Origin of the sequence: Amycolatopsis sp. MtRt-6, from assembly GCF_017308975.1 — a bacterium.
Lineage (GTDB): Bacteria > Actinomycetota > Actinomycetes > Mycobacteriales > Pseudonocardiaceae > Amycolatopsis.
Genome location: NZ_JADWPD010000018.1, coordinates 168,912 through 212,821 on the forward strand (window position 1 = coordinate 168,912; position 43,910 = coordinate 212,821).

A 43,910-nucleotide genomic window follows, 5' to 3' on the forward strand; every position below is an offset into this window, starting at 1 on the left:
ACACGTGGGCACGGTCATCGGCGCGATCGTCGCCGTCATCATCGGCGGCGGAGCGGCGACAGCGGGGGGTTTCGCCCTCACCCAGACTGCCGACCCGGACGCCGCCGCTCCGGTGCAGGAGAAGCTCAACGCGCAGGTGAAGTACAACCCTGCCGACCACCCGCTCAAGCTCTACGGGGACCGCTGACGCGTGACCCGGCTCGCCTCCGACCACGCCCACCGCGTCGTCGGGCTCTACGGCGACCCCACCGTTTCCTGGAGCATCCTCCTCGAAGCGGAACTCGGCGCGGCCGCGCCGGAACCGGAGAAGCTCCGGGCGCGGCTCGCGGCCGCGGTCCAGCAGTACCCGCACCTGGGCGCGGTGCCGGAAATCGAGCGGAGCACCGACCTGGCGGGAGTCCGGGACCGCTTCGCTTCGGCGCCCTACGAACGGGCCGCGCCGCTGGTGCGCGTCGCCGTCGGCGAATCGACGTTGCTCGTCGCCGCGCACCACGGCGCCCTCGACGGCCTCGGCCTGCTGTCCCTGCTCGGCATCCTGCTCGACGTCCCGGTTTCCTCGGCGGCGCGGGGAATCGGCGAACGCGCGGGCGGCAAACCCTTTGCCCTTTCGGCCCTCCAGCGGCTCGCTGAGGCGCTTTTCGCGCCACCGGGCCGGATCACGCCCGATCGGGGGAGTTCGGCCACTGGAGACGTCTTCGTGGCCTGTCACGAGCCGGGCCTGCGGCTGGGGGCCGCGGGATTCGTCGCGGCCGCCGCCCGCGCCACCGAACGCTGGAACCGCGCGCACGGCGCCCGCACCGCCCGCGTGGTGGCCGCGCTGGGCGCGTCGCGGAGGTCCGGCGCGGCGCCGGAACCGGTGCACGACAGCGCTTTCTTCCGGCTGCGGCTGAGCCGCGGCGCGGACGTCCCGGCGGTGCTCGCGGCTCAGCCGCCGGAGCCGGACTTCCCCGCGCGCAGCAGCCGCCTCGCCCGGCTGGGCACCCGGCTGCTGGCGAGCAGGCTCGGTTCGACGTTCCTGGTGTCGAACCTCGGCCTGGTGTCCACCGGGGACACCGTGCGGTCGCTGGCCTTCTACCCGGCGGCGAGCGGCCGGTCAGGCGTGGCGTTCGGCGTGGCGACGACCGGCGGGCAGACCACCGTCACGGTGCGGGCCCGCCGCAAGGACTTCGACGCTTCCGCGGCCGCCCGGCTCCTGGGCGAGTTCCGGGACGCGGTACGGGACCAGGGTTCGCGGGCGGGGCACCGGCCGGCCGGCGACGTCCCGCACGAGTGACGCGAACTGCCCGACGCTCGCGTCCCAGCTGTACTCACCGGCCCGCGCGGCACCCGCCAGGCCCATCTCCGCGCGCCGCGGGCCGTCGGCGAGGAGGCCGTCGACCTGGGCGGTGAAATCGTCGAAGTCGTCGGCCAGCACGCCGGTTCGACCTTCCACAATGGACTCGCGAACGCCACCGGCGGCGCGGTAGGCCACCGAGGGCACGCCGTGCGCCGCGGCCTCCATGATGACGATGCCCCAGCCCTCCTTGACCGACGGGCACAGGTGCAGCCACGAGCGCGCGAGGATCTCGTGCTTGGCCTGTTCGTCGACCCAGCCGTGCAGGACGACCCGGTCGGCGACCCCGCGCGAAGCCGCGTGCGCGCGCAGCACCTCGTCCCACGGGCCCTGGCCGACGACCTCCAGCCGCAGCGACGGCCAGCGCCGCGCGAGGCTCGCGACGACGTCGATCGCGTGCTCGATCCGCTTGTGCGGCACCAGCCTGCTCACCGCGACCAGGGTCGGCTCGCTGTCGCGTTCGGACGCGCACGGCGGCGGCGCGTCGAGGCCGTTCGGGATCACCGTGACGCGCTCGCGCCCGATGCCCAGCTCCGCCAGTTCGGCCTTGGTGACCTCGGAAACCGTGATGTAGCGGCAGCGGCGGAACAGCCACGGCGCCAGCCGTGACTCGATCCACCAGCCGACCCGGCCCAGTGTCTCGCCGAGCGCGCTGATCCACTGTTCCTTGTGGACGTGGTGCACGAGCACCAGCACCGGGCAGCCCGCGACCAGCCGGGCGAAGAACGGCATGCCGTTCTGTACGTCGACCACGAGGTCGGCGCGGGCCCGGCGGATGGCGCGCAGCGCGTGCGCGTAGACGCCGAACTTGTTGCCGCGGCGCCGGTAGCGGACGCCGTCGCGCCATTCGCCCGCGGTCGCGCCCGGGTAGGCGGCGCACTGGATTTCGACCCGGTACCCCGCTCTGGCCAGGCCTTCGGCCATGCGCTCGACGTAGCGTTCCGAACCGCCGCCTTCGGGGTGGCCGGTGTCGCGCCAGTTGAGGAGGAGCACACGAGGACGTTCCATCGGGTTATCCAAACTCCTGCGGCGGTGCTAGGTTACTGGTGCGTACACCCTAGATGAACGTATTCGGGAAAGCGACGGTTCAATGGTAGGTAATCCGGTTCTCGTCGCGACGGCGCAGCCGCATCGCGCCACGCTCCGTCGTTCCGTGACTCTCTTCCGCACTTTTCTCACCGAGCAGACGGACCCGGACGGCTTCTATTCCGCGCTCGCCGCCGACTCCGTCCGGCAATTGGCGGCGCACACTCCGCTGTCCGGGCGCACCGTGCTCGACGTCGGCGGCGGCCCGGGGTATTTCTCCGACGCCTTCCGCGCGGCCGGCGCGGTCTACCTCGGCCTGGACCCGGACGTCGGCGAGCTGTCCGCCCGTGGCGAGCCGGGGGAGAACATGATCCGCGCGAGCGGCACGGAACTGCCCATACGCAGCGGATCCGTGGACGTCTGCTACTCGTCGAACGTGCTGGAGCACGTGTCCGAGCCGTGGGTCATGCTCGAGGAGATGTGCCGGGTGACCAAGCCCGGCGGCACGGTGTTCGCGTCGTTCACGCCGTGGTATTCGCCGTGGGGTGGCCACGAGACGGCGCCGTGGCATTTCCTCGGCGGTTACTACGCGCGGAGCCGTTATGCGCGTAAATTCGGGAAGCAGCCAAAGAACAAATTCGGCGAAAGCCTGTTCCCGGTTTCGGTGGGCGCCGCGCTCCGCTGGGCGAAGACGACACCGCTCGCCGACCTGGTGGCCGGGTATCCGCGATACCACCCGAGCTGGGCGATGTGGATCGTGCGGATTCCCGGCCTCCGGGAAATAGCGTCCTGGAATCTGGTGCTGGTCTTGCGCAAGAGCTAGCGGTCCGCGCCCACCGGCACCCGGTGCCGCCGCTGCCGCGGGGCCGGCGGGGCGGCCGGGCGACGGCGGGCCAGCAGGTAGACCGCGCCGACGATCATGACCCCGCCGCCGATGCCGAGCCACAGCGGGCCGGTGCTCGACAGGAACTCCAGCTTGCCCTTGTTCTCGTTGACCTGGTCGACCATCTTCGCGACCGTCTCGCCGTTGTAGGCGAGCGTCCCGTCGAACACGACGGTCGGGGCGCCGGTGGCCGGGCGCAGTTCCTGGTGCTGCTGTTGCTGCTGCTTCACCTGGATCCCGGTGACCGGCTCCACCCACATCGTGTTGATGCCGCGGTAGTAGAGGTCGGCGTCGACGGTCGGGTCGGTGAGGCCGACGAGCGAGCCGGGCACCTTCTTCGTCTCCAGCTTGGTGTCGCCGATGGTCTGGACGAACTTGTAGGTCTCGATCCCGTTCACCTCCTCGGTGCCGGTGAACCGGGCGGTGACGGCCGTGCCGGTGTTGTCGTCGTAGACCGGGTAGTCCTTCTGCTCGGTGCCGAAGGGGAACTTGAAGTTCAGGCCGGGCTGGGCCTTGGGGACGTTCTGCTCCGGCGGCTTCTCGCCGTCCTTGTCGGCCTTGTCCTTGAGCTCGGTGACGTAGCTGCTTTCCTTGGTGCACTTCGGGTCGGCGTCGCCACGCGGGTCGTAGCCCTCGGCGGTGCGCCGGTCGAAGCAGACCTGCCGCTTGCTCGCGCTGACCACGGTGCCGTCTTTGTCGTCCTTGACCTGCACCGCGAGCAGCCAGACGGCGTAGTCGGTGTCCGCGCGCATCTCGGGCCGGGCGAAGTTCGCCTGGACGCGGGCGGTCGCGGTCAGGCTGGCGTCCTTGCGGATCTCGGTGACCGGGCCGGCGCCCTTGTCGGTCACGGCGAGGACCTTGCTCGCGGTGCCTTCCAGCACCGACGTCGAATCCTGGTCGAGCGGCACCTTGGCGAGCTTCGGGTAGACGTAGGTCGGCAGCAGCACCGCCCCGGCGACCGCGAAGACCCCCAGCGCCAGCAAGATCAGGCCCAAAGCTCGTCGCAACGGTCCTCCTGGGTCGTACTCCGGACACGCAAATTACCCGGCGGTAATCAGGTGCCCGGATAGTGGCCCGCGCCACGTCGCGCGTCAAAGTGTGACTCGGGGTCACAGATGTCCGGTGCCACCGGAAGGTCGCATGGGCACGGCCGTTCGGACCAAGCGACCAAACATGTTTGTTCCCGGGCACAACGGGCACGGGCCCACCATCGGACGATCCGCACGCCGCCGCGCCCGGACCGCAAAGGAGAAACCCCCTTTTGTCGCAGGACCCATCGAAGGTCGCCATCGCGGCGACCGCGCGCTGGCGGGCCCGGATCGTGGCGGCCGCCGCGAGTGCGGGTATCAGCATCACCGACCCCCTGGCGGGTGTGCCGGGCATCCGGGTGCTGACGTGCTCCTCGGGCGACTTGGGGACACTGGTTCCCCGCCTGGACCGGCCCGATTCGCCCCGGCCGGCGATCGGCGCGCATTCGGATTCGATAGCCGACCGCGAGCTCCGGGACGCGGTGGCGGACGTGGCGACGTTGCTTTCGTTGCACGGCAACGTGGTGCTCGATCTCGACGCGGGCGGGCGCCGGCACCGCCCGGCCCGGCCGGACGTGGTGGTTTCGGCCGGGATGGACCGTCCCCAGTGGACGGAGCCGGCGGTGACGCTGCCGGTCGGGCGGGATCGGCGTGGCGGGCCGTTGACGGTGGCGTTGACGGCGGGCCCGGGTTTCGAGGGAACGCTCCTGGAACTGGCCGGCTTGGTGGACACCGACGCGGCCTAGCCTTCGCCCCTGCCGACCCGGCCTGGTCCCGAGCGCCCCAATGTGGCCTTCGGTGCGTTGAACGCACCCAATGTGGCCTTCGGTGCGTTGGACGCACCCAAGGTGGCCTTCGGTGCGTTCAGCGCACCCAAGGCCACCTTGGGGCGCTGGGGCTGGGCTGTGGCCGCGCTCGGGTCAGGCCTCGCCGACCACCGCTGTGGCTCGGATCTCCACGCGCATGCCCGGGGCGCCGAGGGCTGCCACCCCGAGCTGTGTCCAGATCGGCGCCCGGTCGCCCATCCGCTTGCGGAACTGCTCCACCATCACCCGCGTGTGCTCGTCGCCGATCGTGTCCTCCGCCGTCGGGATGTGGAACGAATCCACCGACACCACGTCCGCCCAGCCGGCGCCCGCCGTGGCCAATGTCCGCTCCACGTTGTCGAACGCCTGGATGATCTCCTGCTCCAGGTCCGCCGGGAACACCGTGTTGTCGTCCCAGCCGCCCTGGCCCGATATCTCCACCCGGTTGCCGATGCGGACCGCCTGGCTGTAGTGCAGCGCTGCGAGGTGGCGGGGGCCGTAGCCCGGGGTCACGTAGAACATGGGGTTCCCTTCGGATGACTTCATGCTTGAAGTCAACGTAGCACGACTTCAAGCATGAAGTCATCCGCGAGTGGTTAGGCTCCCGTCATGGATCAAGAAGGCCCGCGCTGGCTCAGCCCGGCCGAAAAGGAAGCCTGGACCGGGCTGGTCTCGCTCATCCTGCTGCTCCCGGGGCGCCTCGAAGCACCGTTGCAGCACGAAGCCGGCCTGACGCTCTTCGAATACCTCACGCTCAGCCACATCTCCGAAGCCCCCGAGCGCCGGCTGCGGATGAGCGAACTCGCCTACCTCGCCAACGGTTCGCTCTCCCGGCTGTCCAATGTGGTCAAGCGGTTCGAACAGCGCGGCTGGGTCAGGCGCTCGCCGGACCCCGACGACGGCCGATACACCCTGGTCGCCCTCACCGATGCCGGGTTCGAGGTCGTGAAAGGAGCCGCGCCGACGCACGTGCGCAGCGTCCTGGACGTCCTCGACCCGCTCACCGCCGCCGAGCAGCAGACGCTGGCCCGGATCGCCGCCAAGCTGCGCGTGCGGCCCGCGGACCTGGGCTAAACCTCGTCCTCGACCCACTCCAGCAGGTCGCCGGGCTGGCAGCCGAGCACCCGGCACATCGCCTCCAATGTGCTGAAGCGGACCGCCTTGGCCCGGCCGTTCTTCAGCACCGCCACGTTGGCCGGCGTGAGCCCGACCTTCTCCGCGAACTCCCCGACGCTCATCTTGCGCTTGGCCAGTTCGACGTCGATGCGCACGACGATCGGCATCAGATGACCGTTTCCATGTCGGAGCGCAGCGCGGTCGCCTGCCGCAGCAGGGCGCGCATGACCACCATCAGCAGGCCGACCACCGTGACCGCCACGGTCACCAGGAACAGCAGCATCGGCATCCCCGGGTCGTCCGCGTTGAAGCCGACGAAGAGCAGCATCCCGACGACCACCAGCCATGCCGCGGCCACCGCCCAGACGATCGCGTCGACCCACTTCAGGGACGCCGTGGTGAAGATCCGGTCCTTCTTGACCAGTGTCAGCAGCTTCCAGGTCGCGACGACCACCACCTGGGCGCACAGCACGAGGAACACCGCGATGGCGGTCAGCGGCCAGCGCAGCGGAGCGTCTTGCGGGTTCTGTTGCGCGTGGTAGGCGATGCCGCCCGGTAGCGACATCGTCTGGAACACGACGAGGACGCCGAACAGCACCACGAGGAAGAATCTGAGCGCGGCAACGGCCCACTTCTCGGTAACCATGCGCCGACTATCGCGCGCTTCCTATCGAAAGTCAATCGGTAGTGATCGGAAAGCGATCAATCCGGCTCCGGATCCAGGCGCACTGACTCGAGCGCGACGTACAGCTCGCCGATGTCCACCGGGTCGGTGAGGTCGCGCTTGGTCAGCTCCTGCACGCGGCGCAGCCGGTAGCGGACCGTGTTGGGGTGCACGAACAGCCGGTCCGCGGCCTCCTTCGCCGAGCCGCCGCCGGCGAACCACGCCAGCAGCGTGTCGAGCAGGACCTTGCGTTCCGCCGCGGGCAGGGCGAGCACGCCGGCCAGCGCCGACCGGACGACGTCGCGAGCCATCCCCGGTGCGGCCGCGACGAGCGTCGTCACCGGCGAGTCGCCGAACACCACCACCCCGGCCGTTGCCGCCGGCAGCGAGCGGCGGGCGATCCGGGCCCGGTGCAGCGCGTCCGGGACGTCGGGGAAGCCGGTGAACGGCTTGCTCATCCCGGCCGCCACCGGCAGCGAGCCCAGCACTTCGCGCAGCCGCCGGACGTCCTCGATCCGGTCGACCGCGACCAGGCCCGCCTCGCCGCCGGGCCGCCACGCCGACCGCCAGCGCCGCGCCCGCAGCAGTGCCTCGACGGAGTCGTGGTCGTCCGGCTCGACGCGCTCGGTGACCACGGCGACGAACATGCCCGCGGTCGGCAGGCCCAGTTCGCGAGCCGCGGCCTCCATCTCCGCCTGACCGGCGAGCCGGCCGCGCAGCAGGTCGTCCAGCAGTCGCGCGTTCGCGTGCGACGGCTCGGCCGCGACCTCCTCGTACGCCGTGGTCAGCGCGTCGGAGTAGAGGTCGATCGCCTTCCAGACGTAGGAGTTGATCTCGATCGTCCGGGTCGGGTTGAGGAACTCCGGGCCGGCCAGCTCGAGGAGTCCTTCGTAGACGAAGGTGCCGCCGATCCGGAACGCGCGCAGCACGGCGGGCAGCGGGATGCCCTGGCGCGCCTGCGCGAGCCCGGTCTTGCGGGCGGCGTCGAGCGCGAGGCCGCGGCCTTCGGCCAGCGCCGTCAGCGCGCGCTCGAGGTTGGCCCGGCAGACCTGCCGCAGCTCGCCCGGGGCGACGTCCTCGACCTGCCGGTAGAACTCGTCCTGCTCGCTGAGCAGCCGGGCCAGGCGATCGGCGAACTCGGGAAGCCGGGCCAGCATCTCGCGCACCAGCTCACGGTGCTCGCGAGGTACCGGCCTGGCGAGAGCTTCGATGCCCATTCCTCACTTTAGCTCGGGTCCGTCGCGCGGGACATGCACGAAGTTGAGCAAAATTCATGTCCGTCGGGTGATCGACGTCGTGAGGTCTTGACGGCTCAGCCCGGCTTGCGCGCGGTCAGGTAGACCTGCTCCTCCGGCCGGACGCCGGGATGGCTCGACTCGTACCGAACCAGCTCGCGGTAGACGATCTCCAGGCCGGCGCCCTCCAACCGGGCGACGAACTGCCCGGGGAGGTAGCTGCTCGTGCGGATCGGGTGCCCGAGGAAGCTGGACTCGACGTCGTCGGCGTCCACCGCCACGGTGCCGAGCACCAAGTAGCCGCCGGGCACGAGCCACGTCGCCGCCTTCGCCAGCGCCGCGTCGAGTTCGCCGCGGGTCATCTGAAGGAGGGAAAAGAACGCCGTGACGGCGTCCAGGCTCCCGGTGGGCCGGGTCAGCGCGCGGAGGTCGGCCTGCTCGAACCGCGCGGCCGGGACCCGGGCTCGCGCGATTTCGATCATCTTCGCCGAGACGTCGTACCCGGTGACGTCGTGCCCGGCGGCGGCGAGGGTCTCGGCGACCGGACGGCCGGTGCCCGAGCCGAGGTCGACGATCGTGGCACCGGGCGAGAGGCGGCCGAGCAGCCACTCGAGCACGGCCTTCTGCCCGGCTTGATCGGGAAAGGCGGTCTCGTAGTCCGTGCCGAGCGCGTCGAAGACCTCGGCGGCGGTTTCGGGGCGGGTCATGACCGTCCAGCCTGCCAGACCTAGGATCCCGGCGTGGCTGGTTTGCGGGGTGTCTTCGCCGGGTTCGGCAAGAGCAGGGCGTTCGCGGTGCTCGGGCGGGCGCTCGTGCCCGCCGACCGGGTGCTGCTGCGGATCAGCGGCGGCCGGGTCGGCGTCGGCGCGGCGGTCGGGCTGCGGACGTTGCTGCTCACGACGATCGGCCGGCGCAGCGGCGAGCCGCGGCAGGTGCCGCTGCTGTACGTCTCGCGCGGGAGCGGGTACGTCGTGATCGGCTCGAACTGGGGTGGCGAGGCGCACCCGGCGTGGTCGGCGAACCTGCTGGCGAACCCGGCCGCGACGGTGGCGATCGGCGGCCGGACCGTCGACGTCACCGGGCGGCTCCTGACCGGGGACGAGCGCCAGGAGATGTGGGACGCGGTCGCGGCGTACTGGCCCGCGTACGACCGGTACGCCGTGCGGGCCGAGCACCGCGAAATCCGCGTCTTCCTGCTGGAGCCGGTCAGTCGATGAGGTCGGTGTGCCGGATCCGGTACACCTGCAGCCGCAGGTTGTAGTACTTGTCGGTCTCGCCGACCCAGTTCATGCCGAGCCGCTTGGCGACCGCGATCGCCCGGGTGTTGTTCGGCCGCGCGACGGCGAACAGCTCCTCGGTGTCCTGGGTGAACGCCCACTCGATGAGCGCGGTCGCCGCCTCCGACGCGTAGCCCTTGCCCCAGACGCCGGGGGCGAGCTGCCAGCTGAGCTCGAGGTCCTCTTCGAACGGTGGCAGCAGCCGGATGCCGAGGCCGCCGATCACCGCACCGTCCTCTTTGCGCTCGATCGCCCACCGGCCGCGCGGCGGCGGCAGGTTCGGCTGCGCTTCCTGCCAGGCGTGCAGCACCGCGCGCATCGCGCCGATGTCGCCGACGCGGTCCATGGCCGGGGTCAGCCAGTGCGTGACGTCTTCCGCGCCGTAGATGGCGAACGCGGCTTCGGCGTCGGCAGGCGTCCAGTCCCGGATCACGAGCCGGTCGGTGCTCAACGGGGTTTCCATACCAGGACGCTACGCCGGGAGGGCGCCGATTGTTCCCCGGGAAAAGTGCTCAGAAGATGAGCGCTTAAGCGGGGACGATGAGGGCATGGAAAAGGTCTTGGAGGTCTCCTCGGTCGAGGAGTGGCGCTCGTGGCTGGCGAAGTCCCGCGAGACATCGGTGTGGCTGGTGATCCGGCGCCGGGGGAGTGCGGTGCCGGGGGTGCGGATCCACGAGGCGATGGAGCAGGCGCTGTGCTTCGGGTGGATCGACAGCAAGGCGTTGCGGCGCGACGCCGAGAGCACGTATCTGTGCTTCACGCCGCGGAAGCCGGGAAGCACGTGGAGCCGGGTGAACCGGGAGCGGGTGGCGCGGCTGACGGCGGCCGGGCTGATGACGCCGGCCGGGCAGGCGGTGGTGGACCTGGCCCGGCGGAACGGGACATGGGACGTGCTCGCGGAGGCCCAGGACGGCGTGGTGCCGGCGGACCTGCGATCCGCGCTCGAGGCGGACACGGTGGCGGCGCGGTGTTTCGCGGGGTTCCCGCCTTCGTCGCGGCGGATGATCCTGGAGTGGATCGCGAAGGCCAAGCGGCCGGAGACCCGGCAGCGGCGGATCGCGAAGACGGTGGAGCTGGCACGGGAGAACCGCCGGGCGGCCCACCCGAAGGCGGCTTAGTGGCGCGGGGACCTGCCGGGCGGCCCACCCGACGGCGGCTTGGCGGCACGGGAGAACCGCCGGGCGGCCCACCCGAAGGCGGCTTAGCGGCGCAGGGCCGCGAGTTCCCGCCCGAGCGGCCGATCCCGCCGCTCGTCCTCCGTTTCCGGCCTACAGTCGGCGCGTGGACGAGATGCACGCTCTTCTGGCCCGTGCCGCCGAGCTGGCCGCCGACTACCGCGCCTCGCTCGCGGACCGGCCCGTCGCTCCCGTCGTCGACCGCGCCGCCCTGCGGGCCGGCTTCGGCGGGCCGCTCCCGAAGGAGCCGAGCCCGCCGTCCGAAGTGCTCGAACAGCTTGCCCGTGCCGCCGAACCCGGGCTCGTCGCCACCGCCGGGCCGCGGTTCTTCGGCTTCGTCATCGGTGGTGCCCTCCCCGCCGCCACCGCGGCCGACGTGCTCGCCGCCGGCTGGGATCAGAACGGCTTCAACGCCGTCCTCTCGCCCGCCGCGGCCGCCGCCGAGGACGTCGCCGGAGACTGGCTGAAGGAGCTGCTCAAGATCCCGGCCGCCGCCTCCGTCGGGTTCGTCACCGGCGGCCAGGCCGCGAACACCGCCGGGCTCGCCGCCGCGCGCCACCACGTGCTGGCCGAAGCCGGCTGGGACGTCGAACGTGACGGGCTCGCCGGTGCCCCGCGCGTCCGCGTCGTCGCGAGCGAAGAACGGCACGCCACCGTCGACCGCGCCCTGCGGCTGCTCGGCTTCGGCACCCGCGTCGTCGAGCCGGTCAAGGCCGGCCCGCAAGGCGCGATCGACGTCGAAGACCTCAACCGGGTGTGCGCGGCCGGAAACGGGCCGCTGATCGTCTGCCTGCAGGCGGGGAACGTCAACACCGGCGCGTGCGACGACCTGCGTGCCGCCCGGGAAGCCGCGGGCGACGCCTGGCTCCACGTCGACGGCGCCTTCGGGCTCTGGGCCGCGGCCAACCCGAAAACCAGCGCCCTGCTCGACGGCGTCGAACTCGCCGACTCCTGGGCCTGCGACGGCCACAAGTGGCTGAACGTCCCGTACGACTCGGGTTTCGTCTTCTGCGCCCGCCCGGACGTGCACGCCGCCGCGATCGCCTACCGGGCCGCCTACCTCACCGGCGCCGGCGAGGTGTCCGGCATGGGCGACCTGACCCTGGAGTCGTCGCGCCGCGCCCGCGGGTTCGCCGTCTGGGCGGCGCTGCGCGAGCTGGGCCGTGACGGCGTCGCCGAACTCGTCGACCGCTGCTGCCGGCTGGCGCGCCGCTTCGCCGGACGGCTCGCCGACGGCGGGGCCGAGATCGCCAACGACGTCGTCCTCAACCAGGTCCTCGTGTCCTTCGGCGACGACACCGACGCGATCATCCGGAAAGTCCAGGACGACGGCACGTGCTGGCTGGGCGGCACCACCTGGCGCGGCCGCCGGTACCTGCGGATCTCGGTCTCCGGCTGGTCGACGACAGAGGCCGACGTCGACCATGGTGCCGCGGCGATCCTGCGCCTGGCTCAGTGACCTTCGCGCACCGACAGCGGATCCGTGCGCCAGGCGATCTCCTTCTCGCCGCCCGTCGGCCAGCTCGACGACAGCCGGCGGCGGACGCTGCCCAGCGCGCCCAGCTTCACGAGGTCGACGCGGGCGCCCTGGGCGGCCAGTGACGACACCTCGGCGGTGGTGAGCGGGACGAAGTCGAAGTACTGCGCGTCTTCGCCGCCCTCCCAGTCGACGAACTCGGTGAAGATCGCGGCGAACGACTGGCCGCATTCCGGGCACCGGCGCAGGGAAATGCTGAAGTGGGACCGCTCGACCAGGCGATGGGTCTTGTTGAGCCGGGTCGTGCAGAAGGCCAGCGCGGTCAGGGCGTCCTCGCCGGAGCAGCGGGCGCAGCCGAACTCGGTCATCGCCTGATCATCGCACGCGTGAATCCGCGCCCGGCTGCGGAGGTACACCGAAAGCCGCTGACCACCCGATTTCGCTCTGGTCCGCAGTGGTCTGGACCTGTTAACCTCAGCTGTCCGCCCGCCTGTGCCGGTGAGGAGAATCCCGTGCTCCGCATGAGAAAACGCATCGCCGCCGTCGCGCTCGCGCTCGCCGGCGCCTCCGTCGTCGCGCCGCCCGCGGACGCCGGGCAGGGCCGGGGCAAGGTGATGGCCTACTTCGCCGACTGGGACGTCTACGCCCGCGGCTACCACGTCAAGGACATCGAGACGTCGGGTTCGGCCGCGAAGCTGACCCACATCAACTACGCGTTCGGCAACGTCACGGGCGGCGGCTGCGCCGTCGGCGACCCGTGGGCCGACCACGACATGCCCTACGACGCCGCCACGAGCGTCAGCGGCCAGGCCGACAGCACCGAACCCGGGGCGCTGCGCGGAAGCTTCAACCAGATCCGCCAGCTCAAGAAGCTGCACCCGAAGCTCAAGGTGCTGTGGTCCTTCGGCGGCTGGACGTGGTCGGCGGGCTTCACCGAAGCGGCGAAGGACCCGGCCAAGTTCGCGGAATCCTGCTACAACCTGGTCAACGACCCGCGCTGGGCCGGTGTTTTCGACGGCATCGACGTCGACTGGGAGTACCCGAACGCCTGCGGCAACACCTGCGACACCAGCGGGCCCAAGGCCTTCACCGGGCTGGTCAAGGCGCTGCGCGCGAAGTTCGGGCGGCAGCTGGTGACCGCCGCCATCACCGCGGACGGCTCGGTGGGCGGCAAGATCGACGCCACCGAGTACGGCGCCGCGAGCCGGTACCTCGACTGGTACAACGTGATGACCTACGACTACTTCGTCGCCGGTGCCAGTCCGGCCGGCCCCACCGCGCCGCACTCGCCACTGCGCGCGTACCCGGGCATCCCGAGCGCCGGCTACTACGCCGACGCGGCCGTCCAGAAGCTGCGCCGCCAGGGCGTGCCGTCGGCGAAGATGCTGCTGGGCCTCGGGTTCTACGGTCGTGGCTGGGACGGCGTGACGCAGCGGCAGCCGGGCGGCACCGCCACCGGCCCGGCGCCCGGCACCTACGAAGCGGGCGTCGAGGACTACAAGGTCCTCAAGACCAAGTGCCCGGCCAACGGCCGCGTCGCGGGCACCGCGTACGCGAAGTGCGGTTCGCAGTGGTGGAGCTACGACACGCCCGAGACGGCGTCGGCCAAGGCCGGCTACGCGCGGTCGCAGGGGCTCGGCGGGGTGTTCGCCTGGGAGCTGTCCGGCGATACGGCGGACGCGGAACTGCTGCGAGCCATCGCGGGCCGCTGCTGAAAAGAGCTGGAGGGCCCGGGCGCGAGCGCGTCCGGGCCCTCCGTCCACTCAGGATTTCCCCGGGAATCCGTGCCGCCGCGCGCCGAGCACCACGGCGAGCACCGGCAGCAGGAGCACGAGCAGCGTCCACGGGAAGGACGCCGGCCCCGCGGCGTCGAGCAGCACCCCGCCGGCCACGCCGCCCGCGGCCATCGCCGCGTTCCACAGCGTGACGAGCATGGCCTGCGCGTTGTCCGCCGCTTCGCCGCCGGCGTTCCCGGCCGCCGTCTGCAGCAGCGTCGGGACGCCGCCCCAGCCGAGTCCCCACAGCGCCACGGCGACGTAGACCAGCGCCGGGCTGCCCGCGAACACGGCCAGCAGCGTCGCGGCCACCGCGACGCCGAGGGTGCTGAGGACCGTCAGCGTCCGCAGCGCGCGGTCGATCCGGGCGCCGACGATGCCGATGCCCGCCATCGACGCGAGGCCGAACACCAGCAGGACGACGTCGACCGCGTCGCCCATCCCGGCGTGCGCGAGGAAGGTGGCGATGTAGGTGTAGAGCACGGTGTGCGCCAGCACGAACACGAGCGTCACGGCGAGCACGGGCACGACGCCGGGGACGGCGAGGGTGCGCAGGACCGGTGTCCGGCCGGTTGCCTGCCCGGGCCGGCCGGGCACCGCCGCGGCGATCCACGCGAGCAGCACCGCCGCGATCGCTGACATGACACCGAACGCCGAGCGCCAGCCGAGCAGGCCGCCGAGGAACGTGCCTGCCGGGATGCCGAGCGACAGGGCCAGCGGGATGCCGGCCATCACGATCGCGATGGCCTTGCCCGGGTTGTCCGGGACGAGCCGGCGCGCGTAGCCGGCGAGCAGCGCCCAGACGACGCCCGCGGCCACGCCCGCGACGAAGCGCGCCACCATTGTCAGCGCGTAGTCCGAGGACAGCGTCGTGACGGTGTTGGCCACGGCGAACCCGGCGATCCCGGTGAGCAGCAAGCGTTTGCGGGACCAGGCCGCGGTGGCGGCGGACAGCGGGATCGCGGTGAGCGCGGTGCCGAGCGCGTAGACCGTCACGGCCTGACCGGCCGCGGCCTCGCCGACGCCGAGTCCGGCGCTCATCCCGGGCAGCACGCCGGCGGGCAGCGCCTCGGTGAGCACGGTGACGAACGCGGCGGTGGTCAGGGCGAGGAGGGCGGTCAGGGGAAGAGTTCGCGTGCTGAGGTTCGTCATGCCGCTATGCTCAAACCTTCACATCCATGTGAAGGTCTACGTGAGGTGGCGCACAGTGCGGATCGGTGAGCTCGCGGAGCGCACGGGCACGTCCCGCCGGCTGCTCCGCTACTACGAGGAGCAGGGCCTGATCATCGCCAGCCGCGGCCCGAACGGCTACCGCGACTACGACGAGCCGGCGGTCGACCGGGTGATCCAGGTCCGCGGCCTGCTCGACGCCGGGTTGCCGACCCGGATCATCAAGCAGATCCTGCCGTGCCTCGACAAGCCGCGGACGATCTACTTCCCGGACGCGACCCCGGAGATGATCGCGACCCTGGAAGCGGAGCGCGACCGCATGACCCGCCGCGCGGACTGCCTGCTGCGCAACCGCGACGCGATCGCGGAGTACCTGGCGGCGGTCCGCGAGTACGACGGCGCGACGGCGTGAGCCGGCTTCACCAGCGGCGGGAGGGGTCGATCACGTGGACGGCGGCTTCTTCCGCCGAAGCCGCGCCGCCGTCGATGCCGGCGTCCGACGCCCACAGCTCTTCGTCGGTGTCTTCGCCGTAGCCGGCGTCCGTGGCGACCAGGCGGCCCGCGCGGACGTCGCCGACCTCTTCGTCGATCAGCTCGCCGTCGGTGTCGCCGGTGTCGCCGAGGCCGTCGCCGTCTTCGGCGGTCACGTCCGGGACCTCGCGGGCGAGCCGGCCCGCCCAGCTTTCGCCCTCCGCTGTCTCGCGCGCGGTGGTGCCCCAGCCTTCGGTCGCCTGCGCCCGTTCCGGCGGCGAGTAGCCCTCGGCCAGCTCGTCGCGGTCGTCCAAAGTGTCCTCGGGGTCGAGGATGCCGTTGTCCGCGTTGTCTTCGATGTCGTTGTCCACGGCCTCCATCTTCGCTCAACTCGTTGGCCGCGCCCAGTCCGGGTGATATGACGGTGCCACGCCGGGGCTTCGCCCCGCACGGTGAAAGGTGATCCCTCATGCCGATGAGACGCAGGGTGCTGGCCGCGGGGCTGGCCGGGGTGTTCGGCGCCGCGCTGTCCGGGCGGACGGCGCAGGCCTCGGAAGCCACGCCGCCGATGCGGCTCGACCAGCTGAACCTGGTCAACCTGTCGCACGTCAACGACCCCGCGACGACCAACGTCTTCCCCGGGGACCCGGCCTTCGAGCTGGAGACCATCGCGACCATCCCGCAAGACGGCTACTACCTGCAGTTCGTCCGCGAGGGCGAGCACACGGGGACGCACTGGGGCGCGCCCGGGCACTTCAACACGGGGGAGCCGCTCGCCGACGACATGGACCCGGGAGACCTGTTCCGCCCGGCGGTGAAGATCGACGTGCGGGCGAAGGCGGCGGCGAACCCGGACTACGCGGTGACGATCGACGACCTCAAGGCGTGGGAGAAGCGCCACGGCCGGATCCCGGACGAGTCGGTCGTGGTGCTGTGGACCGGCTGGGACGCCAAGTGGGGCACGCCGGCTTTCCCGAACACCGACTCCAGCGGGGTGCTGCACCAGCCGGGCTTCTCGATCCCGGCGGTGCGGTGGCTGATCGACACCGGACGCCTGGGCCGCCGCGGCGGCACGGGCACCGACACGTTCAGCCCGGACGTGGGCACGGACGAGACGTACACGGTGTCCAAGCTGGTCTACCGGCGGCACCGGATCAGCTTGGAGATCCTGGCGAACCTGAAGGCGCTGCCGGCGACGGGCGCGTGGGTCCTGGCGGGCGGCCCGATCAACCGCAAGGGATCCGGCTCGACGGCAACGATCTTCGGCGTGCTGCCGCCGGGGGTGGGTTAGCCCAAAGCACCCCAATGTGGCGTTGGTTGCGTCTGACGCACCGAACGCCACATTGGGTGCATCTGACGCACCGAACGCCACATTGGGGTGCTTGGCTAGCCGGCTGACAGCGTCGAGAGGCGCAGCGAGGAAAGCGCGGCCGGGCGGCCGAAGCGGTAGCCCTGGGCGGTGGTGCAGCCCGCGCGGGTGACCAGCTCGGCCTGCTCGGCCGTCTCGATGCCCTCCGCCACGACCGCCACCTCCAGGTCCGCGCACAGCCCGACCAGCGACCGGCACAGTGCCGCGTCGCGGTCCGGGCGGACTCCCGTCGTCAGCGCCCGGTCCAGCTTGATCAGGTCCACCGGCAGCGCGTGCAGCACCGTCAGCGAGCTGTACCCCGCGCCGAAGTCGTCGAGGGCCACCCGGACGCCCAGGTCCTGCAGCCGCCGGATCGCCGCCGCGCCCGCCGCCAGGTCCGGGACCGGGACCGTCTCGGTGATCTCGACGATCAGGCGCTCCGCCGGCAGGCCGTACCGGTCCAGCGCCGAGCCCACGCTCTGCTCCAGCGCGGCCGCACCCAGCCGGCTCGCGCACACGTTCACGTGCACCGTCAGGTCGATGCCGGCCGCGGTGATCTCGCGGCAGGCCAGGTCCAGCACCAGCGCGTCCAGCTCCGCGCCGAGACCCGCGCCCTCCGCCGCCCGCACGAACGTCTCGGGTGACACCGATGTGCCGTCCCGCGTCGTCCAGCGGGCCAGTGCTTCCACCGCCACCGGCTGCTCGTCCGCCAGTCGGACGATCGGCTGGAACACCAGCGCGAACCCCTCCGGGAGGCCGCCGTCGGCGCGGCGCAACGCCGACGGGAAGTCCGGCGGCCCGTCCGGCGACGGGTGGTACACGACCGTCGTGTCCTTGCCGAGCCGCTTGCCCGCGTACATCGACGTGTCCGCGCGGCCCAGCAGCACGTCCGACGTCACCGACGGCTCGGCCGGGTCCGGCACCACCAGGCCCATGCTCGCGCGGACTCCGACCAGCGTGCCGTGCACCGCGAACGGCCGCCGCAGCGCGCTCTGGATCCGGTCGGCCACCGCCTGCGGGGCGGCGGCCTCGCCTTCCAGGAGGATCGCGAACTCGTCGCCGCCCAGGCGCGCCACCGTGTCGCCCGCGCGGACGCAGCTCAGCAGCCGCTGGGCGACCGCGTGCAGCAGGACGTCGCCGCCCGCGTGCCCGAACCGGTCGTTGACCTCCTTGAAGTCGTCCAGGTCGACGAAGATCAGCACGAACGGCCCGTGCCCGCTTTCCGCGCCCTGCTCGACGGCCCGGTCCAGCCGGTCGGCGAACAGCGCGCGGTTGGCCAGCCCGGTCAGCGGGTCGTGGTAGGCCTGGTGGGTCAGCTGCTGCTGCCCCTCGTACACCCGGCGCAGCAGCAACCTGTTGTCCAGCAAGGAAAGCAGCTGCCGGGCCAGCACCAGGAACACCACGAGCGCGCCGACGAACACCTCGACGCCGTCCGGGCCGGCCCCGGCCACGATCTGCACGGTGATCAGCAACGCGACCGCCGTGACCGGCAGGTACGGCAGCGCCACCTGCCACCAGTCGACACCGACCGGCTGCCCCGCGTCCTCCCGCCGCCGCGTGTTCGGCGTGGCCAGCAGGGCGAACGCGATGAACAGCGGGCCGAGCACGAACCCGGCGTCCGACCACGGCTTCATGCTCTCCGCGCCGACGCTGACCAGGTAGGCGAACACGCTGTCCGAACAGGCCAGCGCGACGATCCCGACGGCGGCCAGCAGCAGGTTCGCGCGGTAGGGGCGGTCCACCCGGTCGAACACGACCAGCAGCACCGCGACGACCACGACCACCAGGTCCGACAGCGGGTACGCGATGGCGACCGCCCAGGTCAGCGCGTCCGGCCCGGTGGCCCGGACCACCTGCCCGAGCGCCGCGGTCCAGGTGAGGATGAACAGCGAGCCGGTGACGACGAGCCCGTCGAGCACCACCGCGACGCCGAAGTGCGCGGTCCACTGGGCGGGCTGCCAGCGCTCGCGGTCCGGCCGCGCCCGCGCCCGGGCGAGCACGAACAGGGCGGCGAGCCCGAACACCGGGAAGCTCAGGTACCCGACGTCGGCCAGCGACGGCGACGGCAGCCCGCGGCCGTCGATCAGCTGGTACCAGGACCAGAAGCACTGGCCGAGCGACCAGCCGGTCATGCCGACCGCGACCAGCACCCGCCACCAGCGCTGGTGCCGGGTGACCCGCCGCGCGACCACGAAGCCGCAGACGACCGCGGTGACCCCGGCGCTCAGCTGCATGACGTCGTCGATCCACAGGGCGAGGGTGTCGCCCCAGAAGGCGAAGCCGTTGACCACGATCAGGGTCGCCGTGACCAGGACGAGCAGGATGGCCACGGGGTACCGCCGCACTGTCATGGCACCTCACGCGGTCACGCACGCCGGTCGGACCGGCAAACACTACACCGGGCGTGACCACGCACAAGCGCACCGGCGTCAGGCGATGTCGCGGCGGTGCAGCAGCCAGCCGCCGAAGCCGCCGAAGACGATCAAGTACGCCACCAGCACGGCGGTCGCCTGCCCGGCTCCGACGACCCTTTCGACACCCGGGGCGTCCGCCCCGAACGCGGCGGCGAGCGCCCCGGCGTTCGGGCCGGGCAGCGCCTTCTGCAGCTGCGCGACCCAGTCCAGCAGCGGCGCGGCGATCGACGCGAGGAGGTTCTGCACGGCGAGCAGCCACACCAGGCCCAGCCCGATCGGCAGTGCCACCGAGCGCAGGCCGATCGCCAGCAGCACGCCGAGCGCGCCCCACATCGTCGTCACCAGCCAGCCGGCGCCGACGCCGAGCAGGACATCGGCCACGGCGGGCCAGCTGGTCGCCTGCCCTTCGAGCGACGCCACGAGCGCGCTCGCTCCCGCCGTCGTCGCGAACAGCGTGAGCACGGCGGCGAGTGCGGCGATCGCGACGGTGACGAGCTTCGCGCTGTACACCGCGACGCGCGACGGGTGCTGCACGAGCACGGTTTTCCAGGTGCCGTACCCGTATTCGCTCCCGGCGACCAGGACACCGAAGATCAGCGCGAGGGCGCCGACGAAGACCGGCAGCCCGCCCAGCGCGCTGCCGACGAACGCGTCCGGCAGCAGCGCGCCGAGCCCGCGGCCGCTGCCCGGCGGCCCGGACGTCGTCCCGTTCAGCCCCGCGTACGGGACGGCGTAGCCGAAAGTCAGGGTCAGGACGACGGCGACGGCCAGCAGCAGCCAGGTCGCGGGACGGCGGGACTGCTTGGTCAGCTCGGCGCGGATGTCACGCAGCATCGGGGGTACCTCCGGTCAGGGCGAGAAAGGTCTGTTCCAGGTCGGGTTCGCGCCAGCGCAGCTCGGTGACGACGAAGCCGGCGCCGACCAGCGCGGCGTTGACCCGCCCGGCCTGCTCCGGCGCGACGTCGAGTTCGAGGGCGGTCTCGCCGGCCCGGACGCGCTCGGCGCCGAAAAGGCGTCCGAGGTGTTCGCGGGCCTCGGCGAGCCGATCGGCGACAACGCGCAGCGCGCCACCCGCGCGCAGGTCCTCGACGGTGGTCTCGGTGACGAGCCGGCCGTGGTCCAGGACGCCGACGCGGTCGCAGATCTGCTCGACCTCGGCGAGCAAGTGGCTGGACAGCAGCACGGTGCAGCCGCCGGCGGCCAGCTTCCGGAGGGTGACCCGCATGTCGGCCATGCCCGCCGGGTCGAGGCCGTTGGTCGGCTCGTCGAGCACCACCAGCTCGGGGTCCTTCAGCAGCGCCGCGGCCAGGCCGAGCCGCTGCTTCATGCCGAGCGAGTACGTCGCGTACCGGTCCTTGGCGCGCTCGGTGAGGCTGACGACGTCGAGCACGACGTCGACGCGGATCCGGGGCGCCCCGGCGTGGTCGGCGAGGATCCGCAGGTTGGCCCGGCCGGAGAGGTAGGGGTAGAAGGCGGGGCCCTCGATCAGGGCGCCGACGCGGGCGAGGCTGCCCGGGCCCGGCTCGGCGCCGAGCAGCCGGACGCGGCCGGCGGTCGGCCGGATCAGGCCGAGCAGCATCCGCAGCGTCGTCGTCTTGCCGGCGCCGTTGGGACCGAGGAAGCCGTACACCTCCCCGGCGGGCACGGTCAGGTCCAGGTTTTCGACGGCGGCGATCTCGCCGTAGCGCTTGGTCAGCGCGGTCGTTTCCACGGGTGGCAGGGTCACGGTGGGCCTCCTTTTCGGCGTCTCCCATGGTCGGGACCGGCGCCGCCGCGGGCGTCCGCCGCCGGACGGCACTTCCGCCTACGCCGGGCTGCGTACGCGCGTACGGTCGGCGTGGTGATCACGCGCATCCGGGGGTACGCGCTGCCGAGCGGCGAGTACGCCGACCTCTACGCCGACGGCGACCGCTGGACGACCGACCCGGTGCCCGGCGCCACCCTGGTGGGCGAGGGCTGGCTGGTCCCCGGGCTGGTCGACGCCCACACCCACCCCGGCGCCGCGGCACCGGGGCAGCCGATGGACGCCGACCTGCTCCGGGAGCAGCTGCACCAGCACGTCGCCGCCGGGGTCACGCTGATCCGGTCACCCGGGCTGCCGGGCGAGCCGCCGCCGTGGTTCGGCGAGGACCCCGACGTGCCGCGGGCCCGGCACGCGGGACCGTGGCTGGCGCAGCACGGCCAGTTCTTCGACGGCTGGGGCCGCCGCGCCGGCCACGACGAGCTGCCCGCACTGGCCGCGGCGCAGGCCGCCCGCACGGGCTGGGCGAAGATCATCGCGGACTGGCGCGTCGGCGATTCCGCGGTGCCGGTGGACGTGCTGCGGGCCGTCGTGCGCGAGGTGCACGCGGCCGGCGGGCGGATCGCGGTGCACAGCCAGCACCCGGAGGGCGGCGCGGCGGCGGTCGCGGCCGGCGTCGACTCCCTCGAACACGGCATGTGCCTGGACCCGGAGCTGCTGGCGCGCATGGCGGCCCAGAGCACGGCGTTGACGCCGACGCTGTCGACGATCACGGCGAGCCTCGGGCGCCGGGAAAAGGAGCCGGACAGCCCGGCCCGGACGTGGTACCTGAGGGGCGCGCGGGTCCACGGCGCCCTGACGGCGGCCGCGGCGGAAGCCGGGGTGCGCGTGCTGGCGGGCACGGATTCCCTGCCGCACGGCGGGATCGTCGCGGAGATCCGGGCACTGGTGGCCGCGGGCGTGCCACCGCACGACGCGCTGGCGGCGGCGTCGTGGAGCGCGCGCGAGTACCTGGGACTGGGCGGACTGGAGCCGGGCGCCCCAGCGGACGCGGTGGTCTACGACCGGGATCCGCGGGCGGACCCGGACCAGCTGGCCCGCCCGGCGGCCGTGGTGCTGCGCGGCCGGTGCGTGCGGCGCCGCGCGTGAGCACGGCGCCCGGCATGCGCCCCAATGTGGCCTTCGGTGCGTTGAACGCACCCAAGGTGGCCTTCGGTGCGTTCAACGCACCCAAGGTGGCCTTCGGTGCGTTGAACGCAACCAAGGCCACATTGGGGCGCTCGTCCCGCGCTAACTGCTGTAGTTCTTCCCCAGCGGCATCCCCGGGATCGGCTTCGCGATCAGCGCCACCGGCACGAAGTAGCACATCTGGCTGAGCGCGAGGGCGAGGGTCCAGAGCGCCTTGTCGTCGTAGCAGGCCGACGCGCGGGCGAACAGCTCGTCGGGTACCCGCTCGTTCAGGGGACTGGTGGTGAAGACCGCCTCGGCGAGCTCCAGCGCGACGCGTTCGGCCTCGTCGAAGTACGGCGAAGTCGACCAGGACACCACCGAACTGACCTGCTCCTCGGTCGCGCCGGCCTTGCGGAGCAGCTCGGCCTGCCGGACGGTGTGGTAGGTGCTGCCGACCAGCTGCCCGATGCGCAGCTGCACCAGGTGGATGGTGCGCCGCGGGATCGAGCCGTTCATGGTGACCCTGGTCAGCGCGCCGGCGATCTCCCGCAGCTCGGGGAAGAACTGCTCGGGGTCGGGCAGGCGGGACTTGTCGGGCATGGGTTTCCTTCCTTCGTTTCGTGTCCCGACGAAACAGCCCGCCCGGGTGTGAGGTGCCGTCACAAATCGCCGCCCGGGAACGTCGGAAGGGTGTGACTGATGTTCTGCACGAGCGGCCGCGGCTGACCGGCCTCGCCTACCGGCTCCTGGGCTCGCTGAGCGACGCCGAGGACGTCGTCCAGGAGGCCTACGGCCGGTGGTACGCCCTGACCGGGCCGCAACGGGAAGCGATCGAGTCGCCCGGTGCGTGGCTGACGACGGTGGCGAGCCGCATCTGCCTCGACCAGCTCGGTTCGGCTCGCGTCCGGCGAGAGCGGTACTTCGGCGAGTGGCTCCCGGAGCCGCTGCCCGAGCAGGCGGGACCGCTCGCCGACCCGGCCGACCGCGTCACCCTGGACGAGTCGATCACGATGGCGTTCCTCGTCGTGCTGGACGCGATGACGCCGGCCGAGCGGGTGGCGTTCGTCCTGCACGACGTGTTCGGCTACCCGTTCGCCGAGGTGGCGACGGTCCTCGGGCGGTCGCCGGCGGCGTCGCGCCAGCTGGCTTCCTCGGCCCGCCGCCGCGTCCGGGCCGCCCGCCCGCCGGCGCCGGCCCGGGAGAGCGCCGAGGTGGTTCGCGCCTTCAAGCTGGCCTGGGAGGCGGGGGACATCGAGGGGCTGGTCGGGCTCCTCGACCCGGAGGCCACGGTCGTCGCCGACGGCGGCGGGCTGGTCAGCGCGGTCCACCGCCCGGTCGTGGGTGGCGAGCGGGTCGCGCGCTACGCCGTGGACCTCACGGGCCGGATGGCGGCGCTGACGCTCGTGGAGACCACGGTCAACGGGCGGCCGGGCCTGGTCGCCGAGCGGGACGGCGCGATCGTCGCGGTCATGGCCTTCGAAGTGGCGGGCGACGTGGTCCGGCGGATCTGGGCGGTGCGGAACCCCGAGAAGCTCGGCCGCTGGCAGCGGGCGTAGGGCTCTCAGCCGGCCCCGCCGTGGTCGTGCCGGCTCCGCGGCGCCGGCACGACGAACGCGATCACCGCCGCCGCCACCCCGGCGAGCACGGACAGGTGCGCGGCGGCCGGTACGGCGCTGAGCAGGAAAAGCCGTAACGACCCCGAGATCAGCAGGCGCCACATCCTCGGGCTCATGATCACGAGTACCCGCGGCGGGCCGCGGTCAACCGGTGCCGAGGCAACGGAGCGGTCACGTTCACCCGCGGGGGTGGTGCGGTCATTTCGACACCTTCGACAGCGGCGGTCGTGTGGGTTTCCGCCGGAAATCGTTGTGGCGCAATGCGTTCGTTGTCGGCACAACGCCCACAAGTTTCGGCGATTACCCGAATGGCGGAAAAGGAAACCGCGGGATAACGATCCGTTTGCCGGAGCGTGATCGACTGGACATCGGCGGTGGCGCTGGCGAACATTGACCTCCGTGCGTGGGAAGGGGAGGGATGGTGAGCCTCAGTGCGGCGGACGTGGCCGGCGAACTCAAGGCCCTTCGCAAAGGGAGGGCAATTTTCACGACGCCGCTCGCGGACCGGATCGGTCCCGCATTGCGCTCTGCTTGCGGCATTCTCGAAGATGACGGAACCGTGGAGATGCGGCGTAAGCTGTCCGACCGATTGCGGCCGCTGGTCGAGTCGTTGCCGGACGATCTGAAGATCGCTCTGCTCGCCGCGTTCGCGCTCGAGGAGCGGGCGCGGAAACCGTTCTACCAGGAACGGGTGCACTGGGCGGCGATCACGCTCGACCGCGACGACCGGACGGTCCGGCGGCGCATCGACGAGGGGATCGAGCAGATCGCCGCGCTGGCCGTCGCGGCGGCCGTGCCGGCGCCCCGGCACTATCCGGGCCGCGGCTGGCACACCGAAGAACTGCGCGTCACGCTGGCTCTCGACCAGCCGGTGCCGGAGGCGTTCGAATTCCGGCGGGTGGTCGCCGACGCCGACGAAATCGCCGTCCTCGACCTCGCGCTGACGTTGCCGGTGGCCGGCGAATCCGGCGATTCGGTCAGTGCGTCCGATCTCGGAGTCGACGTGTTCCACGGTGGTGTGCTCGCCGATCCGGTGCTGGAATCGAGTGACCGGATCGGGCTGGCGTTGCGCCTGCCGGAGCCGTTGCGCCGCGGGGTGCGGCACGAGGTCGGTCTGCGATTCCGGGCGAAGTTGCGAGAACCGCGTTACGTCTGCGTTCCGCGGCACCCGTGCGACCTTTTCGATCTGCACGTCCGGTTCGGTGAACACGTGCCGGAACGGATCGTGCGGTTGGAAAAGCTTTCCCCCGGCGGGGTGGGCGACTGGTCGCGAACCGGCGCCGCACTGGCCGCCGACGACGCCGGCGAGGTGCACGTCCGGTTCCGGAACCTCGCGCCGGGCTACGCGTACGGAATCCGCTGGACCGATTAACGGACAATATCTGGACAACCAGCGGCACAGTGCAACGTTGCTGGTCAGCGCCTCGATTAGTCCGGATGTCGGACCGGGAACCGTCCAGGCGCCAATATGTCCGTTGTGGACGGACGGCCTCCCGGCGGCGGGCGCGAGGAGGGCGGCGTGGAGACCATGATCGCGGAGGCGGCGGCAGCCGTCGACGGCTACACCGTGCCGGCGGATTCGCCGCGGCCGGAGGGCGGCCTGGCGAAGGAGCGGCTCGACCCGGTGGTGGCCGCGGCGCGCGACGGCGACCCGGACGCCGTCCAGGCGCTGCTGCGGCTCATCAAGCCGACGGTCGTGCGCTACTGCCGGGCGCGGATCGGCGGGCGGGACCTTTCGTACCTCTCGGCCGACGACGTCGCCCAGGAGGTGTGCCTGGCGGTGCTCAAGGTGCTGCCGAACTACCAGGACCGCGGAGGCTCGTTCCTGTACCTGGTGCGCGCGATCGCGGCGAACAAGGTCGCCGACGCCTTCCGCTCGGTGGCCAGGGACCGGTCGAAGCCGGTGCCGGAGCTGCCGGACCGGCCGCTGGGCGGCAACGAGCCCGAGAACCACGTCCTCGAGCTGGACCTCGGCGCCCGGCTGGGCCGGCTGCTCGCGGCGCTGCCGCCGCTGCACCAGGACATCCTGTCGCTGCGGATCGTCGCCGGCCTGTCGGCGAACGAGACGGCGGAGGCGCTGGGCATCTCCGCCGGCAACGTCCGCATCACGCAGTTCCGCGCGCTGACGAAGCTGCGCGGCATGATCGGCGAGCTCTAGGCGTCACTCGAGCCATTCGGTGACGAAGTGGTCGCTTTCGTGGATGTGCACGGCCTCGTAGACGCCGGGGCCGAGCACGGCGAACTTGTGCGGCGTGCCGGCCGGGACGACCAGCACGTCCCCGGCGCCGCCGTCACGCTGTTCGTCGCCGACGGTGAACCGGGCCCGGCCGCGGATGATGACGAACGTTTCGGTGTAGGGGTGCCGGTGCAGCCGCGGCCCGGAGCCGACGACGTCCGTGCTTTCGCGGATGACGGAGACTCCGGACCCGACGTCGCGTCCTTCGAAATTCTCGCTGTCGCTCACCCGGCCAGGGTAGCTCTCAGGGGCTGGTGACGACCTTGCGCAGCTGGCCGAGCGCCCGGTGCTGGGCGACGCGGACCGCGCCCGGGGTCGAGCCCACCGCCGCCGCGGTTTCCTCCGCCGACAGGCCGACCACCACGCGCAGCACGACGATCTCCCGTTGCCGGCGCGGCAGCACGCCGAGCAGCTTCGCCATCCGCTCCCGGAGTTCGCGGCGGAGGGCGTGGTGTTCGGGCCCCAGCGACGAGTCGGGCTCGTCGGGCAGTTCGGCCACCGGCTCGTCCTGCCGCGCGGCCGCCTTGCGCGCGGCGGCGACCCTGGTCCGGGCGATGCCGCAGACGAAGTCCGGGAAGGGCCGTTCCGGCGGTCGCCGCGGCAGGGCTTTGAGGAGCGCCACGCAGACGTCCTGGGCGACGTCGTCGGCCGAGTCGGGGTCCAGCCGCGCGCGGCAGTAGCGCTCCACGAGCGGTCGCGCGGCGGTCAGCGGGTGGTCCGGGGTGGTGGTCATGGCGTCCTCCGTGCGGGGAACTACCCCCATTCGACGCGGATCGACCCGGCCGGCGGGGATTCCCGGCTATTTCCGGAGAGCCGCCCCGTGCGGCGGCGATCCGTTGATCGACGGGGGAGATGACCTAGTCCTGCGCGGTCGGCCGAACGACGATCTCGTTGACGTCGACGTCTTCCGGCTGGTCGATGGCGAACGCGATCGCCCGCGCGATCGCCTCCGGCGGGATCGCCACCGCGTCACGGGCCTCGCCGAGCCTTTCGCGGACCGAAGGCTCCGGGATGCCGTCGATGAAATCGGTGGCGATCATGCCCGGGGACACCAGCGAGACGCGCAGGTCCGCGCCGGCTTCCTGGCGCAGGCCTTCGGAGATCGTGCGGACGGCCGTCTTCGTGGCCGCGTACACCGCCATCGTCGGCACCGTGCGGTACGCCGCGGTCGAGGCCGTGTGCACGAACTGGCCGGAGCCCTGCTCGCGGAACACCGGCAGGGCCGCCGCGATGCCGTGCAGCACCCCCTTGATGTTGACGTCGATCATCGTGTCCCAGTCGTCGGTGCGCAGGGAGTCGAGCGGGGAGATCGGCCCGACGCCGGCGTTGCCGACGAGGACGTCCAGCCTGCCGTGCGTCTCGCGGGCCAGCCGGACCAGCGCGGCGACGTCCGCGGGACGCCGGACGTCGGTCGGCAGGCTGACCGCGCCCAGCCGCTCGGCCAGCGCGTCCAGCCGGTCCTTGCGGCGCGCGCCCAGCACCACCTTCGCGCCGCGCTCGGCCAGCAGGGCGGCCGTCGCCGCCCCGATCCCGCTGCTCGCCCCGGTGATCACGACGACCTTGTTCTCGATCATGGCACTCCTCGAAAGCCAACCGGACATCTGTCCGTTTCGACGGTAGCGGACAGGTGTCCGGTTGGCTAGGGTGATCGGGTGACGCCGATGCGAGCCGACGCCGAGCAGAACCGCGAGCGCATCCTGGAGGTCGCGCGGACCGCGCTCAAAGCCTCCAGCGCGGCCTCACTGCAGTCGATCGCGAAGGCGGCCGGGGTCGGCCAGGGCACGCTCTACCGGCACTTCCCCAGCCGGGAAGCGCTCCTGATCGCGGTGTACCGCCACGACCTCGACGAGCTCATCGCCGCGGCGCCGGCGCTGCTGGCCGAACACGCGCCCGCCGAGGCGCTCCGGCAGTGGTTCGAGCGCCTCGCCGCGTACGGCCGCATCAAGCACGGCGTCGCCGAGGCGGTCGAAGCCGCCACGCGCGCCGGCCTGTCCGGCGAGTACTACGCGCCGGTGGTCCAGGCCATCACGCTGCTGCTCGACGCGGGAAAGGCCGCGGGCTCGCTGCGGGCCGACGTCGACGCCGAGGACGTCCTGCTGCTCGTCGGTTTCCTGTGGCGCAACGACTTCGGTGCCGAGCGCGAAGCCCGCACGCGGCACCTGCTTTCGGTGGTCATGGACGGCTTGCGCCGCTAGGGCTCCTGCTGGGACCGGAACGCGTCCAGCACGCGACGCTCCCTTTTGGTCGGCCGGCCCGCGCCGCGGTCGCGCCGGGCGACCGGGATCGCGGCCTCCGGAGGCGGCTTCGGCGTCCGGTCCACGTAACACGTGGCCGCGTCCGGGGCGCCCACGCGCTTCTGGATCACCCGCACCACGTCGAGCACCTTCGTCGTCCCGCCGACGCGCAGGCGGACCTCGTCGCCCGGGACGACCGTGGTCGCCGGTTTGGCCGGTTTGTCGTTGACGCGCACGTGGCCGCCGCGGCAGGCCGCCGCCGCGTCCGGGCGGGTCTTCGTCAGCCGGACCGCCCAGAGCCAGCGGTCCACTCGGGTGGACTCCACAGTCGTCCATCATGGCCCATTCAGCGGCACGGTCCCGCCACCCCCGACAGGTTACTCGTGGGTACATGTCGACTTGTCTGCACCACCGAGTTATAACTTGTTCTAAATACCTCAACGGTGAGGAACAACACATGAGTGGCGAACCCGTGTGGAGAACAACTTCTGGCTCCGTTTCCCGTCGTCTCTTCATTGCTGGAACTGGTTCTATATTGGCGAGTGCCGCGCTGGCCGGCCGAGCCACGGCCGCACCGTCGCGGCCGGCCGCGATCCCCGACGGCGCCCGCGTGTCCGCGCTGGTGATCGGATCGGGCTACGGCGGCTCGGTCGCCGCCCTCCGGCTCGCCCAGGCCGGCGTCGACGTGCAGCTGGTCGAAATGGGCATGGCCTGGGACACCCCGGGCGCCGACGGCAAGATCTTCTGCACCACGCCCAATCCCGACCAGCGGTCGTTCTGGTTGCGCACCAGGACGAAACAGCCGTTTTCCCAGTTCCTCGGGTTCCCGATCGACAAGGACATCCCGCGCTACACGGGCATCCTCGACGCCGAGGAGTTCGGCGGGATCACCGTGTACCAGGGCCGCGGCGTCGGTGGCGGCTCGCTCGTCAACGGCGGCATGGCCGTCACGCCGAAGCGGGAGAACTTCGGCGCGGTCCTCCCGACGGTCAACGCCGACGAGATGTACGACGTCTACTACCCGCGGGCCAACGCCGGGCTCGGGGTCGCCAACATCCGGCCGGCCTGGTTCGACAGCACCGACTGGTACCAGTTCGCCCGCGTCGGCCGGAAACAGGCCCAGCGGTCCGGGTTCCCGTTCGTGTTCGTCCCGGACGTGTACGACTGGGACTACATGGAGCAGGAGGCGGCGGGCACCGTCCCGAAGTCGGCGCTGGCCGGGGAAATCCTGTTCGGCAACAACTACGGCAAGAAGTCGCTGCAGAAGACGTACCTGCCGAAGATCGCCGCGACCGGCCGGGTCACCATCTCGCCGCTGCACCGCGTGACGCAGGTGCTGCCGGCTTCCGGCGGCGGCTACACCGTGACGATCGAGCAGCTCACCACCGCGGGCGCGGTGTCCACGATCAAGACCGTCACGGCGGACACGGTGTTCTTCGCCGCGGGCAGCGTCGGCACGAGCAAGCTGCTGGTGAAGCTGAAGGCGACCGGCGCGCTGCCGAACCTGAACGCCGAGGTCGGCAAGGGCTGGGGTGACAACGGGAACGTGATGTGCGGCCGCGCCAACCACATCTGGGACCCGACCGGGGCCTCGCAGTCGACCATCCCGTGCGCCGGCATCGACAACTGGGCCGCGGGCGGCGCCTTCGCGGAGGTCGCGCCGCTGCCGACCGGGATCGAGACGTGGGCGTCGTTCTACCTGTCCATCACGAAGAACCCGAACCGGGCGCAGTTCACCTGGAACCCGGCGACGCGCGCGGTGGAGCTCAACTGGCAGACGGCGTGGAAGCAGCCGTCGATCGACATGGCGAAGACCATCTTCGACAAGATCAACTCGACCGAGGGCACGATCTACCGGACCGATCTCTTCGGTGCGTACAAGATCTGGGGCGACCATCTCACCTACCACCCGCTCGGCGGCGCGGTGCTCGGCAAGGCGACCGACAACTACGGCAGGCTCGCCGGGTACCAGGGTCTGTACGCGATCGACGGCTCGCTGATCCCGGGCAACACCAGCGTCAACCCGTTCGTCACCATCACCGCGCTGGCGGAACGCAACATCGAGAAGATCATCGCGCAGGACTTCTGACCCACGACTCGTGAGGGGCGCCGCCCCCGCCCCTCACGACCGGTGGGACGGCAGGACGCAGACCGTGTCCAGGCCCAGGACGTGATTGAGCCGTCCGAACGCCAGCCACGCACCGAGGCTCATCGAAAGCTCGACGATCTCCTGCTGGCTGTACGAAGCAGCCATCCGCTTCCAGAACTCGTCGTCGAGGTTGTGGTGGTCGGTCGCGTACCGCTCGGCGTACTCCGCCGCGAGCCGCGTGCGGTCGTCGAAGCGGTCCGTCGTGCGCCAGTCGAGCACGGCGTCGGCGAACTCCGGCTCGACCTTGACCCCGTCGCGCTCGGTGCGCCAGTCGAGGCAGAAGACGCAGCCGTTGATCTGGGCGATCCGCAGCCGCGCGGCCTCGAACTCCCGCAGCCCCAGCGTCGTGTGCTCGTACACGGCCAGGGAGAACTTGGACGCGGCGATCCCGATGCCGGGCACCATTTCGCCCCAGACGTACCCGATCGGGTCCTTGCCCGCGGGGATGTCGATGTTCACGGACGGCTCCTTCCGAGCTTGCCTGCTGCCGGGCGCAGCGGGACGTCGAGTGCGTCGTAGAGGCCGGGTTCCACCGCGGCCAGCCAGTCGATCGCGCCGACCAGCCGGCCGACGGCGGTGGCGTTCCCGCCCGCGGACCGGTTCTCGCCTTCGTCGGTCGCCTCGACGGTGACCTCGATGCGCGGCCGGCCTTCGATGATCACCCGGTGCGCGCCGTCGCCGCTCGGCGGTGTGGGCCAGTCGGGCGCGCAGGACGGGTGGATGCGCGTGACGTGCTCGATGACGATCCGCGGTTCGCCGCCGACGATGCCCTGCACCTCGAACCGCACCGCGCCCTGGGTGCCCTTCTCGAACTCGCCCATGGTCCGCGTGGTCACGGTCTCCTCGAGCGGCCGCCGGTCGAGCGTCTCGCGCAGCTCCGTCACCTTGACGCCGAGGCCGCGCGCGATCAGCCGGACCTGCCCGCCCCACACCATCGACGGCACGCCGGCCATCAGCATCGGCGGGTCGTAGTCCATCGGCTGCCCCATCCCGACCAGGTACCGGACGGAGTCGGGCTGCTCGTACGTCGAGTAGTCGAAGATCTCCTGGCAGCGGACGACGTCGACGTCGGTGCCGAGCCCGCTGACCAGCAGCGGCAGCACGTCGTTGCCCCAGCCGGGGTCGACGCCGGAGACGAACAGCGACCCGCCGCCGTCCTCGATCGCGGCCAGTACCGGGTTCCGCAGCTCTGGAGGCGCGTTCCGCTGGTCGTAGAGGGGGTACAGGGCCGGCGTGACGACGATCGCGCCCGCCCGGACCGCGCGCACGATGTCGGCGTGCGCGTCGTCGAACCGGACGTCACCCGAAGCGGCATACACGATCGCGCGGGGGCTCGCGGCCAGGACGGCGTCGATGTCGTCCGTCGCGGCGACGCCCAGCGGGCCGGTGCCGGCCAGCTCGCCCGCGTCCTTGCCGACCTTCGCGGGGTCGTGGACGAGCACCGCGGTGAGCTTCAGCGCCGGGTGGGCGTCGACGGCCCGGATTGCCGCACGGCCGACGTTGCCCGTGCCCCACACCACTGTGGCGATCATGCGCCGAGCTTTCGCCTTTTGCGCGGCTCCGGGAAGGGATTCGTTCCGGCCAGCGGACCGCGCGAGCGTTGGTAACATGACCAGCGCCCGAACGTCGTATCGGAGGCCCGCGATGACGATCGACCCGAAGCCCCGCAGCCGCACGGTGACCGACGGGATCGAGGCCGCGCCCGCCAGAGGCATGCTGCGCGCGGTCGGGATGGGCGACGGCGACTGGCGGAAACCGATCATCGGCGTCGCCAGTTCGTGGAACGAGATCACGCCGTGCAACCTGTCGCTGGACCGGCTGGCCCAGGCGTCGAAGGAAGGCGTGCACGCGGCCGGCGGCTACCCGCTGCAGTTCGGCACGATCTCGGTGTCCGACGGCATCTCCATGGGCCACGACGGCATGCACTTCTCGCTGGTCTCCCGCGAGGTCATCGCCGACTCGGTCGAGACGGTCATGCAGGCCGAGCGGCTCGACGGCTCGATCCTCCTGGCCGGCTGCGACAAGTCGCTGCCGGGCATGCTGATGGCCGCCGCGCGCCTCGACCTGGCCTCGGTGTTCCTCTACGCGGGCACGATCGCCCCCGGCTGGGTGAAGCTCACCGACGGCACCGAGAAGGACGTCAGCATCATCGACGCCTTCGAAGCGGTCGGGGCGTGCCGGGCCGGGCGTCTGGGCACCGCCGATCTCGACCGCATCGAACGCGCCATCTGCCCGGGCGAAGGCGCGTGCGGCGGGATGTACACCGCGAACACCATGGCGTCGGCTGCCGAAGCCATGGGGATGAGCATGCCGGGGTCGGCCGCGCCGCCGTCCGCGGACCGTCGCCGCGACCACTACGCCCACCTTTCGGGGGAAGCCGTGGTCGGCCTGCTCGAAAAGGGCATCACCGCGCGGGACATCCTGACCAGGGAGGCGTTCGAGAACGCCATCACCGTCGTGATGGCCCTCGGTGGTTCGACCAATGCGGTGCTGCACCTGCTGGCCATCGCGCACGAGGCGAAGGTTTCGCTGACCCTCGACGACTTCAACCGCGTCGGCGACCGCGTCCCGCACTTGGGCGACCTGAAGCCGTTCGGCAAGTACGTCATGCAGGACATCGATCGCCACGGCGGCATCCCGGTGCTGATGAAGGCGCTGCTCGACGAAGGATTGATCCACGGCGACGCCCTGACCGTCACCGGCCGCACGGTCGCCGAGAACCTCGCCGAGCTCGACCCCGGCCCGATCGACGGTGAGGTGCTGCGCGGTCTGGACAACCCGCTGCACCCGACCGGCGGCATCACCATCCTGCGCGGCTCGCTCGCGCCGGAGGGCGCGGTCGTGAAGTCCGCGGGCTTCGACACGGCCAACTTCGAGGGCCCGGCGCGCGTGTTCGAGCGCGAGCAGGAGGCGATGGCGGCCCTGAACGAGGGCCGGATCGAGGCCGGCGACGTCGTCGTCATCCGTTACGAAGGCCCCAAGGGCGGCCCGGGCATGCGGGAGATGCTGGCGATCACCGCGGCGATCAAGGGTGCCGGGCTCGGTCGCGACGTCCTGCTGCTGACCGACGGCCGGTTCTCCGGCGGGACCACCGGCCTGTGCATCGGCCACGTCGCACCGGAGGCGGTCGACGGCGGGCCGATCGCGTTCGTCCGCACCGGCGACCGGATCGCCGTCGACATCAAGGCCCGCAGCATCGACCTGCTGGTCGACGCGGCCGAGCTGGCCCGGCGCCGCGAGGACTGGGAGCCGCTGCCGAACAAGTTCGGAGAGGGCGTCCTCGGCAAGTACGTGAAGCTGGTGCGGTCGTCGTCCTACGGGGCCGTCACGAGCTGAACGAGGGCGCGCTTGTCGACCTTGCCGACGTCGGTGAGCGGCAGCGCGGCGATGAAGGCCACGGCCGCCGGGACGTAGTGCTCCTGACCGAAGATTTCGCGGGTGTGTGCCTGCAGGGCAACCGCCGTGACTTCGCTCGTGGCGACGACGACGGCGTGCAGCCGATCGCCGTGGCCGAAGACGGCCGCGCTGCGCACGGCCGGGTGCGTCGCGAGGGCGTGTTCGACGACGGTCGTGGGCACCTTCGTGCCGTGCTCGCCGACCACGACGACGTCGTCCGCGCGGTCGAGCAGGTAGAGGTAGCCCTCGTCGTCGAAGCGGCCGAGGTCGCCGGTGCGCAGCCAGCCCGCGCCGATGTCCGGGCCGCCGAGGTAACCGTCCATCATGGACAGTCCGCGCACCTCGACCTCGCCGTCGGCGGTGATGCGGGCTGCCATGCCCGGCACGATCCGGCCGACCGAGCCCAGCCGTTCCGGGCGGTCGAGCAGCTCGGCGGCGGAGATGCTCGCGATCATCGGCGCCTCGGTGAGGCCGTAGCCCTGGCCGACGACCGGGCCGAAGACGTCGAGGGCCTGCGCGAGCCGGTGCGGCGGCAGCGGCGCGGCGCCGAGGGAGAGCGAGCGGACGCTGGTGAGGTCGGTTTCCGGGCACTTCGGGTGGTCCAGGACGGCGGCCAGCCGTGGTGGGGTGAGCGAGAGCGTGTCGATCCGGTGTTCCTGGATCGCGCCGAGGACGGCTCCCGCGTCGAAACCGTCGTGGACGACGACGGTGTCCTGCCGCAGCAGCGCACCGAGCACGGTGGCGTTGCCGGTCATGTGCGTCATCGGCGCGACCAGCAGCGTCCGGCCCGGACCGTCCGGCGACGGCGCGAAGATGTGCGCCATGCCGTCGTAGATGCCGCTGTGGCGGATCAGCTTCGGCGTGCCGGTGGTGCCGCCGGTGGGGAAGAGCAGGCGGACGGCCGCCGGCGGGTGCAGTGGCTCGGGTTCGGCGTCGAGGTCGCCGAGGGTGCGGACGTCGCCCGCGGGCCAGTCGTGCGGGCGGTCGGTGACGACGGTGGCGCCACGCGCCGCGGCGAGCCGGTCTCGGGTGGGCGCCGAGGCCGGGACCAGGAGCACGGTCGCGCCGCGCAGGAGGGCGGCCAGCTGGACGAGGACCGTCTCGGGCCGGTTGCGCAGGTCGACGGCGAGGGTTCCGACATCGCCGAGCCCGCCGTGCAGGCGGCGCAGCCGGTCGCGGGCCTGGTGGTAGGTGGTGACGCCGTCTTGGACGAAGAGCGGACGGTCACCGCCGTCGTCGAGCGCGGCGAGGACCTTCGTCAGGAAGAAGCTCACCCGGGGACGGTATCTAGTCCTGGTACGACAGCTTCGCCAGTTCCTCGTCGAAGTCGAACCAGTCGCTCTCGCTGCCGGCCGGGATGACGTCGTAGGTGCGGTCGAGGAAGGCCGCGATCTCCTTCGCGGGCGCTTCGAGCACCGCGGCGCCGTCGGGCGAGCTCAGCTCCACGACGACCAGCGCCGGGTCGCCGGCCGGCCCGATCCGGACGTCGCCGTCGCCGCAGCGGGCGAGCAGGCCGTCGGCGAGCAGGTCGCGGCCGAAGAGCCACCGGACCGCGCTCGGGCCGGCGTGCAGCACCACGGCGACCGCGTACGGGTCGCGGGTGTCGTACTCCAGCTCGGCCGGCACCGGTCGCGGCCCGGCCCCGAAGGTGCGCAGGGCGAAGTCGATGCTGGCGCTGGTCACGGTGTGCGGGTCGGCCATGGTGGCCCCTTTGCTACTCGTCGGTTAACTTCCGCTGCTTCCAGGGATAACCCATAGTCAGTTCAACGCCCAGCGTTCCGAAAAACTTTCACACGCGAGGGTGATCAAGAAGTGTCCGAGGTCACCGTCAGCGTGGCCGAACGGGCAACTCCCTCACACGCCGTGACCAACGGTGACAGGTATTCGGAGCCGTGCCGCTGCCGGATGGGTCCCGGCGCCGGAGTTGCGCCGTCCGGGTGGGAAGGGTCACCGGACACCAGTCCGGGCCGCCGTCCGGCCGCGAACCCCCGGGCAAGTCAGGGGTGACTGGAGGACTCGGGCATGGGTGAGCGTGGGCGGTTGCGGCTGCCACCGGACGAGGCACCGGCGCCCGCGCCGAGCGCCGAAGAGCTGCTCCGGCGCGTGGCGGCCGGCGACGAGACGGCGTTCGCGTCGCTCTACGACCTCGTCGCCGGTCCGGTGCTGGGCCTGGCGACGCGCGTGCTGCGCAGTCACGCGCAGGCCGAGGAAGTGGCGCAGGAGGTGCTGGTGGAGGTGTGGCGCAAGGCCACGCGGTACGAGCCGGAGCGCGGCAGCGCGCTGTCGTGGGTGCTGACCATCGCCCACCGCCGGGCCGTGGACCGCGTGCGCGCGCACCAGGCCGGCGTCGACCGCGAGGAGCGGGCCGGCCTGATGGACGTGCGGCGGCCGTTCGACGAGGTCACCGAGTCCGCGCTGGCCGGCCTGGAGCGGCAGCGGGTGCGGCAGTGCCTGGCCGCGCTGACCGACCTGCAGCGCGAGTCGATCGTGCTGGCCTACTACAACGGCTACACCTACCCCGAGGTCGCCGAGGTGCTGCAGGTCGCGCCGGGCACGGTCAAGACCCGCATCCGCGACGGCCTGATCCGGCTGCGCGACTGCCTGGGGGTGGACCGGTGACCGCCGAGCTGCACACGCTGACCGGGGCCTACGCCCTGGACGCCGTGTCCGATGTGGACCGTGCCGAGTTCGAACGCCACCTCGGCCGGTGCGCTGCCTGCCGTCAGGAGGTCGCGGAGCTGCGGGCGACCGGCGCGCGGCTGGCCCTGGCCGCCGCGGTGGAGCCGCCGCCGTCGCTGAAGCCGCTGGTGCTCGCCGACATCGCCCGCACCCGGCAGCTACCACCGAAGGTGCCGGTGCCGCGCCGGCTGAGCCGGGCCAAGACGTGGCAGCTGCGGGTCTCGCTCTTCGGGGCGGCCGCCGCGGCCGTGGTGGCGGTCGTCCTCGGCGTCGCCCGGACGCCGGCGCCCGTCGACCCGGTGCTGAGCGCGCCGGACGCCGCCGCGATTGAGGGGACCGGCCAGGGGCACGCCACCCTCGTCGTCTCGCGCAGCCGGCACCAGGCCGTGCTGCTCGCGTCGGACCTGCCCGCGCTCGACGCCGGCCACGTCTACCAGGTGTGGCTCATCGGCCCCGCCGGCGCGCGGTCGGCCGGGCTGATGACGGCCGAGCCGTCGCAGCGGATGCTGGTGGCCGACCTCCCGCCGGACGTCGACCGGATCGGGATCACCGTCGAGCCGGCCGGCGGTTCGCCCGGCCCGACGACGCCCGCCGTCACCAGGATTTCCCTTGCTTAGCCGGTGGCCGGCCGCTCTGATCGGTGTCCTGGCGCTCGCGGCGGCCTTGGCGGCAGGCCACCTCGTCGCCGGGTTCGTGGGTGTGAACGCGTCGCCGTACCTGGCGGTCGGCAACGGTGCCATCGACCTGACTCCGGTGTGGCTCAAGGACTTCGCGGTCCGCACGTTCGGCACCTACGACAAGCTCGTGCTGCTGTCCGGGATGGCCGTGGTCATGGTGGTCGTGGCGGCGGTGGCGGGCCTGCTGTCCCGGCGCACTCCGGTGCCGGGGCTGGTGGTGATCACCGGGTTCGGGCTCGTCGGCCTCGTCGCGGTCTACGCGCGGCCGGACCTGGACGCCGTCGCGCTGCTCGCCCCGCTGGCGAGCCTGGCTGCCGGAGTCGGGACGTTCGCCTTCCTGCGCCGGCTCGACGTCGTCCCGGACCGCTCGCGCCGGACGGTGCTGCTGGCGGGGGTCGTCGCGGGGGCCGGGATCGCGGGCCTCGGCGGGCAGCTGCTCGCCGGCCGCCGGGACGCGGCGTCGTCACGCGAAGCGGTCGGGCGGCTCGTCCCGGTCCGGACCGCGCCGACGATCCCGGCCGACGCCGACTTCGCGAAGCTGGGGACTCCGACGTTCCTGACCCGCAACGACCGCTTCTACCGCGTGGACACCGCGCTGACCGTGCCGCAGGTGCGGGCGGAGGACTGGAGCCTGCGGCTGTACGGGATGGTCGACCGCGAGATCCGCTACCGCTACGGCGACATCCGGAACCGGCCGCTGGTGGAACGCACGATCACGATGACCTGCGTGTCCAACGAGGTCGGCGGCACCTACGTCTCCACCGCGAACTTCGCCGGTGTCGACCTGGCCGACCTGCTCGAAGAGGCCGGCGTGCGACCCGGTGCCGAGCAGCTCTTCTCGTCCAGTGTGGACGGCTGGACGTCCGGCAGCCCGCTCGCGGCGGCGCTGGACCCCTCGCGCGGGGCCATGCTCGCCATCGGCATGAACGGCGAGCCGCTGCCGATCGAACACGGTTTCCCGGCCCGGCTGGTCATTCCCGGGTTGTACGGGTACGTGTCGGCGACGAAATGGGTGACCGATCTCGAAGTCACGACCTGGGACGCGCGTCAGGCGTATTGGCTGAAACGCGGGTGGGGGCGTGAGGCGCCGATCAAGACCCAATCGCGGATCGACACGCCGAAAGGTTTCGAAACAGTTCCGGCGGGAAAGGTCCGCGTCGCCGGGATCGCCTGGGCGCAGCACACCGGCATCGCCAAGGTCGAGCTGCGCGTGGACAACGGGCCGTGGCGGGAAGCCATGCTGTCACACGAGGTAAACCCGGACACCTGGCGCATGTGGTGGCTCGAGTTCGACGTCGCACCCGGCGGGCACCAGGTCGTCTGCCGGGCGACCGACAAAAGCGGGTACACGCAGACGGAAATGCGCGCCGGAACCGTTCCGGACGGCGCGACCGGGTGGCACAGCATCGCCTTCACAGCGCGGTGACTCGCATCACTCGAATGGGTGCCAATCCGATTCACCGGTAGTTCCGAATACCGATCAAGAAGAAGTTATCAGCCGATTGTGGGAGTGATTTTCGTGACCAAGCTCCGTGTCGCCGGGATCGGCGTCACCGCCGTCGCCGCCCTTTCGCTGACCGCGTGCAGCGGTAGCGACACCGCTTCGTCGGGTGGTTCCAGCAGCTCGATGACGCCGCCGGCGCCCGCGACGTCGTCCAGCATGGCGTCCGGTTCCGGCAACGGCATGACCACCAACGCCGACGTCTTCGGTCCGGCCTGTGCGCAGCTGCCGCAGGGCTCCGCGCCGGGCTCGCTGGACTCGATGGGCCCGCAGCCGGTCGCCTCGGCCGCGTCGACCAACCCGCTGCTGACCAAGCTGGTGGCGGCGGTCAAGGCCACCAACCTGGTCGACACGCTGAACAGCCAGGAGGCCATCACGGTCTTCGCGCCGGCCGACCCGGCGTTCGCCGCGCTGGGCGACGCCAAGTTCAACGAGCTCGCCGGCAAGCCCGCCGAACTGGCGCCGATCCTGCAGTACCACGTCGTCGGCAAGCGTTACGACGCCACGGGTCTCGCGGCCGCGGGCTCGGTCGACACGCTGAACACCGCCGGCGGCCCGGTGAAGATCGAGGGCTCCGGCGAGAACCTGACGGTCAACGGCGCGAAGGTCCTGTGCGGCAACATCCCCACGAAGAACGCCACGGTCTTCGTGATCGACAAGGTGTTGACGCCGGGTACCAACCAGTGACCTAGCGTCCCAGCAACGGACCCAGGCGTTCCGCGATGTCGGTGAGGATCTGCACGTAGTCTTCGTGCTCGAAGGTGAACGGCAGGGCGAAAGCCACCTCGTCGATCTCGCGGAACGCCGCGTGTGCGTGCAGCCGCTCGGCGATTTCCGCGGACGTGCCGACGAAGTCGGGGGAGAACAGCATCCGCGCGGGACCTTGCGGTTCTTTGGTGCGGGGCAGCCGTTTTCCGGCGTAGGCCTCGTACTTGGCGCGCTGTTCCGGCGTCGCGCTGTCGGTGGGGATCACGACCAGGCCCTGGGAGACGCGCCCGGCGGGGTGGTGCTCGCGGAACGTCCGGATGTGCGAGAGCTGGATTTCGGCGAAGTCCGTGCTCTCGTCTTCGGCCTTGACCACGCTGCTGGTCAGGAAGTTCATCCGGTGCTTGCCCGCCCACTCCGCCGAGCGCAGGCTCGCGCCGCCGTACCAGAGGCGGTCGCCGAGCCCGGGTGCCTGCGGCTGGACGCGGTCGGAGAACACCTCGAACCCCTGCGTCCCGCTGAACCCGGTGGCCGGTTCGCCGCGCACGAAGCCGAGCAGCCGCTGCACGCGGTCGTAGGAGAAGTTCTCGGCGTCGGCGGTGTCCGGGTAGAGGGCGTGCTTGACGTCGTCCCAGCGCATCGGCGGGCCGACGCTGAGGCCGGGGTTGAGCCGGCCGCCGGAGAGCAGGTCGACGGTGGCGAGGTCCTCGGCCAGCCGCAGCGGGTTCTCCCAGCCGAGCGGGATCACGGCGGTGCCGAGGTCGATCCGGCTGGTCCGCTGCGACGCGGCGGCCAGCACGGCGACCGGGGAGGAAATGCCGTACTGGAGGTGCCGGTGGCGCACCCAGGCGCTGTCGAACCCGAGCCGTTCACCCAGCTCGATGATCTCCAGCGTCGACTCGTGGCCGCGGCGCGGGTCGGCCGCGTCGAACAGGCCGATGGTCAGGAAGCCGAGCTTCCGCAGTGGTCGTGACACAGTTCGATTTTGCCCCGGTGAGCGGGGTCATCCCAGCTGGTGGACTACCGCAGCCGGTCGAGGCCGTCGAGGATGAGGTCGAGACCGAACTCGAACTCGGTCTGGTCGTCGCACCAGCCCAGGGTGGAGTCCGGGTCGTCGTGGGCGATCTCGCTCATCAGCCTGGTCAGGTTCGGCAGCTGCCAGGACAGATCCACCGGCACCTCGGCCGACTCGCCGGCGCTCGGGTCGAACGGCTCCTGGCTGAACCCGAGCGCACGGCTGCCGAGCGCGTGCAGCGCGTGGTGCACCAGGTCGTAGGAGAACCCGCCGTCGCGCATCAGGCCGACCAGGGTGTCGTAGTAGCGCAGGACCTCGGTGCTCGTCGACGACCGCGTCTCGAACAGCTCCGGCGCCCAGCGGTGCCGGAGGAACACCTGCCGCGCCGCCAGGATCCGCTGCCGCACCGCCGTCTTCCAGGCCGGCGATGGCTCGACGCGGGCGACGGCCTCGTTGATCTCGGCGGCCACGACGTCGACGATGCCGTCGAGCACGTCTTCCTTCTTCGCGACGTGGTAATAGAGCGACATCGCCTCGGCGCCGAGCTCTTCAGCGAGCCGGCGCATGGTCAGCGCCCGCAGCCCGTGTTCGTCCGCGAGGTCGACGGCCGCGCGCAGGACGCGTTCGCGGCTCAGGGGCATCCGCGCGTCGGTTGTCACCCACAAGATCGTACAAGGTAAGGCGTCCTTGACCACAGGCCCGGCGCGGAGCTACCTTACGGCGTACGACTTACAACGTAAGGGGGCAGTGATGAAGGCTCTGGTTCAGCGTGCGTACGGTTCTGCGGATGGGTTGACCTGGGAAGATCTGGCCGACCCGGTGCCCGGTGCCGGTGAGGTGCTGGTCCGGGTGCACGCCACTTCGGTCAACCCGTACGACTGGCACTTCCTGAGAGGCGAGCCGTACGTGGCCCGTCTGATGCCCGGCGGTTTCGGTCTGCGTCCGCGGGCCGGCATCCTCGGCTGCGACCTGGCCGGGCGGGTCGAGACGGCCGGCGCGCGGTTCGCGCCCGGCGACGACGTCTACGCGCTGCTGCCGCGGGGCGCGCACGCCGAGTACGTCTGCGTGCGCGAGGACCTGCTCGCGCCGATGCCATCGAACCTCACCCACGAGCAGGCGGCGGCGATGCCGATGGCGGCCGTCACGGCGCTGCTGGCCCTGCGGGGTGTCGAAGCCGGGCAGCGGGTACTGGTCAACGGCGCTTCCGGCGGGGTCGGGACGTTCGCCGTCCAGCTGGCGAAGGCGCTCGGCGCGCAGGTCGACGCGGTGTCCACCAATGCCTCTTTGGTGCGCTCGCTCGGCGCGGAGCGTGTTTTCGACTACCGGGCGGAGGACTTCACGCGCAGCGGCCGCCGCTACGACTTCGTGCTGGACATCGCCGGCGGCCGGTCGGTGTTCGCCTGCCGGCGGGTGCTCGCGCGGGATGGAACCTTCGTCGCTGTAGGCGGCCCACCCGGGCGGTGGGTGCAGCCGGCGGGTCACGTCTTCGCGGCGCTGGCGTCCGGGCCGGTGGCGCGCCGGCGGGTCGTACTCGCGGACGCCGTGGCGTGCCCGGACAAGGCGGCGGCCCTCCGGGAGCTGGCCGGTTTCGTGGAGCGTGGCGCGGTCACGCCGGTCGTCGACCGGAGCTACCCGTTCGACGACCTGCGCGCCGCGTTCGCCTACTCCGAAGCCGGGCACGCCAAGGGCAAGATCGTCGTCACCCTCGGCGTGCCCGGTGCCTAGCCGTTGTGCGGGCAGTTGCCGCGGTAGTCCGAAATGGACAGGCTGGTGCCCGGGATCGGGCAGAGGAACTGCTCGTACCGCGTGTCGTCGTCGATGAAGCGCTTGAGCCAGGACAGCGTGTACTTCGCGATCGTCGTGTTGGAGGTGTTCGGCGCGAAGTGGCTGGCGCCGCGCAGTTCGAGGTACGCGCGGTCCAGAGTGGACGGAAGACTGGTGTAGAACGGGATCGAGTGCGACGCCACCGGCGCGATGGTGTCCGACTGCGCCCCGACCACGAGCGTCGGCACCCGCAGCGTTGACCAGTTCTTCGTCAGGTTCCAGCCGGTCAGCGGCACCGCTGCCTGCAGCGACGGCCGGGAGCGGGCGGCTTCGAGCGTGCCGCCACCACCCATGGAGTGCCCGACGACGCCGAGCCTGCTGCTGTCGATCCGCGAGCGGACACTGCTTTGCTGCGTCAGGTAGTCCAGGGAGGAGAGGAGTTGCCGGCCGCGGCTGTCGGGCTGGTCCGAGGTGGTCAGGGTGTCGATGGTGAACACCACGAAGCCCTGCGACGCCAGGCGTGGGCCCAGCCAGGCGATGCTCGACTGGGTGGCGGTGAAGCCGGGCGCGATCGAGATCGCGCCGAACGTGCCGGCGGTCGTGGTCGTCGGGTAGTAGATGGTGCCGCCGCCGAAGCCGGAGACAGCCAGCCGCGACACCGTCACGGTGCTCGTCGCGAACGAACCGCGGGAGGCTTCGATGCTGGCGGTGGTCGGGTCGGGGCCCCGCTCGTAGGGGTTCGCGGCGGCGGGTGCCGGCGCGGCGACCGCGGTGGTCAGCGCCAGGGCGGCCAGCACGACGCCGGCGGTCCTGGCACGCCAACCGTGGTGGCGGGAAATTTTCTCACGCGAGCCGGACGTCGTCGGCGGGCTGGTGAGTGCGGACATGGATCGCTCTCTTTCCCCGGGCAGGCGAAAGCGCGCCCGGACACAGACGGGCGGATCGGCAGAACTGGTGCACGGCAACGGAAGGACGTGCCGCGGGCGGGGTGCGGGGTAACCGCTTCCCCGTCGCCTATGAAACACCTTGGCGAAATGTTCCACATCCTCCGAACGGGGGAGTGGTCTGACGAACTGTGCGGTCGCTCAGTGCACGTGCACCGGCTCCAGGGCACCGCGTACGAGGGTGTCGACCAGTGTCGTCGCGACGGTGAGGTCGACCGAGCGGGCGGCGAGGACGTCGGAGTACAGGAACGACTCGCCGAGCCGGACGACCGCGAAGGCCAGGTCCGGCAGCCCGACGAGCGGCGCCAGCCCGGCGGCGTCGGCGTCGGCCCGGAACAGCTCGACGTGCGCGTCGACCAGCCCGGGCTGCACGGCGCCACGCGGGTCGGTCAGCACGCGGAGGGCGACCGCCGACTCCGCCTCGATCAGCTTGCGCATGCCTTCGCTGCCGGCGACTTCGCGGCGGTAGGCCTCCATCACCCACAGGCAGCGCAGCCGGCCATCCGGCGCGCGGACGACGTCGCCGTGCTGGGCGCGCCAGCCGTCGAGCGACCGTTGCCAGTTCCGCTCGGACAGCAGCCGCAACGCGGCGCCCATGAGGTCGTCGCGGTTGCCGACGCGCCGGAAGAAGGTGGTGCGCGAGATCCCGAGCTCGGTCGCCATCCGCCCGAGGTCGAGGCGCGTCCCGGCCATCAGCAGCCGGGCCGCGTGCCGGACGATGTCGTCGGTCGAGACGGTCACCGGTTCACCCTAGCTTCGGGGGGTGTCCCTATGTGGTTGTCAAGCGGCAGTGGGGGCCGGAGCGGGTTCGGGATGCCGGTAGTGGGTGCCGTTGCGGAGCATGGCGTAGAGGACGTCGCAGCGGCGGCGGGCGAGGCAGATGAG

Annotated in this window: 51 protein-coding genes (1 of these 51 only partly in view); 23 read left to right on the forward strand and 28 right to left on the reverse strand. The window is 71.8% G+C overall.

What is annotated here, in order from left to right; all coding sequences use genetic code 11:
- Position 1, forward strand: a 1-nt sliver of a protein-coding gene (locus tag I4Q55_RS28260) for a hypothetical protein (RefSeq protein ID WP_206791820.1). The gene continues 1,676 nt to the left of window position 1, outside the view; a 1-nt sliver of its 1,677-nt coding sequence is all that appears in the window; its start codon lies off the left edge, out of view; the stop codon is cut by the window's left edge — 1 of its three bases falls inside, at position 1.
- A gap of 3 nt (positions 2-4) precedes the next feature.
- A complete protein-coding gene (locus I4Q55_RS28265) occupies positions 5-187 on the forward strand; it encodes a hypothetical protein (protein WP_206791821.1) in 183 nt (60 codons plus the stop codon).
- A 906-nt stretch (positions 188-1,093) separates the two neighbouring features.
- Here the strand turns inward: I4Q55_RS28265 and I4Q55_RS28270 are convergent.
- Positions 1,094-2,326, reverse strand: coding sequence for a glycosyltransferase family 4 protein (locus I4Q55_RS28270; RefSeq protein WP_206791888.1), 1,233 nt, complete (start codon positions 2,324-2,326; stop codon positions 1,094-1,096).
- A 160-nt stretch (positions 2,327-2,486) separates the two neighbouring features.
- On the opposite strand from I4Q55_RS28270, the gene I4Q55_RS28275 reads away from it, so the two are divergent.
- Positions 2,487-3,182, forward strand: coding sequence for a bifunctional 2-polyprenyl-6-hydroxyphenol methylase/3-demethylubiquinol 3-O-methyltransferase UbiG (locus tag I4Q55_RS28275; RefSeq protein ID WP_206791822.1), 696 nt, complete (start codon positions 2,487-2,489; stop codon positions 3,180-3,182).
- Here the strand turns inward: I4Q55_RS28275 and I4Q55_RS28280 are convergent.
- Positions 3,179-4,249, reverse strand: a complete 1,071-nt coding sequence (locus I4Q55_RS28280; protein WP_206791823.1) for a DUF3068 domain-containing protein — start codon at positions 4,247-4,249, stop codon at positions 3,179-3,181. The genes I4Q55_RS28275 and I4Q55_RS28280 overlap by 4 nt on opposite strands.
- Before the next feature lie 254 nt (positions 4,250-4,503).
- On the opposite strand from I4Q55_RS28280, the gene I4Q55_RS28285 reads away from it, so the two are divergent.
- A complete protein-coding gene (locus I4Q55_RS28285; protein WP_206791825.1) occupies positions 4,504-5,016 on the forward strand; it encodes a hypothetical protein in 513 nt (170 codons plus the stop codon).
- 174 nt (positions 5,017-5,190) lie between these two features.
- On the opposite strand, the gene I4Q55_RS28290 is transcribed toward I4Q55_RS28285, so the two are convergent.
- Positions 5,191-5,622 (reverse strand): RidA family protein, encoded by a 432-nt coding sequence (locus I4Q55_RS28290; protein WP_206791827.1) that lies wholly within the window; start codon positions 5,620-5,622, stop codon positions 5,191-5,193.
- 63 nt (positions 5,623-5,685) lie between these two features.
- On the opposite strand from I4Q55_RS28290, the gene I4Q55_RS28295 reads away from it, so the two are divergent.
- A complete protein-coding gene (locus I4Q55_RS28295) occupies positions 5,686-6,150 on the forward strand; it encodes a MarR family winged helix-turn-helix transcriptional regulator (protein ID WP_206791829.1) in 465 nt (154 codons plus the stop codon).
- Here the strand turns inward: I4Q55_RS28295 and I4Q55_RS28300 are convergent.
- From I4Q55_RS28300 to I4Q55_RS28315, 4 genes are all read right to left on the reverse strand, one after another.
- Positions 6,147-6,359 carry a helix-turn-helix transcriptional regulator gene (locus tag I4Q55_RS28300; RefSeq protein WP_091317102.1) on the reverse strand — a complete coding sequence of 71 codons (213 nt, stop codon included), beginning with the start codon at positions 6,357-6,359 and terminating at the stop codon, positions 6,147-6,149. The genes I4Q55_RS28295 and I4Q55_RS28300 overlap by 4 nt on opposite strands.
- Positions 6,359-6,838, reverse strand: a complete 480-nt coding sequence (locus tag I4Q55_RS28305) for a DUF2975 domain-containing protein (protein ID WP_206791831.1) — start codon at positions 6,836-6,838, stop codon at positions 6,359-6,361. Before I4Q55_RS28305 ends, I4Q55_RS28300 begins: the two co-directional genes overlap by 1 nt.
- A 56-nt stretch (positions 6,839-6,894) precedes the next feature.
- On the reverse strand, positions 6,895-8,073 hold the full coding sequence (locus I4Q55_RS28310) for a CdaR family transcriptional regulator (protein WP_206791833.1): 1,179 nt from the start codon (positions 8,071-8,073) through the stop codon (positions 6,895-6,897).
- A 95-nt stretch (positions 8,074-8,168) separates the two neighbouring features.
- Complete coding sequence (locus I4Q55_RS28315; protein WP_206791835.1) at positions 8,169-8,798, reverse strand: bifunctional 2-polyprenyl-6-hydroxyphenol methylase/3-demethylubiquinol 3-O-methyltransferase UbiG; 630 nt, start codon at positions 8,796-8,798, stop codon at positions 8,169-8,171.
- A 42-nt stretch (positions 8,799-8,840) separates the two neighbouring features.
- On the opposite strand from I4Q55_RS28315, the gene I4Q55_RS28320 reads away from it, so the two are divergent.
- On the forward strand, positions 8,841-9,308 hold the full coding sequence (locus I4Q55_RS28320) for a nitroreductase family deazaflavin-dependent oxidoreductase (protein WP_206791889.1): 468 nt from the start codon (positions 8,841-8,843) through the stop codon (positions 9,306-9,308).
- Here the strand turns inward: I4Q55_RS28320 and I4Q55_RS28325 are convergent.
- Complete coding sequence (locus tag I4Q55_RS28325) at positions 9,298-9,831, reverse strand: GNAT family N-acetyltransferase (RefSeq protein WP_206791837.1); 534 nt, start codon at positions 9,829-9,831, stop codon at positions 9,298-9,300. The two genes, I4Q55_RS28320 and I4Q55_RS28325, sit on opposite strands and share 11 nt — an antisense overlap.
- 85 nt (positions 9,832-9,916) lie before the next feature.
- Between I4Q55_RS28325 and I4Q55_RS28330 the strand changes: the two genes are divergently transcribed.
- Complete coding sequence (locus I4Q55_RS28330) at positions 9,917-10,486, forward strand: YdeI family protein (protein WP_206791839.1); 570 nt, start codon at positions 9,917-9,919, stop codon at positions 10,484-10,486.
- Between the two features lie 172 nt (positions 10,487-10,658).
- Positions 10,659-12,002, forward strand: a complete 1,344-nt coding sequence (locus tag I4Q55_RS28335) for a pyridoxal-dependent decarboxylase (RefSeq protein ID WP_206791891.1) — start codon at positions 10,659-10,661, stop codon at positions 12,000-12,002.
- On the opposite strand, the gene I4Q55_RS28340 is transcribed toward I4Q55_RS28335, so the two are convergent.
- Positions 11,996-12,388 (reverse strand): hypothetical protein, encoded by a 393-nt coding sequence (locus I4Q55_RS28340; protein WP_206791840.1) that lies wholly within the window; start codon positions 12,386-12,388, stop codon positions 11,996-11,998. The two genes, I4Q55_RS28335 and I4Q55_RS28340, sit on opposite strands and share 7 nt — an antisense overlap.
- 153 nt (positions 12,389-12,541) lie before the next feature.
- Between I4Q55_RS28340 and I4Q55_RS28345 the strand changes: the two genes are divergently transcribed.
- Positions 12,542-13,735: a glycoside hydrolase family 18 protein gene (locus I4Q55_RS28345; protein WP_206791841.1), complete on the forward strand. Its 1,194-nt coding sequence runs from the start codon at positions 12,542-12,544 to the stop codon at positions 13,733-13,735.
- 48 nt (positions 13,736-13,783) lie between these two features.
- Here the strand turns inward: I4Q55_RS28345 and I4Q55_RS28350 are convergent, their stop codons facing one another.
- Positions 13,784-14,947: an MFS transporter gene (locus I4Q55_RS28350; RefSeq protein WP_206791842.1), complete on the reverse strand. Its 1,164-nt coding sequence runs from the start codon at positions 14,945-14,947 to the stop codon at positions 13,784-13,786.
- 55 nt (positions 14,948-15,002) lie between these two features.
- Here I4Q55_RS28350 and I4Q55_RS28355 point away from each other — a divergent pair, with 55 nt between their 5' ends.
- Positions 15,003-15,377: a MerR family transcriptional regulator gene (locus tag I4Q55_RS28355; RefSeq protein ID WP_206791843.1), complete on the forward strand. Its 375-nt coding sequence runs from the start codon at positions 15,003-15,005 to the stop codon at positions 15,375-15,377.
- Between the two features lie 7 nt (positions 15,378-15,384).
- On the opposite strand, the gene I4Q55_RS28360 is transcribed toward I4Q55_RS28355, so the two are convergent.
- Positions 15,385-15,807: a DUF5709 domain-containing protein gene (locus I4Q55_RS28360; RefSeq protein ID WP_206791844.1), complete on the reverse strand. Its 423-nt coding sequence runs from the start codon at positions 15,805-15,807 to the stop codon at positions 15,385-15,387.
- A gap of 98 nt (positions 15,808-15,905) precedes the next feature.
- On the opposite strand from I4Q55_RS28360, the gene I4Q55_RS28365 reads away from it, so the two are divergent.
- Positions 15,906-16,727 (forward strand): cyclase family protein, encoded by an 822-nt coding sequence (locus I4Q55_RS28365; RefSeq protein WP_206791845.1) that lies wholly within the window; start codon positions 15,906-15,908, stop codon positions 16,725-16,727.
- Positions 16,728-16,822: 95 nt separating this feature from the next.
- On the opposite strand, the gene I4Q55_RS28370 is transcribed toward I4Q55_RS28365, so the two are convergent.
- The 3 genes from I4Q55_RS28370 to I4Q55_RS28380 all read right to left on the reverse strand — a co-directional run bounded on the left by I4Q55_RS28370 (position 16,823) and on the right by I4Q55_RS28380 (position 20,924).
- Positions 16,823-19,135, reverse strand: coding sequence for a bifunctional diguanylate cyclase/phosphodiesterase (locus tag I4Q55_RS28370; protein WP_242546880.1), 2,313 nt, complete (start codon positions 19,133-19,135; stop codon positions 16,823-16,825).
- 78 nt (positions 19,136-19,213) lie between these two features.
- Positions 19,214-20,032 (reverse strand): ABC transporter permease, encoded by an 819-nt coding sequence (locus I4Q55_RS28375; RefSeq protein WP_206791846.1) that lies wholly within the window; start codon positions 20,030-20,032, stop codon positions 19,214-19,216.
- Entirely contained in the window at positions 20,022-20,924 is a 903-nt protein-coding gene (locus I4Q55_RS28380; RefSeq protein WP_206791848.1) for an ATP-binding cassette domain-containing protein, read from the reverse strand. The genes I4Q55_RS28375 and I4Q55_RS28380 overlap by 11 nt, the downstream gene beginning before the upstream one ends.
- Before the next feature lie 114 nt (positions 20,925-21,038).
- On the opposite strand from I4Q55_RS28380, the gene I4Q55_RS28385 reads away from it, so the two are divergent.
- Complete coding sequence (locus tag I4Q55_RS28385) at positions 21,039-22,088, forward strand: amidohydrolase family protein (RefSeq protein ID WP_206791851.1); 1,050 nt, start codon at positions 21,039-21,041, stop codon at positions 22,086-22,088.
- 141 nt (positions 22,089-22,229) lie between these two features.
- On the opposite strand, the gene I4Q55_RS28390 is transcribed toward I4Q55_RS28385, so the two are convergent.
- A complete protein-coding gene (locus I4Q55_RS28390) occupies positions 22,230-22,709 on the reverse strand; it encodes a carboxymuconolactone decarboxylase family protein (protein ID WP_206791852.1) in 480 nt (159 codons plus the stop codon).
- A 92-nt stretch (positions 22,710-22,801) separates the two neighbouring features.
- Here I4Q55_RS28390 and sigJ point away from each other — a divergent pair, with 92 nt between their 5' ends.
- The gene (gene sigJ, locus I4Q55_RS28395) at positions 22,802-23,665 is read left to right on the forward strand and encodes an RNA polymerase sigma factor SigJ (RefSeq protein WP_307793322.1); all 864 of its coding nucleotides are present in this window, start codon (positions 22,802-22,804) and stop codon (positions 23,663-23,665) included.
- 5 nt (positions 23,666-23,670) lie between these two features.
- On the opposite strand, the gene I4Q55_RS28400 is transcribed toward sigJ, so the two are convergent.
- A complete protein-coding gene (locus I4Q55_RS28400; RefSeq protein ID WP_206791853.1) occupies positions 23,671-23,841 on the reverse strand; it encodes a hypothetical protein in 171 nt (56 codons plus the stop codon).
- A 326-nt stretch (positions 23,842-24,167) separates the two neighbouring features.
- Here I4Q55_RS28400 and I4Q55_RS28405 point away from each other — a divergent pair, with 326 nt between their 5' ends.
- Positions 24,168-25,097, forward strand: coding sequence for a hypothetical protein (locus I4Q55_RS28405; protein ID WP_307793323.1), 930 nt, complete (start codon positions 24,168-24,170; stop codon positions 25,095-25,097).
- 156 nt (positions 25,098-25,253) lie between these two features.
- A complete protein-coding gene (gene shbA, locus I4Q55_RS28410) occupies positions 25,254-25,883 on the forward strand; it encodes an RNA polymerase sigma factor ShbA (RefSeq protein ID WP_242546924.1) in 630 nt (209 codons plus the stop codon).
- A gap of 3 nt (positions 25,884-25,886) precedes the next feature.
- Here the strand turns inward: shbA and I4Q55_RS28415 are convergent, their stop codons facing one another.
- The 3 genes from I4Q55_RS28415 to I4Q55_RS28425 all read right to left on the reverse strand — a co-directional run bounded on the left by I4Q55_RS28415 (position 25,887) and on the right by I4Q55_RS28425 (position 27,535).
- Positions 25,887-26,189, reverse strand: coding sequence for a cupin domain-containing protein (locus tag I4Q55_RS28415; RefSeq protein ID WP_206791854.1), 303 nt, complete (start codon positions 26,187-26,189; stop codon positions 25,887-25,889).
- A gap of 16 nt (positions 26,190-26,205) precedes the next feature.
- Positions 26,206-26,694: a sigma-70 family RNA polymerase sigma factor gene (locus I4Q55_RS28420; protein WP_206791855.1), complete on the reverse strand. Its 489-nt coding sequence runs from the start codon at positions 26,692-26,694 to the stop codon at positions 26,206-26,208.
- A 124-nt stretch (positions 26,695-26,818) separates the two neighbouring features.
- The gene (locus I4Q55_RS28425) at positions 26,819-27,535 is read right to left on the reverse strand and encodes an SDR family oxidoreductase (protein WP_206791856.1); all 717 of its coding nucleotides are present in this window, start codon (positions 27,533-27,535) and stop codon (positions 26,819-26,821) included.
- Between the two features lie 87 nt (positions 27,536-27,622).
- Here I4Q55_RS28425 and I4Q55_RS28430 point away from each other — a divergent pair, with 87 nt between their 5' ends.
- Positions 27,623-28,156: a TetR/AcrR family transcriptional regulator gene (locus tag I4Q55_RS28430; protein ID WP_206791898.1), complete on the forward strand. Its 534-nt coding sequence runs from the start codon at positions 27,623-27,625 to the stop codon at positions 28,154-28,156.
- Here the strand turns inward: I4Q55_RS28430 and I4Q55_RS28435 are convergent.
- Positions 28,153-28,521 carry an RNA-binding S4 domain-containing protein gene (locus I4Q55_RS28435; protein ID WP_307793324.1) on the reverse strand — a complete coding sequence of 123 codons (369 nt, stop codon included), beginning with the start codon at positions 28,519-28,521 and terminating at the stop codon, positions 28,153-28,155. The two genes, I4Q55_RS28430 and I4Q55_RS28435, sit on opposite strands and share 4 nt — an antisense overlap.
- 209 nt (positions 28,522-28,730) lie before the next feature.
- On the opposite strand from I4Q55_RS28435, the gene I4Q55_RS28440 reads away from it, so the two are divergent.
- A complete protein-coding gene (locus I4Q55_RS28440; protein ID WP_206791857.1) occupies positions 28,731-30,284 on the forward strand; it encodes a GMC oxidoreductase in 1,554 nt (517 codons plus the stop codon).
- A gap of 33 nt (positions 30,285-30,317) precedes the next feature.
- Here the strand turns inward: I4Q55_RS28440 and I4Q55_RS28445 are convergent, their stop codons facing one another.
- Together I4Q55_RS28445 and I4Q55_RS28450 are read right to left on the reverse strand one after the other, a co-directional pair.
- Positions 30,318-30,803, reverse strand: a complete 486-nt coding sequence (locus I4Q55_RS28445) for a carboxymuconolactone decarboxylase family protein (protein WP_206791858.1) — start codon at positions 30,801-30,803, stop codon at positions 30,318-30,320.
- Positions 30,800-31,876 carry a dihydrodipicolinate reductase gene (locus I4Q55_RS28450; RefSeq protein WP_206791859.1) on the reverse strand — a complete coding sequence of 359 codons (1,077 nt, stop codon included), beginning with the start codon at positions 31,874-31,876 and terminating at the stop codon, positions 30,800-30,802. Before I4Q55_RS28450 ends, I4Q55_RS28445 begins: the two co-directional genes overlap by 4 nt.
- Before the next feature lie 112 nt (positions 31,877-31,988).
- Between I4Q55_RS28450 and ilvD the strand changes: the two genes are divergently transcribed.
- Positions 31,989-33,680 (forward strand): dihydroxy-acid dehydratase, encoded by a 1,692-nt coding sequence (gene ilvD, locus I4Q55_RS28455; RefSeq protein ID WP_206791861.1) that lies wholly within the window; start codon positions 31,989-31,991, stop codon positions 33,678-33,680.
- On the opposite strand, the gene I4Q55_RS28460 is transcribed toward ilvD, so the two are convergent.
- Entirely contained in the window at positions 33,659-35,014 is a 1,356-nt protein-coding gene (locus I4Q55_RS28460; protein WP_206791863.1) for a class I adenylate-forming enzyme family protein, read from the reverse strand. The genes ilvD and I4Q55_RS28460 overlap by 22 nt on opposite strands.
- A 13-nt stretch (positions 35,015-35,027) precedes the next feature.
- Positions 35,028-35,441, reverse strand: coding sequence for an SsgA family sporulation/cell division regulator (locus tag I4Q55_RS28465; RefSeq protein ID WP_091317062.1), 414 nt, complete (start codon positions 35,439-35,441; stop codon positions 35,028-35,030).
- 321 nt (positions 35,442-35,762) lie between these two features.
- Between I4Q55_RS28465 and sigK the strand changes: the two genes are divergently transcribed.
- The 4 genes from sigK (at position 35,763) to I4Q55_RS28485 (ending at position 39,284) form a co-directional block, all read left to right on the forward strand.
- Positions 35,763-36,359, forward strand: coding sequence for an ECF RNA polymerase sigma factor SigK (gene sigK, locus I4Q55_RS28470; RefSeq protein WP_242546881.1), 597 nt, complete (start codon positions 35,763-35,765; stop codon positions 36,357-36,359).
- Positions 36,356-37,036 (forward strand): anti-sigma factor domain-containing protein, encoded by a 681-nt coding sequence (locus I4Q55_RS28475; protein WP_206791864.1) that lies wholly within the window; start codon positions 36,356-36,358, stop codon positions 37,034-37,036. Before sigK ends, I4Q55_RS28475 begins: the two co-directional genes overlap by 4 nt.
- Positions 37,029-38,522, forward strand: a complete 1,494-nt coding sequence (locus tag I4Q55_RS28480) for a molybdopterin-dependent oxidoreductase (protein ID WP_206791865.1) — start codon at positions 37,029-37,031, stop codon at positions 38,520-38,522. The genes I4Q55_RS28475 and I4Q55_RS28480 overlap by 8 nt, the downstream gene beginning before the upstream one ends.
- Positions 38,523-38,615: 93 nt before the next feature.
- Positions 38,616-39,284 carry a fasciclin domain-containing protein gene (locus tag I4Q55_RS28485; RefSeq protein WP_206791866.1) on the forward strand — a complete coding sequence of 223 codons (669 nt, stop codon included), beginning with the start codon at positions 38,616-38,618 and terminating at the stop codon, positions 39,282-39,284.
- 1 nt (position 39,285) lies between these two features.
- Here I4Q55_RS28485 and I4Q55_RS28490 read toward each other — a convergent pair whose 3' ends face one another.
- On the reverse strand, positions 39,286-40,278 hold the full coding sequence (locus I4Q55_RS28490; RefSeq protein WP_206791867.1) for an LLM class flavin-dependent oxidoreductase: 993 nt from the start codon (positions 40,276-40,278) through the stop codon (positions 39,286-39,288).
- 44 nt (positions 40,279-40,322) lie between these two features.
- Positions 40,323-40,976, reverse strand: coding sequence for a TetR/AcrR family transcriptional regulator C-terminal domain-containing protein (locus tag I4Q55_RS28495; RefSeq protein WP_206791868.1), 654 nt, complete (start codon positions 40,974-40,976; stop codon positions 40,323-40,325).
- A 133-nt stretch (positions 40,977-41,109) separates the two neighbouring features.
- On the opposite strand from I4Q55_RS28495, the gene I4Q55_RS28500 reads away from it, so the two are divergent.
- Positions 41,110-42,042, forward strand: coding sequence for an NAD(P)-dependent alcohol dehydrogenase (locus tag I4Q55_RS28500; protein ID WP_242546882.1), 933 nt, complete (start codon positions 41,110-41,112; stop codon positions 42,040-42,042).
- Here the strand turns inward: I4Q55_RS28500 and I4Q55_RS28505 are convergent.
- Positions 42,039-42,968, reverse strand: coding sequence for a dienelactone hydrolase family protein (locus tag I4Q55_RS28505; protein WP_206791870.1), 930 nt, complete (start codon positions 42,966-42,968; stop codon positions 42,039-42,041). The two genes, I4Q55_RS28500 and I4Q55_RS28505, sit on opposite strands and share 4 nt — an antisense overlap.
- A gap of 198 nt (positions 42,969-43,166) precedes the next feature.
- On the reverse strand, positions 43,167-43,766 hold the full coding sequence (locus tag I4Q55_RS28510) for a QsdR family transcriptional regulator (protein ID WP_206791873.1): 600 nt from the start codon (positions 43,764-43,766) through the stop codon (positions 43,167-43,169).
- Between the last annotated feature and the right edge of the window lie 144 nt (positions 43,767-43,910).

Coding starts and splice junctions, on each gene's coding strand:
- I4Q55_RS28290 (WP_206791827.1), bottom strand. CDS start 5,622: ATGAAGTCATCCGAAGGGAACCCCATGTTCTACGTGACCCCGGGCTAC.
- I4Q55_RS28295 (WP_206791829.1), top strand. CDS start 5,686: ATGGATCAAGAAGGCCCGCGCTGGCTCAGCCCGGCCGAAAAGGAAGCC.
- I4Q55_RS28300 (WP_091317102.1), bottom strand. CDS start 6,359: ATGCCGATCGTCGTGCGCATCGACGTCGAACTGGCCAAGCGCAAGATG.
- I4Q55_RS28305 (WP_206791831.1), bottom strand. CDS start 6,838: ATGGTTACCGAGAAGTGGGCCGTTGCCGCGCTCAGATTCTTCCTCGTG.
- I4Q55_RS28310 (WP_206791833.1), bottom strand. CDS start 8,073: ATGGGCATCGAAGCTCTCGCCAGGCCGGTACCTCGCGAGCACCGTGAG.
- I4Q55_RS28315 (WP_206791835.1), bottom strand. CDS start 8,798: ATGACCCGCCCCGAAACCGCCGCCGAGGTCTTCGACGCGCTCGGCACG.
- I4Q55_RS28325 (WP_206791837.1), bottom strand. CDS start 9,831: ATGGAAACCCCGTTGAGCACCGACCGGCTCGTGATCCGGGACTGGACG.
- I4Q55_RS28330 (WP_206791839.1), top strand. CDS start 9,917: ATGGAAAAGGTCTTGGAGGTCTCCTCGGTCGAGGAGTGGCGCTCGTGG.
- I4Q55_RS28335 (WP_206791891.1), top strand. CDS start 10,659: ATGCACGCTCTTCTGGCCCGTGCCGCCGAGCTGGCCGCCGACTACCGC.
- I4Q55_RS28340 (WP_206791840.1), bottom strand. CDS start 12,388: ATGACCGAGTTCGGCTGCGCCCGCTGCTCCGGCGAGGACGCCCTGACC.
- I4Q55_RS28345 (WP_206791841.1), top strand. CDS start 12,542: ATGAGAAAACGCATCGCCGCCGTCGCGCTCGCGCTCGCCGGCGCCTCC.
- I4Q55_RS28350 (WP_206791842.1), bottom strand. CDS start 14,947: ATGACGAACCTCAGCACGCGAACTCTTCCCCTGACCGCCCTCCTCGCC.
- I4Q55_RS28365 (WP_206791845.1), top strand. CDS start 15,906: ATGCCGATGAGACGCAGGGTGCTGGCCGCGGGGCTGGCCGGGGTGTTC.
- I4Q55_RS28370 (WP_242546880.1), bottom strand. CDS start 19,135: ATGACAGTGCGGCGGTACCCCGTGGCCATCCTGCTCGTCCTGGTCACG.
- I4Q55_RS28375 (WP_206791846.1), bottom strand. CDS start 20,032: ATGCTGCGTGACATCCGCGCCGAGCTGACCAAGCAGTCCCGCCGTCCC.
- I4Q55_RS28390 (WP_206791852.1), bottom strand. CDS start 22,709: ATGCCCGACAAGTCCCGCCTGCCCGACCCCGAGCAGTTCTTCCCCGAG.
- I4Q55_RS28400 (WP_206791853.1), bottom strand. CDS start 23,841: ATGAGCCCGAGGATGTGGCGCCTGCTGATCTCGGGGTCGTTACGGCTT.
- shbA (WP_242546924.1), top strand. CDS start 25,254: ATGATCGCGGAGGCGGCGGCAGCCGTCGACGGCTACACCGTGCCGGCG.
- I4Q55_RS28420 (WP_206791855.1), bottom strand. CDS start 26,694: ATGACCACCACCCCGGACCACCCGCTGACCGCCGCGCGACCGCTCGTG.
- I4Q55_RS28425 (WP_206791856.1), bottom strand. CDS start 27,535: ATGATCGAGAACAAGGTCGTCGTGATCACCGGGGCGAGCAGCGGGATC.
- I4Q55_RS28430 (WP_206791898.1), top strand. CDS start 27,623: ATGCGAGCCGACGCCGAGCAGAACCGCGAGCGCATCCTGGAGGTCGCG.
- I4Q55_RS28450 (WP_206791859.1), bottom strand. CDS start 31,876: ATGATCGCCACAGTGGTGTGGGGCACGGGCAACGTCGGCCGTGCGGCA.
- ilvD (WP_206791861.1), top strand. CDS start 31,989: ATGACGATCGACCCGAAGCCCCGCAGCCGCACGGTGACCGACGGGATC.
- I4Q55_RS28465 (WP_091317062.1), bottom strand. CDS start 35,441: ATGGCCGACCCGCACACCGTGACCAGCGCCAGCATCGACTTCGCCCTG.
- sigK (WP_242546881.1), top strand. CDS start 35,763: ATGGGTGAGCGTGGGCGGTTGCGGCTGCCACCGGACGAGGCACCGGCG.
- I4Q55_RS28505 (WP_206791870.1), bottom strand. CDS start 42,968: ATGTCCGCACTCACCAGCCCGCCGACGACGTCCGGCTCGCGTGAGAAA.